The sequence below is a fragment of the Amycolatopsis albidoflavus genome, from assembly GCF_039525725.1.
In the GTDB taxonomy this organism is placed as follows: domain Bacteria; phylum Actinomycetota; class Actinomycetes; order Mycobacteriales; family Pseudonocardiaceae; genus Amycolatopsis; species Amycolatopsis albidoflava.
Window position 1 is genome coordinate 548668 of sequence record NZ_BAAAHV010000012.1, and the last position, 57671, is coordinate 606338.

A 57671-nucleotide genomic window follows, 5' to 3' on the forward strand; every position below is an offset into this window, starting at 1 on the left:
GCCAAACTCACCCAGCCGACCACCACCGACAAAATCATCCCCGTCCTCCACGACGACCAACTCGCCAGCCTGCTCGACACCTGCAAAGGCAAAACCTTCCGAGACCGCCGCGACACCGCACTCATCCGCCTGTTCGACGACACCGGAGCACGCCTGACCGAGGTCGCGAACCTCACCACCAACGACCTCGACCTCTCCCGCGACGGCATCCTCGTTCGAGGCAAAGGCGACCGGATGCGCTTCATCCCCTTCGGCGAACGCACCGGCCAAGCCCTCAGCCGCTACCTGCGCGCACGCGCCCGCCTCAAGGGCGCAACCGACAACCCGTACCTCTTCCTCACCGCACGCGGCGCGAAACAGCTCAAACCGAACGGAATCAAGATCATGCTCCGCCGCCGGGGAAACCTCGCCGGCATCCCGCACATGCACGCCCACCGGCTGCGCCACACCCTGTCCCACAACTGGCAACTCGCACAGGGCAACGAGTCCGACCTGATGGTCATCATGGGCTGGACCTCCCCCGAGATGCTTCGCCGCTACGGCAAAAGCGCCGCCGCCGAACGCGCGCAACACACCCACCGCGCCCTCAACCTCGGCAACCGCGTCTGACCGGATCGGCGGAACTGGTCGGCATACAGTCCGCGAGCCCCGTCGCATAGGGACGGGGCTCGCAGACATGCGACTTCCGCCAGCGCTGAGACCAGGCAACACCCCAAGGGAACTTCGGTTTCGGACAGTTCGCGCGCCTAACGGCCTCGTTCAGCGGAGTCTCCGGGCAATCAGCTCGTCGACCACCGCCCGGCCAGTCCCGCTGGATCGCGGCGGGCACAGCACGAGAACGCTTCATTGGCTGGGAGTCCAATCGGGCATGTCTGCAACATCGCTACCCTCCGCCGGCTGCCGGGCCACGTCCGCAGAAACGACCTCCCGTTGGTTGTCCCCCATGGCCTGGTCGTTGACCGTTTTCAGCCGGTCTGCGACCTCTTCCGCTCCATAGCCCCGGAGAACCTCGATGAACCTTTCCACGATGCCGTGGCTCTGTTTGGGCGTCAGCTTCCCGAGCAGAGCGATGAGTGCCTGAGTGATGAGGACAGGCATGGCTGGCTCATGCCATTGTGCGAGCTGGGTGACTAGATCCTCTCGACTCAGCACTTCGGCCAGCTCGCCAAGGCGCGACGTTTCGAGCAGGGCGTAGACGCGTGCGGTGGCGGGGTCCGCGAGGCACTCGTCCCGGACGAACCGGGCACGAGCGCGCGCTTGTTGCCGCGCGAGTTCGTCAAGCTCGAGTTCGTGGCGCATCCGCTGAGTCTCGCGTGCACGCACGGCTGTTTCCTCGTCGAGCTTGACCCGGCAATATACGTCGCTTATCCGTACGTCTTTGGTTGATTTCGACGTCAGCTCAGCCAATTCGCCGGCAACCCGGTGCTGAAGGTAACCACAGCGGAGCCCGCTGATGTCCACGGCGGCAGGCCGGATGATCCGGTCTGCCGCCGGGACGACCAGGTCCAGAGGATCGGGCGGCAGCTGGCCCCGACGTGCCCGGACACGCGCGCGGACGGTCAGGGTGATGGTGAACGTGACGCCGTCGTCCGCACTCGGGTATGAATCAGGGTGCGTGTAGTCCTGCAGATTGTTCCAGCGCCCCGCACCCCAGTTCATGCCGCGTGGTCCGTCCCGTCAGCTGAGTCGGCTCCGCCGCGAAGGCGACGTGAGAAGTCGCTGTCGAACAGCTTGGTCAAGTGCAGATAGATGCGTTCACGGTCAACGGTCTCGGCGCTGTCGCCAGCCTCGTGCCAGGTGAACACGTAATGACGGAGGCGCTCCCGCGGCGAGACTACGCCCGGTTGTTCGGGATGGTCTACTGCCTTGCGCAACAACCCGAGTATCTCGTCTCGCAGGTCTGGCCGGCCCATCGCGACATCAAGCCACTGGTTCACAGTCGCATGCACTACGGCTTCGGCTTCTTTGCTTGGCTGCGGCGAGAGCAAGACCGTCCAGCCAGCTATCAGGCCATCGGACGAGGGGGCGAAGCCGCCGTCGCCGCCTCCGCGGAGAAGCGTGGGAGTCCGGCCGTCCTCATCGGTTTTAGCAGCGAGCGCGCTGAAAGCCCGGTACGCAACCGCCGCAGTGTCAGCGTTCTCGCACCAAGCGATGACCGTCTCGAAGAGCGTCTTCCGCACCGAGTCGTCGTCCCATAACGTGATGACGCTCCGTTCGACTGCCCTTTCGATCTCTTCGTCGGCAACCGCGGCGACATGTTTGAGACGGCGGAGCGCCTTGCCGGTGTGCCGTCGACCGAACTCCAGCCCGCACACTTCCGCGACGGCACGTCCAAGTGCCAGGTCTTTCCGCTTGGCCCATTTCAGGAGCATGGCGTGGATGTAGCGATGGGTGCTGGATTGAGTCGCGGCTTCGTCGAGCGTTCTGACGAAGACCGGCCACAGGTTCGAACCGCGCCAACTGCCGGCGAGTTTGGCGAGTGGCTCCGGCCGCTCTTGCCGAGCCGCCCAGTGCACCGCGAACCGGGCGATGCGAGCGGCAAGCTCCTCCAGTTGTTCGCCGGAAACAGAGTCGAACGTTTTGTCCTGTTTGCCGGTGGGCGCGTCTGCCAGCCAGTCCAGGAAAGCCGGACGGGAGAACGGACGGTCTGTCCAGAAGTAGTGCAGTGCGGCGTCGTCCCAGCCGTCGCGCCGGAATACGACGGTGTCATTGTCGGAAAGATCGGCTTCGACCGCGTCCACGAGTTCGATGATGCCGGGTGCGTCGAGCGCGGCGAGGTCCGGTTGTTCCTTGCCGCTGAGGCTTCCCTCCAGCTTGCTGGCCAGTGCGTAAACGTATGAGCCGGGAGCACCTGGCAGTGCTGCTGAGGCAAGAAGGAAGCTTCGCTGCACACTCGTCCGACCTCGCTTGCGGTGCCACTCCAGCAACGGCTTGCGCCAATTCCGCCTCGCTTCCACGACGGTCTTCACCCGGCGAGCGAACAAGCGGTCGCCTCCGTCGGAGAGGTCCGCACAGTCCGGGTCTTTGTCTCCCTCCTGGAGCGCGGCCAACTGATCAGGTTTCGCACGGTGCGCGGACCGGATCAACTCGACGATCTCGAGAACCTCAGCGGGCGGCTGACCAGCGAGCATCCGCTCGATCGGCGTGGCGGCGAGCCAGCGAGCCACGTCCAGCTCCGGTTCCTGGACCTCCAGAGCCCTGCGCACGATGTCCGCCGGCGCCGCGGTGCCGATGTCGGCTTCCATGTGCCTGACGTCCTCGTCGACGCACGCAGCCCACTGCTCAGGGCTGATCAGGAAGATCAGCCAGGATTTCCGACGCTCGAGTTCCGGCGCTAGCTCGGTCATTGCCAGGCGGAAGTGCCGAGAATGAAGCTGGAAGCCCTCCTCGTCCGGCGGAACCTCGACCACATATGCCCAGTGACGGTGCTTCACGGGCAAGCGGTCGACCGGGAACGTTTCGCCGCCGCCGAAGTGCAGGGCTCCGACCTTGACCTGCTGTTGGCTCTCTTCTCGGAGCTTGGCCAGCATCGCGTGGGCGATGACAGTGCGGCCAGTACCTGGCGGCCGGGCGATCGTGAGCAGACGGGCACCGTCGCGCCATTTGGCATAAGTGGCGTCGAACCCTTCAGGAGGAGCGAACAGCCGCGAGGTCAGCCTGAGATAGGCGTCGTCAGCGTTGAGATGCTCAAGCGCCGCCTGCACCTCATTGACAACCTTGACGCCGTTGATTTCGCCCAAGACGAGATTGCCGGAGAAGTTCGAATATACGCCGGAGCGGCCCTGATCGCTTTCGGGCTGGGGACGCTCGTCAGATGCGGGCGCATTCGCGGCCGGTGGGCGCCAGGCCGAAAAAACATCGTCCGCACGAACTGGAAGTTCCGGCTTCTCCCCGCGCGGTGGGGATATCGGAAGCTCCCGCGGCTCCGACCGCTGGTCGCCGTCAGGAAGGTCGTAGTCGTTCGGCTGGGTCATCCGATCGGCCCATTGATCTCGACAGCGGTGAACTCCCCGGTCGCACGGACCACACCGTCGTTGAACTTCACGGCCACCCTGGCGGTATCAGCGATCGAGGTCGCCTTCACCGCGGTGGCGGGGCCTTCGATGTCAGCGCGCTCCATCTCGACCTCGACCCCGCTCTGCTTGAGTCCAGCGGCCAGGTCGAGAGGCTTCCCGGTCAACGACTCGACGTGCCGGGCGACGGCATCGAGAGCGTCGAGCAGTTCCCGGTCGGCGACGTCGGGTCGAGCGCCGTCGACGGTGTACTTCTGCAAGACTGCAACCCGCTGTTCCAGGTCGTCGAGCGTGCGCGTTTCCTCATCGCTGGTCTTCGTTTCGGCATCCGCCGCGGCAGACCGGCGCTTCTCCAACACGCTTCCTGCTTGATCGAACGCGAACTTCACCAACTGGGGAAGGACGGTGGCGCTAACTGTGGCCAACGTGAAGGGGTCAGACACGAGACACTCCCAGGACGCAGAAACACCGGCGCGCGGGCCAGCCGACGGTCACTTTCGGTACCGACACCATCGCACAGCGGCAAGGGCTGGAGCGAGCAACAATCAGTGTTTCCACACAGACGGACTGTTCTTCCTTAAATCTCTATCAATTGCGTATCCAAGTGCGAGATATCCGCACTCACGGCGTCACTCCCGTCGAAGACTTGCTATTCCGAGGTTGATCGGGCGAATGACTTACGCGCGAACCGTCAATCGCTGCGCTGTCAGGCTTTCCACGGGACACCCGGCCGCAGCACCGTGCCAGGCAAAACTGACCTCGCCCCATCCCATCCAGACCGGGATGCCTGGCGCGGAAGTTGCACGATGCGGTATGCATCGCCTTCGCCCGACCAGAGGCGAAGCGCTTAATTCGGAGAGGATCTGACCTTTCCCTCCCTTTTATGCACTCCAGCGCTTCAGAGAAGACGGAATAGCCACACCACACTGCCTGGATCGAACCAGACTTCAGGTCCGCCGTCGCAGTACCGCCCACTGACCGCAAGCCTGGAACCCCTGACGCGCGACCGAGGGCTCAGATCCAAACGCGACCGGGCCGTCAACGAACCTCCCCGCTGCAGCGCTGAGCGATGCGAAAACGACCTCGACTCCGCCAGCCCCGGCTGCCAACCGATGCACGATCGCTCGCTTCGGCGGGTCCGGCCTGGAGTGCGATGGCGGCCCGGCCGCTGCCGCGCAGTCTCGACCCGCTGCCCGACGGATCGCTCGTCGGGTTCCTGCTGCGCCTGTCGCACCGGCTGGAGATCCCACCGAACCGCCTGGCGCGGTTGGCAGGGCTGGGCATCGCCGTCCGCCGTCGGCACCAGCTGCAGCTCTCCGCCGACGACCAGTGGCCGCGGCCGGTCAGCCACTACGTGCCCGCGCACCTGCTCCGCCGCCGGAGACCCGCCCGGCGGCAGCAGCACGGCGACTACCGGCCCCGGACCCACGGATAAGGGGCGGGCGGGCCTGGCAGGCCGGTTGGCTGCAGGTCGCGTTCTCCCAGCCGGTCCTTCGCAACCTAGCTCCAACGCCCGGGTTCCCTGCAGAACCCGGCTGCGTCAGAGTTGCTGCACAGCATCACCGCTCGCAACGCCAGCACCCGGACGACCGCAGAGTCAGGGAACCCGAGCGCTCGCGGCTGTTCGCAGCGCATTCCGGACTCTATAACGCGCTTGCTACGAAATGGATCGTCATGAAACGTCACACCGTCGGCGGTCGACATCCCTGGAGCAAGAAAAATTCGATCATGAACTCAGCAACCGCCACCCTGCCCGGTCGCCAACGCTGGCGCAGTACGCACGCTCGCCTGTCCCGCGGTCGCCGGGGGCAAGCCAAGCGCGCCAGCCCAAGGATGCCCGTGGCCTGGGAAGAATCTGCCGGGCGCACCTCGTGGTCAAGGACGAACGGAGCACGATGACCGGCGAGCCCGCCGAGATCGAACGAGGCGAGTATCTCCTCGCCCAGGTCCGCGAATCGTTCGGACGCGTCGTCTACAGCCACAAGACCCACGAGAAGCAGGCGGATCTGTGCTTCCGCAAGAACAGGTGGCAGCAGGCGACCCTGGTCGCCTTCACCGCGATCAGCACGGGAACCTTCCTCGCGTCGTTGGTCGGGTACCTCGTAAGTCCCCAAGTGGCCGGACTAACGACCTCCTTCATCGCAGTCGTCGTCGCGGCGCTGAGCCTTGGCGCGAAAAACTTCAAGTTCAGCGAGGAGTCCGAGGCGCACCGCGACATCGCGTCGAGGCTCTGGGACATCCGCGAGTCCTATCTGTCCTTGATCTCCGACTTGATGTCGGGCGCCGTCTCGCACGCCGACGCCCGCACTCGCCGTGACGAACTGCAAGAGACCGCACGAGCCGCGTACTCCGCAGCTCCCCGAACCTCGTACAAGGCGTTCGAGAGAGCGAGAGACGGCCTCAAGAGCAGCGAGGAGATGACGTTCACCTCCCGCGAAATCGACCTCTTCCTGCCACGCGCCCTCCGACTCGACAAGAGCGAGAAGTGAGCATGGAAACCTCGGAGATCTTCGACGGCCTGCTCGGTAATCTGAAAGTCGGCGACACCGCCGTCACCATCGCGTCGCGCAGGGACGAGATCACGAAGGCGCTGAACAAGAACTTCCGGTCCAAGGACGGCTCCACCGAGCACCAGCTGATGGTGGGCTCCTACGGTCGCCACACGGCCGTCCGCGGAGTCTCCGACCTGGACATGCTCTACATCCTCCCGAAAGCCCTCCGCTCAAGCTACGACGGCGACACGGGACCGCGGAGGCTCCTGACGAGGGTCAAGGACGTCCTGAAGGCTCGGTACACGACCACCGACGTCCGGGTCGACCAGTGCGTCGTCCGCGTGCAGTTCACCAGCAATAAGTTCAAGTTCGAGGTGCAACCCGTCTTCGAGAACGACGACGGCAGCTTCGACTACCCCGACACGGTCGCGCAGCGCTGGAAGACCACCAAGCCACGCGACGAGATCCGCGCCACCAGGGAATGCAACGACCGCACGTCGACGAACATGCGCCATCTCGCCAGGATGACCCGGGCATGGAAGAACGCGAATGGCGCGAACATGGGCGGCCTGCTCATCGATACGCTCGTACACCGGTTCTTTGCCACCACGAATTCTTACGACGCGGCGGGAACCGGGTCGTTCGGCCTCATGGCCCAGGATTTCTTCGAGTTCCTCGCGGACGAGCCCGATAAGAGCTACTACCTCGCGCTAGGGAGCGGCCAGCAAGTAAGGGTGAAGAAGCGGTTCCAGCCAAAGGCGAAGAAGGCGCACAGCCGCTGCCTCGCGGCGATCGAAGCGGAAGGCAAGGCATCCGCCGGCAAGAAGTGGCGCGCCGTGTTCGGCACTGCCGTCCCGTTGAAGGCCGTTGAGGCCGCACGCGCATTCGATGACACCGAAGAGTTCATCGAGGACGCGTTCCCTGTCGATATCAGTCACTCGCTCGCGATCGACTGCAAGGTCACCCAGAAGGGATGGCGACCGACATTCTTGCGGGAGATGCTCCGCAAGAAGTCCTTGCTCCGGGCGGACAAGGACCTCGACTTCACCATCACTAAATGCAGCGCAGAACAGCCGTACGACGTGAAGTGGAAGGTCTTGAACCGCGGTGACGAGGCCGAGCGCCGGAACAAGATCCGCGGGCAGATCGTCGAGCCCAACCGTCCGAACGGGAGACACGAACGAACCGACTTCCGGGGCGAGCACGTCGTCGAGTGCTACATCGTGAAGGATGGGATCGTTGTCGCGCGGGACAGCATCGATGTACCGATCAGCACCACGAGCAGTCCGTGACGGGTGGTATCCTCGACCTCTTCCCTGCGTAGTTCCTTAAAGAAGCGACGCGAATCCGTGCACTTGCGCCGCTGTGGCGAATCCGGCCAATTAACTCAATCAGCTGGCTTAACCGACCGTAGCTGGCTGGCTGCAGCCACTGCGAGAGCACAACCTACACGGCCCAGTTTCGCCTCACCCGCACTCGCACGCTTCGCGTGCGAGACGTCGACGTGCGCCGGGACGAGCCACACCAGGCCTTCGCCGACCTCCGGAATCTCGGACGCCGGCCGGATCTAGAACGCCGAAGACGCGTCCGATGATAGGATCTGGCTCGTCCCCGGTCGTGGGACATCGTCGTCAGCCACGAAATCGACGCGTCCCAGTTCGCGGCTCGGTCGGCCGCGACCATTGGTCGTCGGGGGTGACAAGCTGGTGAGTAACCCAGCCGAGCAGTCCTCCGTCCTCGCGGCGGGCCCATTCAACGGAACCGGCAAGATCGCGCCCAGCAGACCGTCGCAGCCGTACTGACAGCTTGTCGAAGCGCTGCTGTTTCCAACCCGCACGGCGACATGGTCAAATGCTCCTCGGTGCCGTATCGCAGGGCAGGCATCACTCGCCTGTCACATCCCGCCAGGCCACGAGGTTGTCGCGGGCAGCCAAAGTACCGGGGTGGTCCGGTCCCAGCACACGCACCTGGTCCGACAACAGCTCCTCCAACGCGGACACAGCACCGGCCGGGTCCTCTCCTATGCCCCGGAAATGCGCAAGTTCGTGACGCGTGATCAACGTGTCAGGGTGGTCCGGTCCCAGCACCCGCAGCCGGTCCGATAACAGCTCCTCCAACGCGGACACAGCACCGGCCGGATCGCCCGCCAGGCCCCGAAAATGCGCGAGATTGTGACGCGTGGTCAACGTTTCCGGGTGGTCAGGGCCTTCCACCCGGAGGCGGTCCGTCAACAGCTCTTCCAATGCGGTCGCGGCACTCGCTGGGTCGCCTTGTACCGCTTCAAAACTCGATGCGGGCCGATGACCAGCGGTAATGTCGATTAGGTTCACGCGGCTCTTCGGTACTCGTTGATCATGCCGCCCAGCACACGACGACGGCGGATCTGGGCATCCAGGTCCTGCAATACGGTCCGGTTTTCGTCGTTGGGTGCCCGTTGCGCCCGTGACTGATGCGGGCGGTGTCCGTTGTAGTGGCCGACGTATTCGGTCAGGACGGTCTGCGCATGCCGAGCGTGGTAGATCAGGAGTTGGTCAGTGCACTCGGTGCGGGCGGTGCGCACGAACCGTTCGGCGCAGCAATTCGCCCTCGGCGCCTGCGGCGGTGTCCTGACGATGTTCACGCCCCCGCTGCGGAACACCTCGCCGAACGCCGGCGTGAACTTGGCATCCCGATCTCGGACGAGGAAACAGAACGCACTGATCCGCTCTCCGAGGCCCGCGGCCAGATTGCGGGCGGCCTGCGCGACCCAGCCACCGGTTGGATGGGCTGTGACACCGAGAAGATGCACTCGACGGGTGCGGATCTCCATCACGAACAGGACGTACAGCCGACGCAGGAAGATCGTGTCGATATAGAAGAAGTCGCAGGCCAATAGTCCGGCCGCCTGCGCGCGCAGGAAGGTTCGCCACGGGGTGTTGGCCTCACGCGGTGCCGGACCGATCCGGTGGGCTCGCAAGATCCGCCGGATCGGTGGCTTCACCGACGCGATAGCCCAGCCGCACGAGTTCGCCATGAACCCGCCGGTATCCCCAGCGGGGATTCTCCCGTCCGAGCTGAAGCACGATCTCGCGTACTTGTGCGCTGATCGGAGGCCGGCCAGATCGATTCGAATGCCGCCACTTCCACGCGACCAGATGGCGATGCCAGGCCAACAAGGTGCCCGGCGTGACGATCCGAGCCATCCTCACCTGCCGGGGAAGCAGCCGAGCCAGCGCGGCCAACAGCGCCCGATCGGACCACCTCAACCGCGGCCGGCTGACCTGCCTGCGCAACACCGCGACCTCGTGCCGAAGTACCAGCAGTTCAGCGGCCACTGCTGCGTCACCACGCGCGAGTACGCCCAGCCAGCCGAACAGCCGGACTGTGATCAAGCAGAGAAGCCGAAAACACACGACCGCCGATCATGCCCGTTCCGGTCGAACCGACCAAACTGCAGGTCAACGCATTCGACCAAGTTCTGACGCGGCACAGGCGGTCGCGGCGTTCCAACCTCCGTCACGTGCGCCGACCGGTGAGCGTTCCTGTCGAAGCGCGCCTTCTGCTTCAGGTCAGCAACGCCGCGCCGCAGCAGAGGCAGGTCGGCGCACCGTCACGCCAGCGCACCCAGATCCACCGGCACGCAAACCCCATTGATAGCTGATGCCGCGGGCGAAGCCAGAAACGATATGGTTGCCGCCACTTCTGTCGTCTCGACAAAGCGCTTGACGGGTTGCTCCTCAAGGAACGCCGCAAGAACCTCGTCCCGAGAGGCCTCTCGCAGCCGCATTTGATCGGCGAGTTGCTTCTCCACCAACGGGGTCATCATCCACCCCGGAGCCACGGCATTCGCAGTCAAACCAAGTTGACCACCCTCGACGGCGGCGGTCTTGATGAGCCCGAGCAAGCCGTGCTTGGCAGCGTTGTATGCCGCTTTGTTGGCCTCAGCACGGAAGCTCAGCGTGGAGGCCGTGGCGACAATGCGACCGCCCGGCGTACCGGTGAGCGCCGGCCACGCGGCCTTGATGGCGTAGAATGGGCCGTTGAGGCACACGTCAAGAACCCGCTGCCACTGGACGTCATCGAATGATTCAATAGGCGACGCGTGCTGCACCCCGGCGTTCAGGACCAAAATGTCGAGCTGTCCGTGCATCTCCAGGGTGCGGGCGACCATCGCCGCACACCCTTCCTTGCTCGCTATGTCGAATTGCTCGCAATCCCCGCCTACGACATCCACGCCCACGACGTCGACGCCGGATTCGCGCAACTCGGCCGTAGTGGCCCGACCCAGCGCCCCGGCGGCACCGGTGACGATAGCAACTCGTTTCTCCAGCTTCTTTACCATAGTCTTCCCTTTCGCCCGCCCGCGCCTGCTCCCGAGCAAGCACATGATCCCGCTGACCACAACGACGCACGGCCTCGACGACTCTCGTCCGCAGACCGGACGCGTAGTCCGAACTTGTTGCTTAATTCACTCTGGCAAATAATTCTCAGACCAGCTATCACCCGCTTCCCCCTTGGCAAGCATTGCATTGACGCGCTCCTCTGCGTAGCCGATACCGCGCAATACCTCACGGGTTTGCGCACCATATTTCGGCGCGTCTCCCGGGATGAAGACACGACCCCGTTCGGGCCGTACCGCATTCGGCGCGACAAGATCAATCCACCGGCCCATCGGATGGCGGTCGTGACGGACAACGCGGAAAGTGGCCTGGGCGAGGTCGATCTCACCTTCGCTCTCGGCCACCAGCGCGGCGGCGCGCGTGGCGCGCAGCGAGCCGATGCGGATAATCGCCGAAGATGTGCCCGCTAAGGACTTTTCCCAGTAGGCGACGTCGCGTGTCGCGAAGCGCGCCGCCAACGCGGCACCCAGGTTCTCCTCGGCTTCCTCCGCGAGGTCCGCCAAATCAGGTACTGCCCTGAGCGCGACTCGCCGCTCTTCCGGCGCGGCAAAAAACATCCAGTCGTCCTGGGCCTGATAGCAGTGATAAAAAGGCCCTTGCCCGCGCGTTTCACGCCCGGCTGGCTCAGAAAATGGAGCGCGGCCCGGATAGTCAAACATGAACGGCGCCTGGATCAGGTTTCCCGCGGCGGCCAGCGAAGTACGCGCGACGCCGCCCTGCCCGGTTCTCCTTCGGCGTTCCAACGCCGCCCCTAAAGCAACACAGGCGCTCAGGCCCGCGATCACGTCGATCGTGCCCATATGAGCATGCTCCTCCGGGGTCGCCAGGCCTCCGCCGAACCGAACCATGACTCCCGTCGCCGCTTGGGCCAAGTCGTCGTACCCGAGATGATCGGATTTGGGGCCACGCCGTGGACCGCCGAACGCATCGACTTGAACGAGGATGACCGTCGGGTTCAGCGCGCGGAGACGTTCGATCGAAAGACCGAGTTCCTCACGCTGCGAGTCTGTGCAGTTCATCGTGACCACGTCAGCCCCGGCAATCAGCTTTTCGAGCGCCTCGCGTCCCGCGAGAGTCTTCAGATTCAGCAGAGCGCTCCTCTTGCCGCGATGAGCATGCACGCCAAGCGTCACCGCACCCCATGGATCGAGCGACGGCTCCACCGGCTGTACTGACACGACGTCCGCGCCGAAACGCGCCACCGTCGATCCGATGGTCGGACCGGCGACGACATTCGTCAGATCGACCACCCGCAGCCCCTCGAGCCATCCCGAGGATTCCGCGCCGCCGCGCAGCGTGCGCGGCACCTCCGCGAGTATCGCGGGGAGCCTTGACGACGCATCGTCGAGGGCGAGCCCAGGGCGCTTTTTTTCCGCCGCGGAATCGTCGGCCAGCCAAGCGACGTTTCCCATTTGCCGCATATCGCCGCGGCGTGGATCGGAGACTCTCAAGACCAGGCCGGAGGCCAGCGCGTGGGGATCCGAAAGCCATTCCCTGGTAGATCGTTGCAGGGTTCCGGGCACCTTCGCCGCCCCGAAGATTTCCTCCCATTCGCGAGCTGGACGCCCGAGGAAGGCAGCCTTCATCACCCCGGCAAGACGTTCTCGGTCACGCTCCCCTACCGGAGAGTTTCGCATGCTCCACTCGGCCGGCCAATCTTTTTGGTCGAGATAGGCGTCGAAGTCGGGAAGGCTCCGTGCGAGCTCCTCGAGCCCCAGCGCCCGAAGCGCTCGCTGGGGATGCCCCGAGACACCGGCTGCGCCCACGAAGAACCCGCGTCCGTCCGCGCACTCGTATGTCCGGTAGAATGGATCCAAATATCTCTCTAATTCCGAAAATGGAAGATCGCAAGGGAGCCCTTCCGTTTCACGCCGGTCAAGCTCTATCTCGCGCGCGGAACTGTAGCGTTTTGGATAGTCTTCAATCTGCTCGCAGTTGTAGACAAGACCTTCGAGCAGCGCCGACGCCAGCGGAACCTCGATGTGATCCCCGCCGTTTCGATCCCGGGCGCCGAGCGCGAACAGCGTCGCCATTGCCCCGAAGGTCGCACCATACGCGGAAGCCAGCGGAAGCGGCGTGAAGCTGGGGTTGATTCCCATGAGGCGACGATTCAAGCCCATGTCACTGAACTGCCCGGTCCGTGCAGCGATCACCGCCTCCCATGCCGCGACAGGCGCCAGACCGGGATCGGTCGAAGCAAAACCAGGCAGCGACAGACTGATGATCGCGGGATTCGCCGCACGCAGTTCGTCCGGCCCCAATCCGAGCCGTTTCATGACACCAGGACGGAAATTCTCGATCGTGATATCAGCACGCCGCACCAGCTCAAGGGCCGTCGCCAAGCCATCCGAGGACTTGAGGTCGAGAGTCAAAGACGACTTGCCGCGCGACAGCATATCGGTAGCAGGTGAATGCAACCTGGGACCGCCAGGGGGATCGATGCGGATGACCTCCGCACCCAAGTCCGCCAGCATCATACCGACGAGAGGTCCGGCAAAATACTGCCCGAAATCGAGAACGCGAATGTGCGACAGGGGCCGAGGCAATGGCATTTCCCCTGAGCGGCCGGTGCTCAACGGTCGCGATCCGACGTGACCTTCAGTCATAGATTAAGCCCTTTCGAAGGTGAGCGGCAGCCAGCCGCTCGGATCCGGTTCAACCCCACCGCGCCGTACGGAAATACTTTTTCCGGACGAACCGTAGCGAACCATCGGACTCAGAATCAGAGACTGCGCCTGGCCTTTGGCGAGGAATTCCCGCGAGACGCCGGGCGTGCCCTGTCATGGCCCGAATGCTGGCGGTGACTAGTCTGCCGACGATTGGCGGGCAAGTCATCGCACCTTTTTCCCGGGGGCCGTTTCGGGCGAGAGCAGCAGTGCGATCAGGCAGGCCGCGGCCAACACCATGACGATGAATGCCGGAGAGGCCGCGATGCCCGTTCGACCGATGAGCCAACTGGAAAGAAGAGGAGTGGTGCCCGCGAAAATCGCTACTCCGAAGTTGAAGAGGCTCGCAAAACCGGTAAAACGGACGTTAACCGGGAATGATTCGACAAAGAAGGTGGCGAAGGTGGAGTCACTGAAGGCGAACATGCTGGTCATCAGGATCTGGACGGTCAGCGCGACGGCGAACCCGCCATGGTCGAGCACCAGGAACGAGGGGAAACTGAACACCAAGAACAGCAGAGTATTAGCGATCAGGACCGGCTTGCGCCCAATGCGATCGGACAGCCGGGCGAGAAAGTAGAGAGTGGGCAGGTAAACAAGCAAGGCGATGGTGACAATCAGATTAGACTGAAAGGCGCTCAGTTGAACTTCTTCCTGAAGGTAACTGGCCATGTAGGCCAGCACGAGATAGTAAGCTCCGGCATTGATTCCCATGACGAACAACAGTCGTAAAAAGGTTTTCCAGTGCGCCGAGAAGCCCGCGAGCAAAGGAGGCGCGCTTTGGGATGCACCGTTCCGCACTTCCACAAAGGCCGGCGTTTCGTCGATCTTTCGGCGAATGTACCAGCCAACGAGCGTCAGCGGTGCGCTGAGCAGGAACGGAACGCGCCAGCCCCACGACTGCATCGCTGCGGTATCCAGCACGGCCTGCAAGACGGTGACCGAAATCGACGCAAGCATGAAACCCGCGGAGTTTCCGATGGCGATGAAGCTGACGTACCGAGCGCGCCGCCCGGGCGGCGCGTGTTCGCCCACGAGAACCGCCGCGCCCGCGTATTCGCCTGAGGCACAGAAACCTTGGCAGAGCCTAGTCACGAGCAGCAAGATCGGCGCCCAGAAGCCGACCACCGAGTACACGGGAAGCAGGCCGATGACAGTAGTGGTCAGGCCAGTGCCGATGATCGTAATGCTCAGAGTGCGCGCACGGCCGATGCGGTCGCCCACATATCCCCAGAACAGCCCGCCCAGGGGACGAATGAGAAATGAGAGGGCGAAAAGGCCCCAACTCTGGATCACCGCCAAGGCGGGATCGCCGCCGGCGAAGAACACCACCGCGATCGTCCCGGCGACGTAGGCGTACGAGCCGTAGTCGAACCATTCGATGATCGTGCCGGCGCACGCACCCGCGATTGTGCGCCGCATCTGAGGCGTGGCCCCTCGCCGAGTTCGGCCATCGACTGCCGTATCGCTCATCAGAACTGCCTTCCTGGGCGTGTCGGGACTCGCGGAGGTCGCTCGTGCGCGATGGGGCTCCGGCCGGCGGGCACCGCGCACGGCGGGCCTTCTCACACGCTGGCCGCGCTCCGTGCGACTCTCCCGCGTTCCGGCGCGGCATGCCTTGATCAGCAACGACCTGCTGCGCTCACGAGACACTAGATCGTGGAACAATATTAGTCAACAAGGCAGATGATGGCAGTCGAAAGTCCTGGTAGAACCCATGTTTTGCCCTGACTGCCGCTCAGTGCCGTTGCATTGTGGAACGATCTAAGCTAACTTTGGCTCGTGACAGAGGACAGTGAGATCTTCGATCAGGCTGCTTCGGCACCCGCCGACGAGCGGATCGCCAGGGCACTGCGCGACCGGATACTCGAGGGACACCTGCCGCCCGGCACTCAGTTGCGCGACAGCCGGTTGTCCGCGGAGTTCGCGGTTGCCCGCCACACCTTGCGGGGCGCACTGCGACGACTGGAGCACGAGGGCCTGATTGTGTACCCGATGCACAAGAGCGCGGCGGTCAAAACGCTGACCGCCGACGACGTGCATGAGATCTACCGTGTCCGGCGAGCATTGGAACTTGGTGCCATCGAGAACAGTTCGGCAGCGCCCGCAGAGGCCTTCGAAGCTCTCGAAGCGACTGTTTACGCCGCCGAGAGCGCGGTGTCGCAGGAAGCCTGGAACCACGTGGGCACGGCGAGCCTGCGTTTTCATCAGGCGATAGTGGGCATGTTCGGCAGCGTAAGCATCGACCAGTTCTTCAGCGGTGTCCTCGCTCAACTGCGGTTGGCGTTCGCCGTCATGAAGGACGAGGCACAGTGGCAGACGCCATGGGTTCCGCGCGATCGAGAAATCTGCGGCCTGATCCGGAGCGGCAACCGCGCCGGGGCGGCCGCGCTGACTCGGCAGTATCTCGACGATTCCGAGCGCGGAGTGGTCGACGTGGTCCGGGCAAACGAAATGAACCAGCGGCGACCAGTACGACGACGCCGGGCCAACGCACCCGAGGGAGGACAGTAAATGGGCACCGTGGAAGCGGCGTACCGACCGACCGCCGGAAGTGCGCTCGAGGTGGATCGCGCCTTTTACCAACAGTTGGCGGCGACGCACAATCAGCACAAGCTGGTCGACTCGTTCGAGATACCGATCCGGTCGGGCCGGGCCTGGAAAGTGCCGCAGGGACACATCTGCCGCCTGGTGACCATTGACGGACCACAGGTCGCCGACCTGAACGTGTGGAACGCGCATGACCCGCGTGAGCGCATGTGGGCAGCGCGTACCCGGCAACTGCAGCGTGCGCATGTGAGCACCTTCGATCGGCTGTGGTCGACCTTGCCGTTCCTCCGCCCGCTCGTAACCGTCACGCACGACACCCTTTCCGGCTACGGAGTCGACGGCGACGGCGGACGGGTGCACGACCTGCTCGGCACGCGGTGCGACCCCTATGTCAACCGAATGCTCACCGGTGAGAATTTCGACTTCCACTGCCATTCGAACCTGGTCCGAGCGGTGCTGCCCTACGGTCTCACCGAGTTCGATGTCCACGACGTCCTGAACGTCTTTCAATGCACCGGCCTCACCGATGAAGACCGATACTTCATGAAAGCGTGCCCTGCGCGGCCCGGGGACTTCTTCGAATTCTTCGCGGAACTCGATCTGCTCTGTGCGCTGTCCACCTGCCCAGGCGGCGACCTGTCGGTGCCGATGTGGGGACCGGACGCGCGCGATCCCTTGGATGTCTGCCACCCGATCGGCGTCGAGGTCTACCAACCCAGTCACGACCTGCTCCGCGGATGGCAGCCGCCCGCACGGGCTGCCTACGACACAATGCACGGCCTGCGGGCGCCTCAATGGCAGCACACCCGATGACCGGCGCGCTCGGCCAGATCACGGCCCACGAAAAGGACCAGGTCACTCGATGCCTCCATGCACGTCCGGGCTGCTGCCCGCCAGGTGCCGATCCGCGAACAGCCGTGCGCCGACGTACATACGGAGACGGCCGGACGATCGAACCGAACACGGCGCCCGGCGCGCACTTCGGCAGGTGGCCGAAGCCGGACTGCTCGACGTCGTCACCCGCGCCGTCGTCGACTTCGGATTTCAGGTCGACGCCCCGAACATCGTGCGGCGCGTCTGCGCTCCCGCTTCGTTGGCGCTTGGCGACGACTGCGACAACGACCACGTCATTCGCGTCGCTGGACGGAGGCGGGCCAGCGGCGCGACAGACCACAGCGGTGCACTCGATCAATCGGCGAAGGCGCCAAGGCGCACTACCCTCGGAGTCGTGATCTGATGCCGGAACCCTTCGTCCGCAATATTCCGACACGATGGACCGACTTCGATGCCAACCGCCACGCCAACAATGCCGTCTACCTGACCTACCTCGAGCACCTTCGCGATAGTTTCTTCATCCAGGCTGGCATTCGCAGGGACTCGACAGTGCTCGCATCGGCCAACCTCACATTCATCACCGCCATACCGCTAGGCGTAACGGAGGTAAGAGGATCCCTGGCCTGCATTCGCGTAGGGAGATCCAGCATAACGACCACTGAAACTCTCGCCGCCGACGGCGCACCGGCGATGGAAGCGACATCGGTATCTGTCTATGTCGACGAACAGGGCCGACCGTCTCCTGTGCCCGACCATGTCCGCCGTCAACTCGACGCCTACCGCATACCCGTCTCGACCGGAGAGGAGCACCTGTGAGAACAGCGCGTGCCCCATAGGATGATCTGCGATGTTCGGGCCGCGCTCCGGCAATCAGGCCACAACGGCGGTGCGGACAATCCGTCGATGGCCGACGTAAATGGCGCGGCGCCAGCGTGCCTTCCTGCACAGGTCTCGTGAAGAAGAAACCCATGTGATCGCCGACGAAGACTTCGGCCTCGAGCAGAACCTGGTTGCGGACCTCGATGGCGGAGTAACCGCTTCGCCGCGCGCCCGGGAAAAGACGACAGCCGCGGATCGCTTCGGCCCCTTCCGCGCCTCATTACACTGGCCGAATTCGTCGTAACTCTCCCACTGGCGATTCCGAGCGCAATGGGATCGACGAAAGAAGAAGCTGGAACACTCTCACGACCGAACCGCGCTTATCCGCGAACTCCTCGGTTGGACTACCCGACAAGACTCACGACGGAAAGGTTGACGATGAGTCGAGAAGTCATGATCACCTGCGCTTTGACCGGCAGCGGCGACGGGCACAAGAAGAACCCCAGCGTTCCCGTCACTCCGAAGCAGATCGCCGAGGACGCGCTGCGCGCCGCCAAAGCCGGGGCCGCGGCAGTCCATGCGCACGTCCGCGAACCGGACACCGGCGAGCCGTCCCGGCGTCGCGAACTCTACCGTGAAGTCCTCGAACGGATTCGAGAGGTCGATGACTCACTGATCGTCAACCTGACTGGCGGCATGGGAGGGGAGATGCTGTTCGGACCGCCGGACAGTCCCTTGGAGTTTCCCGCCGAGATGGACTTCGTCAGTCCGACGGAACGCATCGAGCATATCCTCGAGCTTCGCCCGGACATCGGAAGCTTCGACTGCGGATCGGTCAACTTCGGCGACGCGGTCTACGCGACGACTCCGTCATGGCTCGAACAAATGGCCCGGCAACTGCGAGAAGCCGGCGTGGCGCCGGAGGTCGAAGTATTCGACCTGGGTCACATCGAACTCGCCAAGAGCCTGATCGCCAAGGGGTTGCTGCCGTCGCCAACGATCTTCCAACTGTGCCTCGGGGTCCGTTACGGTGCCCCCGCGACGCCTGAAGGCCTGCTGGCGATGCGAAGCATTCTTCCAGCAGACTCCGTCTGGTTCGCGTTCGGCGTGGGTGCACGGCAGCTGCACATCGCCGGCCTCGCCGTGCTCCTTGGCGGACACGTGCGAGTCGGACTCGAAGACAACCTCTATCTCGCCCGTGGAGTGCTCGCGACCAACGAACAACTCGTAGAACGAGCCGTCAAGATCATCGAATCCCTCGGCGACAGGGTCATGGACGTGACAACGGCGCGCCGCATGCTCGGCCTCACTACCGTCAAGCGCGGGACATAAGCTCGCACCCGTGCTGGACGGCGCCGCACAAGCCGGGCGGGCCGCAGCCGCCGCGTCCCCCGCGCCCCGCCCGGCTTCCACAACAAGCTGGTCTGACCGGCAAAGAGAATAACGGAAGCTGGATCTCAAGTGGCAGAAGGTCTTCCTGAACAGAGCAAGGTACCGTCGCCTCGCTCGCCGGCAGAGCGGGCACCTGAGTACGCGCGGGGCATGGGTTACTTCAAGGTCGAGGCGACCGGCCCGACGCAGCGTAAACCACAGGACACGAAAGGTCTTCGCCGCGCGAGCGGGGGTGGTCCGGGCAAAGTCCAGTCTGACGAAATCTTCCAATCGCCCTCTCGCGCGGGCGGCTCATCACCATTGGCGACGTGGCTGCGATGTTCCCGTCGACCTGATCGAGCGGCTGCCCGGGGTCCTGGCTCGGGCTAGCCGTTGCCATGGTCGATCACGGGGCAGGATTATCACCGCACGCGGCAGTCCGCGGGCGACATCCCTTGACTAGCTACGGGATCGGTGGCGTGTAGGTTCCGACTCTGGAATTGTTCCAGCCATTGAGGGCTTGCGTGAGCTGGTCGTAGATGTGCTGATTGAACCTGACGCGGTCGTTCGGCGTGTGGGCGTAATGGCCGTAGGCGGCAAGTCCGTCGTCGGTGGTGCGGCTGACGCAGTGCACGAACTTGTCGTAGAGCGGCGGGTCGTTGAACAGGAACCAAAAATATCCGTACCTGGTCGGCACGTCGACCGTGAGACGCCGCAGATCCTCGGTTCCTGGTTCGGCGATGAATTTCTGTGGGGCGTTCTCATGCAGATGAGCGATCTCGTCCAGGAGGCCCGCAACGAGATGGCAGACGTACAGTGCTGCGAGCAGGTGCGCCGTCGGCGTGTAGGGGGTGGCCATGCCGATGGCGGGTTTGCCGTGGTGGTAGTTGCTGGATTCGTGCAGGCTGCGGGCAGCATCGTTGGTGGGGTGCAGGAACTGGCCCAGGAACGTGTAGTGCGCTTCGATACGGGCGATGCTGGCGTGGTCTGCCAGTTGGTTGAGTTCCAGGCAGGTCAGCAGCGCGTCGTATGACAGGTAGTGCTTGTAGACGACGGTGGCGTCCCGTTGGTGGTCCCGCAGTGCCTGTTGGGTGTCGGTCTCGTCAGCGACGTACTCGAAATAGTCGCCCTGCCACAGCCGCATCACCTCGGGACGGAAGTTGCTGAAGTGGAAGTAGTGCACCGGGATCACGAACTCGGCGTCGTCTTCGTCTTTGAGCCCCTCGAAGATGTGCATGAGGTGCCGCTTCGCGCGTGGATACTTGTCGACGGCGAGACGCGCGGCGGTGCCGGCCTGGTGCCCGGAGGCCAGTTGTTCCTTCTGCTCCGCGACGTAGGCCTTGAACTGGCTTTCGGTGAGATCAGCGCGGTCCTGTAGCCGGAAGTACTTGCGGCCCCGGCACATGAGCATGAACAGCAGGTAGTTCTCCAGCAGCGGCCCGCACAGCCCCAGCGCGTCGGCGACCTCGCCCCGGTCGACCAGCTGCAGGCAGGTGTCGGCGGTCTCCATCCGGAAGTTGATGAAATCGATCAGTTCGTTGTACATCCACTGCTGCACTTGGCCAACCCGGATCTTGTGGCCCCACTCGAGGTATGCAGCGAGCATCGCCCGCGTGTGCTTGTTGACCCGCTGAACTTCGGCCATGATGCGGTCACTCATCGACACCGGGTTTCCCACCGTCATTCCGTGTGTTTCAGTCGTGGACAGCGACGGTGACGAGCGCAAGAGTGATTTCGCGGTCGGGGTCGCCGTCTTTGTGCAGCACGAACACCGGCGTGCCATCGAGCGCCGCGGCGTCACGCAGGTAGCGGGGATGGGCTCGGACAATGTTTTCGGCGTCGGCGATGACGGCGGTGGCGTTCTTGTTGCGGATGAACACCACCATCGCGGCGCGCGTGTCACGCCAGGTGACGTAGCGGTCCAACAACTGCGGCAGGTCGTGTCCAGCAAAGTTCTTCGGCCCCGACCACCACTTGCACTCGGCGAGGAACACCGCCCCGCCGTCCCAGGGCAGGTAGATGTCGGTCTTGCCGCGTTTGCTGAACGTCTCCCCGGTCGCGGCGCCGTAGATGCTGTGCAACGTCGTCAGGATCTGGTCCCGGAGACGCTCTTCTCGCTGGTCGGCGTAGGTGAGCGCGAGCCGCTCGAACATGCGCGTGGTGGTGACGATGTCGCCGATGATGTGCGCGAAGTCGTCTGCGGTGATGGCGGGCTCTGGAGCGAACGGCTGATGCGGGCGAGACTGCCGCGTCGGCTTTACCTTCCGCCGGGAGACGGGCTGGACCCGGTAGGTCTTCACCGCCTCCTGGTCGCGGTGCAGCGGAACCCCGAGGATGGCTTCGGTGTCGCGGTCGGCCAGCACCTTCATGCGCCGGGCTTGCGCGGCCCTGGCCACCCTGGCGCGCAGCTGCTCTTTCGCTGCGGCGATGTCGCTGCGGCTGTAATCGAGGTGCGTGTCGATTTTCGTGATCTCGGCTTTCAGCGCGGCAACGATGCTGTCGCGCTCGCGCTCCAGGACGTCGGCCGGGACGTCACGAGACACGCTGACGTACCCGTCGGTGACACTGGCGTGCGGCGGGGCCAACGAGTACGTGCTGGCCTGCATATAAAGCACGTCCGTCAAGCCGGTGTAGGGCACCCGGAACACGATCCTGCTGCCGGGAACGTGGAACGACCGGGACCGGTTGGACACCACCCGCGTCGGGTCGCCGGAGATGTCGACCTGCTGGTCGCCGACCTCACCAGTCATCGCATCCCGATCCAGGCGGGGTTCCGGCACCAAGTAGCGGTCGATGATCTCCTCGGCGACCTGCTCGTGCGGCCGCGCCAAGATCTCATCAGCACTGACCTGCTGCACCTCTGCCAGCGCCTCGCGCTGCCGCTTCTCCAGCCACGTCCGCAGGTAATGACGCGAGAACAACTCCTGATCTGTCACCCATTCACACACCTCAGGCCGGTTGTCGTAAACACGCAACGACGTGCACGTTCACGGCCAGCCGGTATCACGGTAACGCTCGCCACCGACAGTCTGCGGTGGCGACACCCGGGCTACGCATTGCGAGACGCGGCCAAACTCCCGACGGCGGGCAGGGCGCGTAGGCGGGGAAACCTCCGGGTGATCGACCGGGATGAGATCGACGCCACCAGCAAGCTGCGGGGTGTGCACGCCGCCGACGTGCAGCGCGACGACCCTGGGAGCGCCAGGCAGGTGCCGCAGCAGCAGCGCGTGCCGGAGGTGGGTCTGGCTCCAGATCAGCGTGCAATCCAGCAGTTCCGCGCGCAGCGTCTTCACCCAGCGTTCCGTGATCGCGCTCATGCGAGGCATCCCGACACCAGTCAACACCGCGGTGATTCTCGCGTCGTCGAGGATCCTGTCGAGCGCTGGTCAACGGAACGCTTGCGACCTACCGCACCACGCCCGTACCGGGTGTGCCGGTGACTGCGGGCTCTTCGGCTCGCCGCGGTGCTCGGGGCGAACGATGGTTCTCGGTGTGGCTGAACGATTATCACGTCGTGGTCGACCACGGTCACCTGGCAGCCTCGTACCGCGGCGAACACCCGCTGCGAATCCGCCCGATCACGCGGCCGCCGCGATGACTGCCTGCCGCGCACTTCCCCTCCCTATCCAACACCTTGACGCATCCCAAACTGCCGCACGCACCGGCAGGCTTGCTGGACAGGAGTATCCGTGATGAGCCCGCACGCCGACGAACCGATCGCTCCGGATCTCCCCCAGGTTGAACAGCTTCGCGTACGGACTGCCGCGGCAGAGCGGCTCGCCGCACCGCGTAACGCCAGCCTTGAAGAGATTGCGGATTATGCCGAGAATTTGCGCATCTACATCGCCGACTTCGCCAATGACTCGTACACCCAGTTCACGTACCCGCCGAAGGGGCTCCGCTACGTCACCGAGCGCGTGAACCACCTCGCTGAGGCTCTGGCACGGGCCGCCGCCGGATACGCCCACGCGCGCAGCGAAGACATGGACTGCCCACGAATCGCCGACGATCTCGCCGCGCAGGGCTGGATCTCGCGCCCTGACCGCACACTCGACGGCACGCTGCCTCCGATTCCGCTTGACGAACTCCGCGATGTGCGAGGCTACCGTCGCGGATTCGCCCGCGGAGCCGAAACTCTCACGTTGTGGTTCACCAGCCCGGATTCCTTGGCGTACGCCAAATCCAGTACCCGCGGCACTCTCCGAACCGCCGCCGACGTGCGAGCTGTGATCAGCGGCTGAACCGACCACCCGCTATCCGCCGTTTTCTCCGGAGGAACCGAACATGCCATCACGATCCGAACTGCACGCCCGCCTCTTCCTGCTCGGCGCCGCAGAACCACCGGCACCCAACGTCCACTGCTACGTCACCGCCGTGGGGCCAGTCGAAGCCACGGAACAGATCTGGCAAGGCACCGCCCCTGCCGCAGTCCTCAACGAGATCGTCCGGCCCAATGCAGTGATCAACGACGAGTTGCGTGCCCTCGACTCCGGCACCGCGCGCCTGGTCACGCCCGAAGACGACGACTGGCCGATCGTCCGGCTGACAGGCCTCGCCAGCCACGGCGCTCCCCTTGCCCTTTGGGTGCGCGGAAACGGCAGCCCACCGGCCTCACCCGGTCTGCTTCGTCCGGAGGAACCCATGAAAGATCACGACGCTCACGAACAAGGACTGACACCGGCGCAGAGGATCCTCCGCGCCCGCATCGCGGCGAACGCATCGTGGGCTCGGACCCCAGATCGAACTCGGCGAACCGCACCCGCGCGAAAAGCAGCGCTTGACCGCTTCGAAAAGCTCGTCGACCCAGCCGGCGAACTCAACCACGACGATCGGACGAAACGAGCAGAACACGCTAGGAAGGAACACTTCCAACGCCTCGCGCTGCTCAGCTCGCGTGCCCGCCGCCGCGGAATCCCCAGCAACCCGCGTTCACAATGACTTCCTCCCTGGCGCGCTGGCATGAGTGGGCGTCATGCGCGAACCATCCAGATCTTGACTGGCACTCCGCGGAACCCGGCGACGTCGCAGCTTGTCGACGAATCTGCCAGTCGTGCCCGGTCCAAACGGCATGTCTCGAGGAAGCACTGGCCGAGTGCGACCCTTGGGGACTTCGCGGGGGGCTTACTCCTGACGAGCGCGAACTCATCGCTGGTCCGGAACGTGTTCGCATCCTGCCCGCCCATGGGACCAACGCTCGCTACGCGAAGCACCGTTGCCGCTGCGGCGTTTGTCGGCAGGCGCACGCTCGCTATGCGCGCCACTGTCGCAACCGGCGCAGGCTCAGCGGTTCACAACGTGCACCTCAGATCCAGAAGCGCCGCGCTTCAGGTGACCACGAGTCTTCTGTCCGAATCAAATGAGCTACCGGCTGCCCCACGGTGGACAACTGCGCCCGCACTCGAGGGGCGACCGGGCACGACACGTTCCTTCAACGGGCAGCTACCGCCAAGGTAATAGGTCGTGACATCTGGTCCAGGTCAGGAAACCGCCTGACGCTGCGAGCCAACCGAAGAGCGGGAACGAACTCATACGCCTCATCTCCTCCCATGCCTTCTTCGCCAGCTTGGTGAGCCTTCTGACGGCCTTCTCAAGAGCGACCAGCAAGAACACAATGAACGAGATACCGAGCATTCCGGTTAGACTGCAACCACGTCCCGAATCGAACGGCGCGCCGGACCCAGACCACACGCCACGGCCGCTATTCAGTTCTCCGGTTAGTCTACAGAAGACCGGTCCGGTGGCGAGCCCGACTTCGAACGGAACGGCCGCACAGCGCCTTGACAGAGAAGCCTGTGGTCAGCGAGTTTGCGCCCCCGCAGACGTCAACTCTTTGGGCTTCGTGAGACCTGCCCTACGGGGTAGCGCCCCTTCTTCGGCGCAGGCCGGGAGCCGTCCGGTTCGGGTTCATCAGGCGGTTGCGGGATCTTGGTGACCTCGAGCCCCGCGATACGGCCTCGGGTCGCCATCCCAGTGTCGTAGGTCAGCAATGTCACGACCCGGCTGGCCAGTGCCTGCACCGCAACGGCTCGATCGACGATCTCGTCGTCGGTAATCGGAAGGCGAACATGTCGAGGCGGATCCAGGAGCAGTTCAATCGTGACCGCACCACGGGGGACGCCTCCCTGTTCAGACTCTGCAGGAGAGTAGTCCGCCAAGCGGGCGAGAGCCGGCTTGCTGGGCTCAGACAGGAGCCTGTCGAACTCCGCGAGCGTATGACGAGAACGCCACCGGATGAGCCGGTCCTTGGATTGCTTCAGGTTGTCCAGTTCATCGACGACCGCAAGCGGAATCACAAGATGCAGCGGACCTTGTCGTTCGTCGATCAGCTTCGCGAAGTCGATATCCTCGAACTTCGCACCGTGCAGGTAGACCCCAGTGTCGGCTACCACGAGGCGTCCGGTCGCCGACCAGCGCTTGATTTCGGTGGCTAGAGCGTCCGCAGCGACCTGAAGATCGTCAATACGTGCCGTCAGCTCGGCGAAGAACAGGCCGGTAGCGATCCCCATGGTTCCGACGTCGGTCATCGTGAGCAACCGATCGTACGGCCGCGTGAGAATGAGACGGTCGACGTCGGCCTGCGAGACCTGGCCCCGCAAGCGTTGCGCAGCCTCGTGAGCCCATTGCGCGTAGCGGACTATCCGCTCCGTCGGATCGGCTACATACCCGGCCGCGTCCCCTCGCAGGTTGTACGCCTCAATGCTGAGTTCGCGCAGAGTACGTTCAACATTGTCCCGGTCAACACCAGGCAGCAGAGACACGAGCATCAGTCAGCCTTCGTTCGCGATTGGATCAAACCATCACGTTGGCGCGCCGCTTCCGATCATCGGACGACCCTCGCGGTGCCCACGTCATAATCGTCATGTCGCGGACTGGGCAAATTTCGCTACACGCGCACAGCCGTAGACCTGATGCCTGCCAGCTGGCCTACGGCTATGTCGAAGCCCTGAGATCCAGTTGTTCTCGGCGTCGCCCACAGGGCAGGCTGGAGCGTCCCGACGAAGCTACTCACTCGGCGACCGTACGCGCGCTTTCGCGACGACCTCGAGAGCTCTCTGACCCGTAGCTCCACGTTGAGTTGGAGATACGCAGAACGCCTGGTCACGATAGGCAGCAGTCGCGCCAGAGTCTGCATCCCTGGCATCGGCGGGCTACGGTTCGCGGCCAGACTGCGTGCCCGTTCCGGGCAAGTCACCGATGCCCTGGATCGGACGCTACGACGCTGTGTCGAACCCGCCGAGGCGGTGCAGCTCGTCTACGCACAAATGCCCGAACTCGGTAACCGTCCACTCGCTGCCCCAGCTCAAACCGCCTTCACCCTCGTCAGCGATCATCCCGAGATTCTCCAGCCGCGCGAAGATCGCGTCGAGAAGATTGGCTACTTCCGGCATTTCCTCAGAGATGACTTTGTTCTGACCTGAAGCCACCCGCTTCTGCCAGGCGCGCTCGGTGACCATGAGCAGCAGGACCTTGAGCTCGACGGGGTCGAGCGCAGCGACACCCGAAAAGATCCGGTCTTTTTCGTCCACGACAGCGGCGTCCGAAGCCAGCACGCCTTCGGCTGCGATACGCCCGTAAAACCGAACACGTTCCTCGTCGACCGTTCGCTGAGCGACTTCGAAAGCGCGACCCAACAACTCGAGCTTCCTGTCGTCATCCATGGCGGTAACCAGCAGGAACTCAGGGTCTTGGCCGGCGGCCCGAAGCGCCGCCTCCACTCGTGCGCGTCTCCGAGCCATCAAACGCACGAACACAGCCTCAGCAGTCTTGCTCACTCCGGCTGCGGCACCACCGATGGCCGCAGCGGACATCGGATCCATCCCTGCATACATCGCCATCGTCTTCGCCGCTTCATTGGCGACGTTGCTAACGACTTCGCCTGCAGCGGTACTAATCACGCTGGAGTCTTCCTCTGCCACACGACCAAAGTACGCTGCTGCGGCTAGCCAACGGGGAGCGGATGGAAGCGAGCCACAGATCCCGCCCGGCAAAGTTTGGGACAGATCCGTTTAAGTGTGTCAGCCACTGACCAGGCAGGCTCGCTGCTTGGCTTGGCTGGCTCCGTTACAGCAGCCCGCTGGCCGTCCGCCGTCATCCTGACCACCATTGACGTGATCGATGCGACGAGGTCCGTCTCGTTTCTCTTCGGACAGCGATGGATCCACAGGCTCACCCAGCATGAGCATCACCGATCTTCCAGTAATCGTGAAGCCGTTGGCTTCACCGTGACGGGACAGTTCCCGCCACAGCCAGGAGGAAGACACTGCGGCGATCGGATCACAACCTAGAGGCGGCTTGAGCATCTCTGTGAACCACCTCCTCGTCGGACGGTCGACTGCGCAGCGATCGAGATTGCTTCGTTGGGAACGCCATTCGCACGACCTATCGCAGACCAGTGCATCTTTGCTGCACTTTGATGCATCGCAGCACCTGGCCTGCAGCAATCCGCTCAATTTAAGCGCGGAAGCAGTCGCGCGACAACGGCGATGCCGAACCGGCCGACGATCACACGCGGGAGGGGCTGCAGCGCACAGCCATTGCGTTCGCTCCTTCAGGCATCGGTGGAGTCGCGACGGAGACGAGCTTCGGCGGCAGCAGGACCACTACCAGAGAGAGTCCCGCCCCAGGCAACAACGTTACGTCGCCACGCAGTGACGGGAGCGACACTCTGAACACCATAGCGCCGCACGCGGCGATCATCAGCACTGCCTCTACGGACGCCAAGGGAGCCCCCGCGGAAGCCAGCTAATGTTCGTCCAGTCCGCTCTGCCCCGCAGCGCGGCTAGCCGTCCCCAACTCGGCTCAGATAGCGACGCCCGCGACTGAGTGGCCACCACACCAGACGACCACGCACTTTCCACACGTCAGCCAAGCTGCTGACACTCGACGAACGCGCGCCGAACAGTTCTCCGGCTCCGCCTGGCGACTACACAGCAAGTCGTCTTGCCCAGAACTGTCATATTCCCGTCACCAGACCGCAGACGGCACGCGCCATTGGCGCGAGATCGAGATGCGACCGGCAGTAGAATGCTCTGGGTGTGGATTCGTAAGGTCGACTTCCCAAGTGAACTCATCACCTCTCACAGGGAAGGCAAGTTGGTGATTTTCGTCGGCGCTGGTGCATCTATTGATGAGCCTTCAGGCCTTCCGGGTTTTTCCGCCCTGACGGAGACGATCGCCGCTGAGGCAGAAGTGAGGATGTCGAAAGATGATTGGCGGCAGTTGGATGTCTTCTTGGGACGTCTCTCGGACGAGCAGTTCGATGTTCACCAGCGGGTTTTCACGCACATCAACAAGCCGGGATCGGCACCGAACCGTCTGCACGCGGCGCTCGCCGCTCTAGCGATCGCGTCCCGGCAGGTTCGTGTGGTCACGACCAACTACGACCTGCACATCTCTTCAGCGCTCCGCGAGGCAAAAGCTGATTTTGAACAGTTCTGCGGTCCAGCCCTCCCGGTCGGCGATGATTTCACCGGCCTCGTCTACCTGCACGGAAATCTGGAACAGGAACCTCGCCGGCTCATCGTCACGGACGGCGACTTCGGAAAGGCGTACCTGCGGGACGCGTGGGCAGCGCGATTCCTCGAGCGGATGTTCGCCCAGTACACCGTGCTGTTCGTTGGCTACGGCCACAGCGACGTCGTCATGCGGTACCTTGCACGAGCACTGGGACCCGGCGCTGCCCGTTACGTCCTGACCCACGAGCCGGAGACTCCGCGCTGGCGTTCGCTGGGAATCCACCCAGTCGGTTACCCCGTGGTCGACAACTCTCATGGAGCCCTGGCAGACGCTATAGACGGATGGGCGACGCAAGCGTCGATGGGGTTGCTGGATCACCGGCGGCGGATCGCGGAACTGGTCTCAGTGGCACCGTCAAAGATCCCCGAGGAAGAGTCCTACCTCGAGTCCGTCGTCGCAGACCCGGACCGGATTGACCTCTTCACCACACTCGCACGCGGCCGGGAGTGGCTCGAATGGACCGCTCGCCAACCGGAGTTCCAGAAACTCTTCGACGAAACAGCCCTGCCCACCAGCGTCACCAGGTCACTGGCCTATTGGTTCGCCGAGAACTTCGTCGTCCAGGAAGATCTCACGTCCGCCGCATTCGGTGTGCTGCGCGAGGCGGGCGGAAGGCTTGGGCCGACCCTGTGCCAGGTCATCGGCCATGTCCTGCACATGGCCCCGGCACCGCGCCCCGGGTGGCTCACTCCCTGGGTAGTCCAACTGGTCGAGGACACCCCGGCCGACAGCTCGGAGTGGCTCGAACACGCGCTGACGAAGTCGCAGTGGCCCCAGGACGAGACCGTCATGCTGCTGCTGTTCGATCGCTTGACCGAACCCCTGGCGCGACCGCACACGTTAATCGGGTCGCCTGATGCAACGCGTTTCACAATTCAGCTGCGCGGCTCGGTGCACTGGTTGGACGAGGCGTGGGAAGGGATTTTCCAGCACAACCTGCCCCACCTCGCCGCATCCGTTCTGGCGATCACCGGCCGGCATCTTCGCCGCGCTTGGCACCTGTTGGCCGCTACGACCTCGGCCAGCGACGTCTTCGACCTTGTCTCCTTCGGGCGATCAGCCATCGAACCTCATGCCCAGGACGCGCATCGTGACGCCATCGACAGCTTGGTCGACGCCGCACGCGACAGCCTCGAGTCGCTGATCGAGTCCGGCCACCCACTCGGTGCCGCGGCACTGACCGAGTGGGCAGCGGCCGACGCACCCATGCTCAACCGGCTGGCTCTGCACGGATACGTCCAGAGAACCGACATCGACGACACCGAGAAGATCAAGTGGCTTCGCGAGAAAAACTGGGTGTATGCCCATCAGCTCCGACACGAAGTGTTTCGCCTCATCGCGCTTTCCCTGCGCCACGCTGAGCAGTCGCAAGCAGACGGCCTCGTCCGCGACATCTTGGCCGGCCCCGAACACGACAGCAGCGAAGATGGCCGCCGCCACAGCGCGTACGCCCAGTTCAACGTACTGACCTGGATCGTCCGGCACGCTCCGGATCTGAGTTCAGCAGCTGACGCCCTCGCATCCATTCGCGAGCAGCACCCGGACTTCGGCGAACGCAAGAACCCCGACCTGATTTCAAGCATGACGTTCGGCTTCGCCCGCCCGAAGCCACCGATGACCGTGGACGAACTCCACTCCAGGATCGCCGAAGACGCTGCCAGCGCCATCGCCGAATTGCGCCTACTCGACGACGGCCGCATCCGCTTCGACGAGCCGGACTGGGAGGCAGCGCTAGAGGTGATCAGGGAGACCGTTCGCGATCACCCAGAGGACGGCTTCACGATCTTTCGCGACATCGCCGACCCGGACACCGCGGTCCTCGACGCTGTGATCACGGGCTGGTCGGCAGCTTCCGCTTCCGACGAACAGGCGAACGAAATCCTGCAGCTGCTGGCGACACTGGATCTGGCGACCGTCGCGGACAGCGTCTCGCGCATGCTCTCCGACAGCGGCCAGGCCGAAACGAGTTCAACCGAATGGCACCGCCACCCCGCTGCGAAGACTGTCGCCGAGAAGCTGTGGCCAGGCATCGAAACCCGTCCACCAGACGGTGACATCGCCGACTGGTTGAGCCGGGCGATCAACACCCCAGCAGGACGAATCAGCCTCTTCTGGGTCAAGACGATCTCGACCGAGTGGAGGAAAGCAGGCGACGACTGGACGGGCCTGCACGAAGACACGCGACACCAGTTGGAGATGATGCTCTCCAGTGACGACGATCGTTCAGCCATGGCTGAAACAGTGTTGGCCAGCCAGCTGTTCTTCTTTTTCAACGCAGACCGGGCATGGTGCGAGCAGCACCTGCTGCCCCTCTTCTCATGGTCCACACCAGCGCAGGCACAGCGCGCCTGGGACGGTTTCCTCGTTTGGGGCCGCTGGAACGACCAACTCCTCGACGCTGGCCTCCGCGAGGAGTATCTCAGCACTGCGAAGCACGCATCCGGTCTTCGGGACGAACTCCGCCAACAGTTTTGCGCACACGTCGCGGCGATCTCACTGCTCAGCGAATCAGATGCACTCGAGTTCTCGCGGACGTTCACGGCAAACGCCGACGCTGAACTTCGCGCGGAGTGGATGGACCAGATCACCTGGCTGCTTGACGAGCTTCCGGCAGACGCCGCGGAAAACCAATGGCAGCGCTGGATGAAGGGCTACTGGAGCGGACGCATCTCCAGCGTCCCGAAGCAGCTAACCCCACAGGAGGCGTCCGCCCTGGCCGCCTGGACCATATACCTCCACAAGTTCGTCGCCGAAGGAATCAATCTCGCGCTCTCGACCCCGGCAGGCCTGCGGGAACACTCGGGAACCCTTCGCAAGCTCGACGATCAGCTTCTCGATTCAGCTCCTGAGGAATTCGGTGCCTTCGTCGCCCACCTGGCGAAGCACACCAAACAGCCCTTCTGGGATTGTGACGAACTTGAACGGATCGTGAAGCACCTGCGGGGAAAAGCAACGACCCAGGACCCCGATACGATCGTCGCGGCCGCCCTAAGCCTCGGATGCAGCGGCGCTGCCAATTGGTGACGACTGGGCGATGTTCATCGGGGACCTGCCTGCGCGTTTGAACTCTCCAGAGTGGCTGTCGGCTGGCCAGTCTTCGCCTTGCAAAGGCGGGCCCATCCCATTATTCAGGCATGTCAGCGGCTGGTTCAAACCGACTCGTTGCTTGGCTTGCCTGGATCCGTTGCAGCATGCTGACCAGCATTGACTAACTCGTTCTCGACGCTGGGAGGTCCGCCTCGTCGATGTGGGGCCTTCGAGGTGGCTGTCCCCCGGCGAGCGCGAACTGCTCGCAGGCAGAGACCTCGTCCGAATTCTGCTGGCTCACGGGAGCAACGCTCGCTACTCCAAGCACAGCTGTCGATGCGCAACGAACGCGAACGCCGCAATAGTCGAAGACGAGAGGCCGGACAGCCGCTCGAGCCTGATCCTGACGCTGGCCAGGCAGCGAGAACCTTGCGCCGTCCTGCGTTCCTTCTCTTGACTAATCGGAGTCTAGCGCGTTCGGGTGACAATTCAGGCTAGACTTCAAAACCGGACGTGCTATGCTCGTTACTGAGCTGGAAAGACGCAGGCGAGCACAGCGCTTAGCTCCCATTTACTGGGAGTCAAGGGGTCGCAGGTTCAAATCCTGTCAGCCCGACCGGACGGATGAGCCGCTTGGCTTGGGTGGAAGCCCAGGTCGGGCGGCTTTTTTTGCTTCTGGGGTTTGATCTTGCGCCCGAGTGCCGGTGTGCAGGTTTGGGACCCTTTGGGGACCACGTCGAACATCCAGCCTGACCATCCGTCAGCGACTGGCGATCAAGATGCAAGTACGACCGCGACCACAACTAGCTGACGGCAACGATTCCGCGAAAACAGTGTGCGCTCCGGTCGCCACCGCAGTCAGAATCATCCCGTGGAGAACGTCATCGACCTGGATGCGGCCGCGCAGCAGATCTCGCAGCGGCGTGGCGAGTGGCATGACCTCGGCATTACCGCGGGCGAGACCACTTGGCGGGAGCAGGGCGAAGGATGGCCGCCCGCATTGAAAACCGATCGCGCGACGATCATCGACGCCGACTCGATTGGCGTTGAACTCGCCAAAGGCGCGCAGGAGGGAAGCGTCGTGCTGTTCACCGGCGGCTGGGCCGATTTCTGCTACTGGGCAGGTAACGCCGACGACCCCATCCTGGAGGCGCCCGGGTACCACGACCCGCTTGACGTCGGCACATTCGGCCAACTCCTTGATCGGCTCACCCAGCTGTTCGCATAGCCGCCCACCGGAATCGTCGGACCTGCGATGAAACGAATCCCCGGCGTACAGCGACTGTAGGCCGACACAGTGAGGCTTGAGCTCCGGGCAGCAAGTCTCAACCTCTCAAAGCGGTGGTGTGCAATGAGATTCGTATCTTGGGACCTCGGCCAGCAACCTGCGGGTGCCCGCGTCCGTGTCGATCTCAAAGGGACAGAGGCCAACGTTCGACTTCTCGATCCGACGAACTTCGCGGCGTACAAGGCCGGGCGTGGCCATAACTACGTCGGAGGACACTACAAGCGGTCTCCGGTCGTGCTGGCGATTCCGACCACTGGCCATTGGCATCTCACCATCGATTATGGCGGCTACGCCGGGAGCGGCCAGGCAAGCGTCACTGTCCTCCAAGGAAACTAAGCGCCGACGTCGTGCCGCATTCGGTCGACACTGCACCCGTTGCCGGACGAACAAGCTGCTCGGCTAGGGCGAAACTCTGGGTCGAGCGGTTTTCCCTCCGCGGCGCTCAGGGACTGCACGCAACAGCAGCTTGCACTCGGCGATCTGGGCTGTCGCGTTTGAAGAGCCTGGCGGACGATGGGGCCGGCCGAGGACGACGGGTGGCCGTAACGAAGCCGGCCCAGGCGCCGACTCAGGGCGCGTGAATGACTCCAGGACGATGGCCGAGCGCAAGTACCAGGACGTCGTCCGGCCGAATCGGGCTCGGCAGCTGGACGACATCAAGGCTGATATCGAACATCGCGCCGCGCACGGGCTGCGGCGACGGCTCGACACGTTGTTCACCGCGTGGGCCGAGAGGACGGAGGCCGCCGCCTACGAGCATCCGGTGGACGCGGTTCTCGGGGAGAACTCCGGCTTGGTCAAGGCCGCGATGGAGGAGCTCGGCGTTCCGGCCGAACGGCTGGCGGCCGTGCACGTCGGATCGGCTTTGGACGAGGACGTCTCCGCCCAGATGCAGCCGTTCGACGACGGCTCCGGTCTGGTTCTCGTCTCCGACGCGATACTGGCGCTGACCAACGTCTACGGCCTTCACGCCGGAGCCGCGCTGGGAGAGCTCGCCGGCTTCGGGTCCGCGAGGCAGATGTGGCAGTCCTTCCGGATGGCGACCGGCGGCGGGCTCGGCGAGGACCCGTTCTTCCTGACCGGGCTGCTCCGGTACTACAACGTGCACCAGCGGGTCTACGGCATCGCGGCGAAACTCGGCCGTACCGAGGAGCGGGCCGGGAACGACATCGTCGATCTGATCAACACTTCCGCCACGCAGTTCGTCCTCGGCCACGAGATCGCTCACCACGCGCTCGGGCACACCTCCGCTCCCAGCGCGTTCTCCCCCGGCGAGCACCTGCCTGCCTGTTCGGCCGACGCTCAGCGCGAACTCGACGCGGACCTGTTCGCCCACCGCGCCGTCGTCCGGGTGTTCGAGACGCAGCTCAGCGGCCGCCGGAAGTTCGGCCGCGGTCGGGGACGCGAGTCTCCCGAGATCAACGCGACCCTCGGCGCGCTGGTGGCGATCCTGACCGTGCACTCGACCGAGACCGCGCTCTTCATCCGGCGAGGCAATACCCACCCGCCCGCCGCCGAACGCGCCGCGCGGCTGCTCGACGGGCTGGGGCGCAGGGTTCAGCAGTTCTCCCCGTTGTTCCTTGGAAAGATGCTCTCCTCGACCGCGGCCTCGTCGGACTTCGGCGCCTCGGTCGAGCCGTTCGGCTGGGCGGCGTTCTACGCGGACCCGCGGGTGGACACCCCGCACCCCCGGAGCTACCTCGACCAGATCGCGCTGTTCGACCGCCTGCAGACCGCGCCCCGGGCACAGCTGCTCGAGGGACTCGCCCGCAAGAGCACGGACTCCTCCGGGATTCTCGCCAGGGGCGCCGCGGCCGCCCTAGAAGGAGACGTGCCCGGAGCCCTCGCGATCTGGGGTGTCGCGGACGAGTGGCAAGAACTCCTCCGCGACCGGCTGCAGCCGCTTTCCTTCCACACCGCCCTGACAGCGGTCAAGGAGGCGTTCGACGAGCAGGAACTGGACGAAGGGCTGGCCTTGCCGGGCTCCGTCGTGTGCACGGCCCTGCTCGCGGAGCAGCTCGCGTGACCCCGGACGGCCGGTTACCGACGGTCTTCCTCGATGAAGTCGACGACCTTGTGCCACAGCGACTCCGCGAACTCATCGGCAGCGAACAGCGCCGAGGCTACGGGGCCGTCGCCGTACCTGAGCGCGCCCTTTCGACGACCGGCGTCCCAGTGCACGGTCACTATTCCGTCGACGGCGGGCGGCCAAGGGCCGAGCCGAACCTCCAGGGAGTCCGGCACGGTCCGGCTCCACACGAGGGCGAGGTTCCAGACCTCGCGTCCGTTCTCCGCGAGGACCAGTTGCACCGACGTTTCCGAAGCCTGCACTCCGCAGGCGAAACCGTAATCCGGCAGCAGCCGCGAATGCCGCTCGAGAACCTGCCCGACCCGGGTCATCGCGTCCGCCAGCACACCGCGGGGGTCGAAGTGCACCGGCGCGACGCGCGGCAGCCTCGGCCCCGGAGCTTCCGCCACGACGTCCGCGACTTCTCTCGGCTCATGCCCTTCAGCCCGGGAAAGCGCGACTTTCCTTGCGACGAGCCGAGCCAGTTCCTCCGGAGAGTGGTCGGCGGCGCGCAGGTAGATGATCGCGGGATTGAGCAGTTCCGGAGGAATCTCGACGTCGTCCATCACCACGGGCAGGATGTAGTCGCCGCCGCGCCGCACGCTGACCGTCATGGCGGCGTAGAACTCGTCCATCGGGTACGCGCCGGCGATGTAGTCCTCGGACAGGAAGGGAATCACGTGGCGGACGGCCACCCCGCCGTAGACCCGGCGCAACTCGGTGATGACGTTCTTCCCCCAGAGCCGCACGGTTTCGTCGCGGTCGTAGAAGACCACGACCCCCAGCCCTTCGCAGGCACGGACGACCTGCTCGACGTAGTCGCGCTGGTTGCCGGAGAACGAGACCGCGACGTCGTACGTGCCGGAGCTGTCCGTCATCCGGCCATCCTAGAGCCATCCGCGACCGGTGGCTCCTGATGATCGCCTGGGCGGATCTTGTTCCGCAGTACGAGAATTCGTCCGACGACGCGTTGCACACAGCACTCGGGGCCGCACTGCTCGGCGAGGGGCTGGGCGTCTCGCCGACGGACCGGGCCCGGCTGGGCAGGTTCGCGAAGAGCTGGCTCGCCAACAAGGGCGACGAGATGATTCAGCGGATCAAGGCCACCGACACCTACCGGATCTGGGCGGAGACCGCTGGTCCCGGTCAGCTCGCCGAGAACGGGGTACTGGCCGGGGCGCTGCACGAGCAGGGCAGCGACGACCGGGTCGCGGCGGTGCTCGGCGAGGCGCTGGCACGCGATACGGCGGCTAAGCACACGCGCAGCTACGATGTCGCGGTCTCGTTCACCGACGAGGTGGGCGAATACGTCCGTTCCGTGGTGGAGGCCGCCCGGACGCTGGGCTTGGTCGTCTTCTTCGAGCCCGACATGACTTTCGAGTGGTGGGGGCGGAACTTCCTCGTCGAGGGGCGCAAGGTCTACGGGCAGCGCGCGTGGCACTTCGTCCCGTTCTTGTCGCCCGCATACCTGGCCGCCGCGCACGCGCGCGACGCTTTCGCCACCGCGATCGAGGCCGCCACGCGGCGAAACGACGACTACGTGCTGCCCGTCCTCGTGGACCAGTCGGAGGTGCCGGCCGAACTGCTCAACCCCGCCACCGGTTTCCTCCGCACCAAAGACCACACGCCTGCCGAGCTGGCGGCGCACTTGCTGGCCAAGGTCCGCCGAACCAAGGCCGATGACACCGCCGCGCGTGATTTCGGCACCGCCGTGCGGAACTCCGGCACTGGCACCTGAATGAGCCAGGGTGCCAGCGTCCGACCCGGACTTGTCTGAGCAAGATCCCCGGCTGGGCGAAGCACCCTCAACAACGGACGTCGCGGAGCTCGAATTCACAGTCCGCAACAGCCTCTGCCTCCCGGCCCTTCGCCGTTGTCGGCGGATCGGAGTTCCCGCTGAACCGGGCGGAGCCCCGCGAAAGGCTCCGCCCGGTTCGCGCCATCAGCTGTGCAGGAAGTGCGCGTCCCAGCCCTGCAGGGGGGCGAAGTTGTTGCACTGCCCGACAAACGTGTACACGCCCTTCTTGTTCACCTGGTCCAAACCGAACTGGATGCAGGTGCCCAGGAGGCGGTTGCGGATGGTCCCGTCGTCGTAGAAGACCCACTGCTGTTCGGCTCTGCCGTTGCAGCCCCAGCCCTCCAGGCGCGGGGTCGGGTCGCCCAGGCCGGTCGCGGACGGGGACAGGCAGCGGCCGTCGTTGGTGCTGTGGATGGAGCCGTCCGGGGCGATCGCCCATTGCTGGTTGTAGCTGCCGTTGCAGTTGTAGGTCCAGACTTTGCGGCCGTCGCCTCTGCTGTCGTCCGAGTCTTCGTCGATGCACTTCGTGCCGTTGAAGTAGTACGAGCCGAAGGCGTAATAGCCCACCGGCTGGACCGGCTTGGGGGCGGCGGCGGGGGCCGCGGACGCGGGGGCCGCGGTGAACATCGAGCCGGCCAGGGCCAGTGCGCCGATCGCGCCGGCCAGGAGCTTTCGCTTCATGGTGCTTCTCCTTGATTTCGGGGTGTTAGCTGACATGAGTGCGATCTGATCTTTCATTCATCTCAGCTGATATCCGATCCTGGATGACGGGGCGGCCGATGTCAACTAAGATGAATCCGGAAGCCGTACATGTTCACGCCAGCAGAGGAAGGCTGCCGATGGCCTCGCTCGCCGAGAAGATCGAGAAGCTGTTCGACGTCGTGCGCAAGCCGGGCCGCGATCAGTACTCCAGCGAAGAGGTCGCGAGCGCGTGCCGGGAGGCGACGGGCGAGACCTTCTCGGCTACCTATCTGTGGCAGCTGCGCACGGGCCGCCGGGACAATCCCACCAAGCGGCACCTCGAGGCGCTGGCCGGGTTTTTCCAGGTCCCGCCCGCGTATTTCTTCGACGACGAGCAGAGCGCCCGGATCGCCGAGGAGCTGGAGCTGCTCGGCGCGCTGCGCGACGCGGGGGTGCGGGACGTGGCGCTGCGCGCGGTGACCCTCTCCAGGGCCGGGCTGGGCACCATCAGCGACATGATCGACGCGATCGCGCGAAGAGAAGCGGGCGAGTAAGGCGGAACTGGGGGGTCGGTTCGTGGATCGCAAGCTGTGGCGAAGATGCCGGAAACTGGCCGGCGACCTGGACCTGCCGGAGCCCTTCGACCCGGCCGAGTTCGTCCGGGGCGTCGCCGCCGGGCGGGGCAGGCCGATCGAGCTGCTGCCGGCCAGAGTGATCGGGGGGCCGTGCGGGCTGGTGATGTCCACCGACCGCGCCGACTACATCCTGTTGCCCGCCAACACTTCCGCGCTGCACCGGCAGCACATCCTGTTGCACGAAATCGGGCACCTCGTGTGCGGGCACGCCGGCAGCGTCGACGTCGGTGCGCTCCTGCCCACCCTCTCCCCCGAACTCGTCCAGCGGGTGCTCGGCCGTTCGGTGTACACCGAGGTGCAGGAGCAGGAGGCGGAACTGCTCGCCACCCTGGTCGCGCACCGTGCGGCCCGCGGGCACGAGCCCGAGCCTGCCGGGGACGCGCTCGTTTCGCGCGGGCTGGCTTTGGTGGAGCGGTGGTTCGGGTGATCGAGGCGATCGGTTACTCCGGCTGTCTGTGCGCGCTGCTCGCGGTGGCCGCGAAGGTGGAGTCGCGCCGGCCGGTGCCGCCGCCGGGGATCAGGTACCTGGGCATGTTCATCGGCTGCTTGACCGCCGGGATGACCCTGCTCGCCGTCGGGGGCGGCAATACCGCGAGCTTGCTCGGCGACGAGCTGAAACTCGCCTCGCTCGCGTTCCTCGTCCTGTTCGCGCGATCGCTGTCGCCGGGAGAGCCGACGCGGCGGCAGGTCCGCTGTTCCCTGCTCGTGACCGGCGAACTGCTGGCGGTCAACGCCGTTCTGTTCGCCGCCGCCGACGCCAGGGAGATCGCCGGGAACACTGTGGTGAGCAGGGTCGGCGTCCTGCCGTTGCTGATCTACTACGTGATCTACACCTTGGCCGCCGCGTCGGCGTTGTCGCTGTTCATCCTCCTCATCTGGCGGTACGCCAAGCGGATGACGCCCGGCTCGCTGCGGCGCGGGCTCCAGTTGATCATCGCCGGAGCCTCGGCCGGTCTGTTGTGGACAGCGTGGGCGGTGGAGGACATCTACAGCTTGCTGGCGGCCGGTCGGGTCAGCGCCGCTGAGGACACTCCGTCGGTGCTGCTCGGGGCGGTGGCCGTGACGCTCGCCGCCGCGGGCGCGACACTTTCCGCGTGGGGACCGCGGCTGGGCGCGCCCGTGCGGTGGCTGCGGGCCTATCTGGGGTACCGCCGGCTCGGTCCGCTGTGGACGGTGATGCGGGAGGCGGTGCCGGGCATCGTCCTGAACACCGGCGGCGGGGTCCATCTCGCCCTCTACCGCCGGATCATCGAGATCCGGGACGGGCACCTGGCGCTGCGGGAGCATTTCGATCCCGCGGTGGCCGAGCGCGCGGCGTACCTCGCCCGGCGCGCTGGCATCGCCCCGCAGCGGATACCCGCCGCTGTCGAGGCCGCTTTGATCGTGGCCGCGCTGGCCGCCCACCGCGAAGGGCGCCGTTTCCGCGCTGCGGCGGACTACCGGCCGTCCGGCCTCGCTCCGACCATCGCCGCCGAGACCGCTTGGCTCACGGCGGTTTCCCGGGAACTCCGCTGGCCGGGCACGTACCGGCTTCAGTAAAGCTCCGCGGTATCCGGGACGAACCGCACCGGCAGGGTGCTGTACCCGGTCAGGAAGTTGGAGTGAATCCGCCTTGGTTCGCCGACGACCTCGAACCCGGTCGCGTACTTCCGGAGCGCCGAAAGCAGCTCAGCGATCTCGATCCGCGCCAGCTGGGCGCCGACGCAGTAGTGCGGGCCGTAGCCGAAGGCGAGGTGTTTGTTCGGGGTGCGGCGGAGGTCGAAACGGTCCGGGTCCGCGAAGACGGTGTCGTCGCGGTTCGCCGAACTGAGCCACAGCGTGACGATCTCCCCCGCCGCGACGGGATGACCGGCGATTTCGGTGTCAGCGATCGCAGTGCGGCCGAAGTGCATTGCGGGAGTCGACCAGCGCAGGACCTCGTCGGTGGCGGTGGGCAGAGCGACGTCTCCGTTGCGCAGCAGATCCCATTGCGAAGGGTGAGCAGCGAGGGCGCGGACGGCCTCGATCATGGACAGGCGGCTCGTCTCGTCGCCGCCGATGAGCAGGCTGTAGCAGTTCAGGACGATCTCTTCGGCCGACAACGCAGTGGCAGCCAGTGCGCTGAGGACATCGTCGGCGGGGGCGGCACGGCGCTCGGCCAGCCGGCCGGTGAAGTAGGCCAGGATTTCGTTGCGGGCCAGAGTCGATTCCAGCTCGTCGGAGTCGCGGTCCTCCGAGCTGAGGGCGCGTTTTGTTTGCGTCAGAAGGAAATCGTGATCGCTCTCGGGTACGCCCAGGAGGTGTCCGACCGTCGTGATGGGGATGCGGCTGGCGACGTCGGCGGCGAAGTCGCAATCGCCGCGCGAGACGGCGTCGGTGATCAGGGTGCGCGTGTTCCGGCGGACTTGGCGAGTGAGTCGGGCGAGCGCCGCGGGGGTGAAGGCGCGTTGCAGGATCTGGCGGAGTTCGCGGTGGCGCGGGCCGTCGGTGACCGCGAGCATGCGGCCGGACGCGGAGTCTCCCCGGCCAGCAGGGTGACCAGGACGTTGCCGCGTTCGGACGTGTAGTGGGCGGCGTCGCGGTAGACGGCCAGGACGTCCGCGTGCCGCGACACGACCCAGAAGCCGTGCGGTTCGTGGCGGTAGACCGGGCTGTCCGCGCGGGTGGAGCGCCAGAACTCGGTGAGGTCGGACTCGAAGGTACGAGGGTCGGCCAGGTTCATCGGAGTGCGTTGAGCTCGCCGGCGAGGGCGCGGATCGTCGAGTGGTCGAACAGGGTCGCGGCGGGCAGGTCGACGTCCAGGTGTTCGCGGAGCCGGGCGAGCAACTGGGTGGCTTGCAGCGAGTTGCCGCCGAGTTCGAAGAAGTCGCTGTCCAGGTCGAGGTCGGGGACGCCAAGGGTTTCTTCCCACAGTCGCAGCAGGCTTCGTTGCAGGTCGGTCGCGTCGGCCAGGTCCTCGCGCACTACCGGGGCGAGGTGGTGCGCGGGCGTCGGGGCGGCAGGGGGTTCCATCCGCTGGGCGGCTTCGCGGCCGACTTCGGCGAGGCCGCGCGGGGCGGCGATCACTTGCGGGCCGAGGCGGGCGGCGAGGATGCGCCAGAGCAGGTCGAGGCCTTCGCTGGTGCGGAGGTAGTTGCTGTGCGGATCGTCGGACGCGAGCATGCCGGTCTCGCTCCAGGCGTCCCAGTTGACCGACACGGTGTGCCGCGGGCCAGGCGGGCTGGCGTGGGCGAAGGCGTCGAGATAAGCGTTGGCGGCGAGGTAGTCGGCTTGGCCGTAGTAGGTCGGGACGAGCGCGGTGACTGAGGAGAACAGGACGAGGAAGTCCGGGTCCTGGCCGAAAACCCGGTCCAGGACCTGGGTTCCGGTGACCTTCGGGGCGAGCACGGCTTCGACGTCCTCGCGGCGGCGGACCGCCATCATGCCGCCGCCGGGGCTGCCCGCGGCGTGGAAGATGCCGTCGACGCGGCCGCAGGTGTCGCGGATCCGGCGCATGTCGGGTTCGTCGGCGACGTCCGAGACCTGGACCAGGACGGAGCCGCCCAGAGCCTCGATCTCCTTGAAGCGCCTGATGGTCTGCTTGCGGATCGGGCACGGGCCTTCGGCGAGGTAGGTGTCCCAATCGGGCCGGTCGGGGAAGCTGGAGCGGCCGACCAGGACGAGCCGGGCGCGGACCAGACGGGCGAGGTCTTCGGCGAGCGCCAGGCCGATACCGCCTAGTCCGCCGGTGATCAGGTAGGTGCCGCGTTCGCGCAGCAGCGACGGCAGGGATTGCGGCGGGTTGCTCGGCAGGGGGCGGATTTCGCGGACCCAGCGGCGGCGTCCGCGCAGGGCGACCTGGTCGTCCGCGGCGGCGAGTTCGGCGAGGACCTGCTGTGCGTCCGCGGGCATCGCGAGGTCGACGACGCGGCTCGACAGGTTCGGGATCTCCTGATTGACCATGTGGTGCGGGCCGAGGACGGTCGCTTTGGCGGGGGTGACCGGGTCGGTGCCGGTGACCTCGTGCAGGCCCGTGGCGAGGACGGTCAGGGTGATCGGGACCGAGATCTGCCGACGCGCCAGAATCCGGCCGAGCGCGAGCAGGCTGTACAGGCCGTGGTCGAGGCTTTCCTCGTCGAGCAGCCAGGCGTGCACGATGCGGCGGGGTGCCAGTCCGGCGGCGGCGAGATCGGTCAACAGGGCGTCGTAGTCGTCGGGGTTGGCTGGGCGGAGCGTGTACCGGCCGGGGGCGCGGCGGGCGAACTCGGCGCCGGGTTCGGCTCGGACGACGGTGGCTCCGGCGCGGCGGAGGTCGTCGAGGACCTGGTCTACGACCGGCGAGCCTGCGGTGAAGACGAGCCAGGGTTCGCCGGGGGTGACGCCGACGCTGGTCTGGTCGAGGGGTTGTTCGGCCCAAGTGGGCAGTTCGAGCGGCGTGGTTTCGGCTGCCGGCTGGGCGGTCAGCGGCACGCCGTACATGCCTGCCAGCGGCGGACGTCCGGGATCCGGGTCGACCCAGGCGTGGACGCGTTGGTACGGGTAGCCGGGCAGCGGCACGCGGCGGCGGTTCTCCCCCGCCCAGAACGTGTCCCAGTCCGGTTCGATTCCGGCGGACCAGAGGGTGCCGAGCGCGCGCAGCAGCAGGTCGGAGTCGGTGCGTTTGTCGGCGCGGTGGCGCATGGAAGAGACGATGGCCGGGGCGGGGGCGGTTCGAGTTTCGCGCCAGTGCAGGCGTGCGATGGTGGACAGTGCGCCGCCGGGGCCGACTTCGAGCAAGGCGTGCTCTCCGTTGTCCCACAACGTGTTCAGTGCGTCGGCGAAACGGACCGGCTGACGCAGTTGCCGGACCCAGTATTCCGGGTCGCGGGCCTGGCCGGCGGTCAGCCAGTCGCCGGTGACGCTCGAGACGACCGGGATTTCCGGGGCGCGGAACTCGATGTCCGCGAGGGCGGCGCGGAACTTCGGGAGGATCGGGTCCATCAGCGCGGAATGGAAGGCGTGGTCTACGGGAAGCGGGACGCAGCGGATTCCCTTGTCTGTCAACTGGTTTCGGAGCAGATCCATGAGGTGCACGGGCCCGGAGGCGACGGTGTTGCGGGCGCTGTTGACCGCGGCGATCTGCAAGCCCTCCGGCAGTTCGGCGCGCAGGTCGTCCTCGGACAGCGGGACGGCGAGCATCGCGCCGGGAGCGGTGCTCGCCATGAGTTCGCCGCGCAGGACGACCAGGTTGGCGGCGTCTTCGAGGCTGAAGCATCCCGCGACGCAGGCCGCGGCGTACTCGCCGATGCTGTGTCCGGCGAGGGCTCGGGGCCGAATGCCCCAGTGCGTCCACAGCTGGGCGAGGGCGTATTCGACGGCGAACAGCGCGGGTTGGGCGAGGTCCGTGGTACGCAGGGTTTCCTGGTCCAGGTCGATGCCGAGGAGTTCGGCGCAACGGTCGAGTTCGCGGCGGAACACCGGTTCGCGTGCGGCGAGTTCGCGGCCCATTCCCGCGTATTGCTCGCCCTGCCCCGGGAACAGGAACGCGACTGCCGGCGGACGTCGTGGGGCCGGCGGACGGCCGTCGACGGCCAGTTCTTCCAGGCGTTGAGCCAGATTCTCGTCAGGCGCGGCCACCAGGGTACGGCGGTGTGCGTGTGCGGCCCGGCCGCGGTGGAGGGTGTGGGCCAGGTCGGCGACGTCGAGGCCCGGGTTCGCGCGCACGGTCTCGGCCAGCGCGCGGACGGCGGCGTTGGCCGCGGCTTCGCTCCGGCCGGAGACGGTGATCAGCTGCCGGGGCCGCGTGCTGGCTTCGGTGGCGACAACCGGGGCTTGGGTGAGCACGACGTGGGCGTTGGTGCCGCCGATGCCGAAGGAGCTGACACCCGCCGCGCGGCGAACCTGCGGCCAGTCGCGGAGTTCCGTGTTGACGAAGCAGGGGCTGGACTCGAAGCCGACGTCCGGGTTGGGTTCGGCGAAACCGGCGCTCGCCGGGATTTGTCCATTGTGGATCGAGAGCGCGGTTTTGACGAGGCCCGCGATCCCCGCCGCGGAGCCCAGGTGGCCGATGTTGCCCTTGACCGAGCCGATGGGGACGTCGCCGCAGCCCGCCAGCACGGTGGTCAGCGCCTCGACCTCGATCGGGTCGCCGACGGTGGTGCCGGTGCCGTGGCATTCGACGTAGCCGAGGTCGGCGGCGGCGAGTCCGGCGCGGGCGAGCGCGGTCCGGACGAGTTCTACCTGGCCGATGATGCCGGGCGAGGTGAAGGTGAACCGGCGGGATCCGTCGTTGTTGACCGCGGAGCCGCCGATCACCGCGTAGATGTGGTCGCGGTCGGCGACGGCGTCGGCGAGGCGTTTGAGCGCGACGACGCCCGCGCCGGAGCCGAAGACGGTTCCGTCGGCGGCGGCGTCGAAGGGGCGGCACCGGCCGGTGCGGGACACGATGGCGCCCTCGTGCCAAAGGTAGCCGTGGCCGTAGGGCAACTGGACGTCGGCGGCTCCGGCGAGGGCGAGGTCGCAGTCGCCCTGCCGCAGGGATTGCGCGGCCAGGTGCACCGCGACGAGGGCCGAGGAGCACGCGGTGGAGACCGCCAGGCTGGGGCCGTCCAGGCCGAGGCGGTGCGAGACGTTCGTGGCCAGGTAGTCGTTTTCGTTGCCCACGCTCCACTCCAGCGACGCGAGCGCGGCGCGGGCGGCTGGGTCGCGGCTGACGTGCAGGGCGCCGTAGAGGTTCGGGGCGGCGGAACCGAACACTCCGGCTCGCCCGGGGACGCGGCCGGTGTCGTAGCCGGCGTTCTGGAGCGCGGCGTGCGCGCATTCGAGGAACAACCGGTGCTGCGGGTCGGTGGCCCTGGCCAGCTCCGGGCGGTAGCCGAACAGGTCCGCGTCGAATCCGGCCAGGTCGTCTACGAGCGCGGCGGCGCGGACGTAATCGGGGTCGGCGATGCGGGTGAGCGGGACTCCGGCCTCGCGGAGTTGCTCCTCGGTGCGGTCGGCGATCGAGGCGACGCCGCCGCGGAGGTTCTCCCACAACTGGCCGACCTCGTTCGCGCCGGGGAAACGGCAGGCCAGGCCTACGATCGCGATCTGGTCGCTCATCGTGCTCCTCGGTCGGTCAGGGTGGCCGAGACGGAGCGCACGGTCGCGGATTCGAACAGCGCGCCCGAGCTCAGCGCGATGCCGTAGCGCTGTTCGATCTGGTCCACGATGTGCACGGCGGCGAGCGAACTGCCGCCCACGTCGAAGAAGTCGTCGTCGAGGCCGATGTCGGGGTTGCCGAGCAGGTCTGTCCACAGTTGACGGACGACCTCGACGACTGGCTGCCCGGCTGGGGCGGGCGGCGGGGTCGGCTCGGCGGCGGGTTCCGGTGCGGACGGAGCGCCCAGGTGGTCGACGATCACCGTAGCGGGCAGGTCGCGGCTGAGAGCATCGAGGAAGATCCGCGCGCCTTCCGCTGGGGCGAGTTGCGGATCGCGCGACGTTGCCGCCGGGGCGGCGGGGCGGCTGAAGTCGGTGCGGGGCACGGCGCGGAAGGTCAGCGAGCGGATCGCGACGAGGTGTTTGCCGGTCTCGGTGTCGTGGAGGTCCACGTCGACTACGCGGGTGGTGCTGGTTTGCTCGCGTAGCTGGGAGCGGGCGGTGACCCGGCTGGTCAGGCGGTCGAAGACGGCGATCGAGCGGTAGCGGAACGGGACGAACACCGCGTCGGCGGTGGTGTCGATCAGGGTGGCGGTCGCGACGTCGAGCAGAGCCGGGTGCAGGAGGTGCTCGCGGAGGTCGGCGTGGAACTTTTCGGGCAGTTCGAGTTCGGCGACCGCTTCGTGTTCGTCGCGCCATCGGCGGACTTCGCTTTCCCAGCGCGGGCCGAATCCGAAGCCGGGACCTGCCGCTGCCGTGGGCACCTGCGGGACAGCGCTGGGGCGCGACGAGCTGGCGAGTTCGGGTTCGGCACCGGAGGCTTCGATTGATCCCTCGGCGTGGTCCGTCCACTCCCCTTGCCCCTGCACGGGTTTCGAGCGCAGGCGGAAGCGATGGCCGCCAGGTGCGGCGGAGACGGCTACCTCGACGTAGTGGGGCTCGGTGACGGGCAGGGAACGCAAGATCAGCACGTCGCGCAGGCCGACCGGTGACGTGTCCGGCAGGAGGGCTCGCGCGGCGGTGACGGCGAACTCCAGCATCGCGGTGGCGGGCAGGACCGCGACGCCGCCGAACTGGTGTTCGTCGAGCTGCCAGGTCTGTCCGGGGGTGATCACGACGCGGTGGCCGGGGGTGTCGGTCATGCCGGTTCGGTCCCAGGCGGGCCAGGCGATCGAGAGCGTCCGGGGGTGGCGGAGGCGGTGGTGGGCGGCGTGGGCGTTGAGGAACGCGTTGGCGGCGGCGTAGTCGGCGCTGCCGCGGAGGCCGGACACTCCGGCGTGGCTGGAGAAGTAGACGAGGAAGTCGAGGTCTCTTCCGGACAGGGCGTGTTCGAGTGCGAGAGTGCCGTGCACCTTCGGTCGCAGGACACTGTCCACATCGGACCGGGAGCGGCGTTCGATCAGGCCGCCGCCGGCGATTCCGGCGGCGTGGACGACTCCGTGCGGGCCTCGGCCGAACGTCCGCTCGACCTCGGCGAAGGCACTGCTCAGGGATTCGGAGTCGGTCACGTCGGCGTTGAGCACCGCGACGGTCGCGCCCGCTGCTTCGAGTCGCGCGATCCCCGGGGTGCGGGCGGCGGAGCGGCCGAGCAGGGCCAATCGCGGGCGGAGGCCGGTGTCCGCCAGTGCCTGCGCGATGACCAGGCCCACTCCCCCGAGGCCGCCGGTGATCAGGTAGATCCCGTTCTCCCGCAAAGGTCGTGGCTCGGCCGGAGCGTCGTCGACGGGCACGATGCCGGGCAGCCACCGGGTGCGGCCGCGCAGGGCGACGTGGGGTGCGGTCAGGGTGGCGAGTTCGGCGGCCAGGACAGAGGTCACCGCGACCGGGCCGACGTCGATCAGTACGCAGCGGAGGCTGGGGATCTCTCGTTCGACGGTGCGGGCGAAGGCATTCAGCATCGCGCGGGCGGGGTTGAGCGGTTCGGCGCCGGTCAGGTCGACTGCGTTCCGGACCAGGATCGCCAGGGTGGCCGGGGTGGACCGGAGTTGCTTCGCCAGGGTTTGGACGCAAGCCAGGACGCTGTAGAGGCCGGTTTCCAGGTCGGGGCTGTCGTCGTCGGTGACGCCGAGGGCGTGAACGATCAGCTCGGGTACCGCAGTTTCGCGCAGGGCCTCGACGGTGGGCAGGTCGGTGGCGTGGTACCCGGCTGTGGATACGGCATCCGTTACCCACTGGGCGTTCTCCGATCGGAGGACCAGTGCTCGTCCGCCGCGAACGGTGGTCGTTGGTGCCTCGCTGCCGGGTTGCCAGCGCTCGTGCAGCAGCGTCCATCCGGCGGGTTTCGGCACGTCGCTGGTGGCTGGGCCGTGGTACTCGACCCAGTGCCGCCGTCGTTGGTAGGGATAGCCGGGCACTGGGATCCGGCGGGCGGGGCGCGGGACGCGGCTGCGCCAGTCGATGTCCTGACCGTGGACCCACAGGGTGGCCAGAGCGTCGTCGAGGCCGGTGCCGGACAGGACGGGCAGGGTCCGCGACGACGCGGTGCCGGGGCCGATCAGCACCGTCAGGTCCGCTCGCGGCTCGATCCTTTGTGGACTCTCCGCGCCGCTCAGCACGCGTTCCGCAAGCTGGCGCGAGATCTCGCCCTCGCGGAAGGCTTGTGCGGCCAGTGTGCCGACGCCGTCTCCGGACACGCTCTCCGGCCGCACTCCCCAGCGGGTCAGGCAGGTGGCCATCGCGTACTGGAGGACGAAAAGAATCGGACGGGCGTGGTCGGGCGCGCCACCCGCGAGCCACGGGGCACGCAGCTGTCCGGCTAGGGGTTCGAAGACCTCGAAGGCGGCGTCGCAGACGTCGCGGAAGTCGGGCTCGGCGGCGTAAAGACCGGTCGCCAACCCGGGTTGCCACGCCGATTCGTCCGGGAAGTGCAGGCCCACACTGCGGGGACGGTCGTCCGAGCTGAGGACGCTGGACGCCAGCTGCGCGAGGAAATCGTCACGGTCGCGGGCCACCACCGCCGAACGCACCGCCCGGGCAGTCCGGCCGACCTGGAGCGTGTGAGCTGCGGCGGCGAACAGCGCCGGGTCGAGGTCGGCGAAGTAGCCGCGGAGGCGGTCGCGAAGCTCGGTCTCGGCGGTCCGGTCGTCCGCCGACCAGATGACGATCTGCGCCCCAGACGGAGGCGGGCCGGGCTCGATCGGCGGGGCCTCTTCCAGGATGACGTGGGCGTTCGTGCCGCCGATGCCGAAGGAATTCACACAAGCGCGGCGGACCGAACCCGGCTGACGGGGCCACGGGCGAGACTCGGTGAGCACCTCGAACGGCGAGTCGGCGAGGCCCAGTTCCGGGTTCACCGCGTCCACGTGGATGCTCGCGGGCAGCCGCTCGTGGTGCAGCGCGAGGACGGTCTTGATCACGCCCGCCACTCCGGCCGCGGTGCCGAGGTGGCCGACGTTGGACTTCACTGAGCCGAGCAGGCAGGAACCCGGCGGCAGGGGTTGCCCGGCGAGCGCGCGGAACGCCTGGGTCATCGCGGCGACCTCGGTGCGGTCGCCGATGCCCGTACCGGTGCCGTGGGCTTCGAAGTACGAGATCGTGCTCGGGTCGATCTCCGCCGCGGTGAACGCGCCGGTGATGCAGTCGGCCTGTCCGTCGACGCTCGGCGCGGTGAAGCCGGTGCCGCGTCCGCCGTCGTTGTTCACCATCGAACCGCGCACGACCGCGTGGACGGTGTCGCCGTCGGACAGCGCGTCGGAGAGCCGTTTGAGCACGATCGCGCCGACGCCGTCGCCGAAGTTCGTGCCGGTGGCCGTGCTGGAGAAGGGGCGGCACGAGCCGTCCGCGGAGTTGACTCCGCCGGGCACGTGCACGAATCCGCGTTCGCTCTGCGGGTCGATCATCGAACCGCCGACGAGCGCGAGTTCGCAATCGCCCGCGAGCAGCGCTTGACGCGCGAGGTGCAGGGCGACCAGCGAGGTGGAGCAGGCGGTGCGGACGGTCAGGCTCGGCCCGGTCAGCCCGAGGCGTTGCGCGACGCTGGCGGCGAAATAGTCCGGGTCGTTGTTGAAATCCACGGCGAGCTGGCCGACCGAGCGAAGCAGGCGGGCGTCCGGCTCCACGTGTTCGCTGGCGTACCGGTTGCTGCCCGCGCCGGCGAAAACGCCGATCCGGCCGGGGAAATCGGCGGGCACCTGCCCGGCGTGCTCCAGCGCAGCGTGGCCGACCTCGAGGAACACCCGGAACTGAGGGTCGCGGATCTCGGCTTCTCGCGGGGTGAGGCCGAAGAACGCGGCGTCGAAGTCGTAGGGCGCGTCGATGCGGGGACGGCCGCGCACATAGCCAGGCATGGCGAGGCGTTTCGGGTCTTCTCCGGCGCGCAGGATCTGGTCGTCGGAAAGCGCGGAGAGGCAATCCCGGCCGTCGAGGAGATTCCGCCAGAATGCGCCGAGGTCATTCGAACCCGGAAACCGGACCGCCATCCCGACTACGGCGATCGGCTCCATATCCACCCCTCACCATTTCACTCTCGGCGGAGAGCTGATACGCGCATTGCAGCACACACGCCGGCGCGGCAGCCAGCATTTCGGACAGAGCCGAAGGGAGCGTCGCACCAGGAGGAGCACCTGGTCAGAACTTGACCGGGCCGGGCGGGGAACGAAACAATGCGGGCACATCTCGGCCCCGCTCGGGCTCGCTGGCTTCGGGAGTTGCTCATGGCCGAACGGATCTGCCCCGCTTCTTCCGAACAGGAACGGATCTGGTTCGCCAGCCAATTCGCACCGAATTCTCCCGCTTACCACATTTCGGCGGCCATGACGTTGCCGCCGGCCGCTTTGCCGCCGGAGAAAATCGGGGAACTGCTCGCGGCGGTGACCGCGCGGCACGAAGCCCTGCGGACGTCGCTGGCCGCCGACGAGCACGGCGTGCTGCACCAGACGATCCATGACGAGGTCGTCCTCGACGTCGAGCACGTCGATCTGCGCGGGCACGCCGAGGCCGAGGCGGAAGCCCGCGGCCTGCTGCGCGAATTGAGCCTTCGGCCGCTCCCCCTCGATCGCGCGCCGCTGTGGCGTGCGGCGTGCGTGCGCTTGTCCGACAAGCACTACTGGCTGCTGTTCGTGGTGCACCATGCGGTTTTCGATGCGGCGTCGAGCGTGCTGTTGCAGTCTGAGCTGGACGAGCTGTGCGCGGCGTCGGCGGCCGGGCGGCCTCCGGAACTGCCCGAACTGGCCACGCAGTACGCCGATTACGCGGTGCGGCAGCGCTCCGCGAGCGGCGATCAGGAGCGGCGGCTGGCGTACTGGCGCGGACAACTCGCCGAGTTGCCGGACTTGGTGCCCACGGATCTTCCCCGGCCCGCCGTGCCGGGGCAAGAGGCCGCGGCGGTGCCGTTTCGCTTGCCGGACGGATTCATCGATCGCGTGACGGCGGTCGGGCGCGGTCTTCGCGCGACGGCGTTCATGGTGCTGCTGGCCGCGCATCACGTGCTGCTCGCGCGGCTTTCGGGCACCGCTGACGTCGCCGTCGCGGTGCCGACGTCCAGCCGGGACCGGCAGACGCGGTCGGTGATCGGGATGTTCATCGACACCGTGATCGTGCGCGTCGCGCTGCCCGCCGAACTGACCTTCGCGGAAGCGGTCGGGCGGGTGCGGGACGCGCTCTTCGACGGCTTGCGGCACAAGGGAATCTCGTTCCAGGAGATCGCCGAGGAGTTCAGCGCCGACGGGGCCGACCGGTTCGGGCGGCTGTCCCGGGTCGCGTTCAACTACGTGCCGTCGTCGGGACACGAGTCGATCCACAACGGGTGGGCCCGCGCCGATCTCGCCCTTGAGTTGTCCACTGTGGACGGCTGGCTGCTGTACCGGACGGATCTGTTCCAGCGGCGCGGTGCCGAGGCGCTGACCAGGCGGTATCTCGGTTTGCTGACCGCGGCCCTGGACGCGCCGGACACGCGGCTGCGCGACCTGCCCTTGCACGCCGACGGCGAACTGGCGGAGGTGCTGGCCTGGAGCACCGGCGAGCCCGCACCACGTCCGGCACCGCTGTCCGAACTGGTCGCCCGGCATGCCGAGAACGCTCCGCAGCGCACGGCGGTGGAAGCTGTCGACGGCACGCTGACTTACGCCGAGCTGCACAAACGGGTCGAGCACCTGGCCGGAGTGCTGGCCGCGCGCGGGATCGGTCCGGAGCAGGTCGTAGCGATCGTCGTGCCGCGCTCGGCCGCTTATCTGACCGCCGCGCTGGCGGTACTCCGGGCCGGAGCCGCGTTCGCCCCGATTGATGCCGCAACCCCGCCAGCGCGGATCGCGAAGCTGCTGGCCAACACCACGGCAACCTTGGCCACGTCGTCCACAGTGGACCTGCTGCCGCCGGGCAGCAACCCCGTTGTGCTGGACGCGCTGGATGATCTGCCCACCGCAGCTGTGCCGCATCAGGCGCTTCCGGACAATGTCGCGTACCTGCTGCACACCTCGGGGTCGACCGGCGAGCCGAAGGGCGTGGTGGTCACCCGCGATTCGTGGGCGCGGCTGGCGGCGACCTGGGCTGAACGGCTGGGGCTGACGGGCGCGTCACGGGTCGCGCAACTCGCCTCGGCGGCTTTCGACGCGTCCGTGGCCGAGATCGGCGCTGCCCTGGTCGCCGGGGCGACGCTGGTGATCCCTGAGGCTCCGACCGCCGGGGAGGACCTGGCGAGGTGGCTGGACGATCAGGCAGTCACCGAGCTGCTGCTCACTCCGACCGTTCTCGCCAGTCTCCCGGAAGGATCGCTCCGCGGCGTCCGGACCATGTTCGTCGGCAGCGAGGCGTGTCCGACGGACCTGGCGGCGCGGTGGCACGCGGACGGACGCCGGGTAGTCAACGCCTATGGCCCGACCGAGGCGACCGTCAGCGCCACGCTGTGGGACTTCGAGCCCGGTGTCGAGACGCCGACCGTGCCGATCGGCCGCCCGCATCGGGGCGCGTGGGTGTATGTGCTGGACGCGGCGCTGAAACCGGTGCCGCCGGGGGTGACCGGGGAGCTCTATCTCGCGGGATCCGGCGTCGCCAGGGGTTATCTGGGTCAGCCGGGCCGGTCGGCGGAGCGGTTCGTGGCGTGCCCGTTCGGGCCGCCGGGTGCGCGGATGTACCGCAGCGGCGACCTCGCGAGGTGGGGCTACGACGGGCTGCTGGAGTTCCGGGGCCGCGCCGACGACCAGGTCAAGGTGAACGGGATCCGGGTCGAGCCCGGCGAGATCGAGGCCGCTCTGCTGGCGCGGCCGGACGTCGAGCACGCGGTCGTTGTGCTCCGCGAAGGACGGCTCGTCGGATACGTGACGGGGTCCACCGTGGACACTGAAGCGGCGCTGGCGGACCTCGCCGGTCGCTTGCCCAGCGGGTTGGTGCCTGGTGCGTTGGTCGCGATGGAGTCGATTCCGTTCACTCGCAACGGCAAGCTGGACCGGAGCGCCTTGCCCGCGCCTGCTGCGCCTACCGCTCCGCGCGGAGAGGTGTCCGGCACGGTCGGGTTGATCTGCCGGTTGTTCGGCGAGGTGCTCGGGGTGGCCGACGCCGGGCCGGAGGACAGTTTTTTCGCGCTTGGCGGAGACAGCATGTCCTCGATCCGGCTGGTGAACCGCGCCCGGAAGGCGGGTCTGACGTTCTCGCCGCGAGACGTGTTCCGGCGGCGGACCCCGGCCCGGATCGCCGCGGCCATGTCCGAGAAGCCGCAGGAAGTGCTGGCCCACAAAGATTCTCGCGCGACCGAACGGACGCTGGCGGACGTCTTCGCCGAGACTGCGCGACGGCATCCGGAGGCCTCGGCGCTCGACGACGGAACCACGGTGCTGAGCTACTCCGAGCTGTCCGAACAGGCCGGTGCGCTGGCTGAGCGCCTGCGCGGGCACGGAATCGGCGCGGGCGACCGGGTCGGCGTGCGGGTTCCGTCCGGCACGGCTGAGCTGTACATCGCGATCCTCGGCGTGCTCATCGCCGGAGCCGCCTATGTCCCGGTGGATGCCGACGATCCGGACGAGCGCGTCGAGCGGGTCTTCGCCGAGGCTGAGGTTCGAGTGGTGGTGCGGCAGGGCGGCCGGGTCGAGCCGCGCTCCGCGAGTGCGAGCCGGGCTGGCGGCGAGGCGTGGGTGATCTTCACGTCCGGCTCCACCGGGCGGCCGAAGGGCGTGGCGGTCCCGCATTCCGCTGCCGTGTCCTTTGTGGACAGCGAGGCGCGGCTGTTCCGCGCCGGTCATCCGCTCGGGCCGGGCGACCGGGTCCTCGCCGGGCTCTCGGTCGCCTTCGACGGGTCCTGCGAGGAGATCTGGCTGGCGTGGCGCAGCGGCGCGTGCCTCGTCCCGGCGGCCCGGGAGACGGTCGAGGGGCCTTGGCTGAGGGAACGCGGCATCAGCGTGGTCTCGACGGTGCCCGCCCTCGCTGCGGCATGGACGGCACCGGACCTGGAGTCGGTCCGGCTGCTGATCTTCGGCGGCGAGTCGTGCCCGGCGGACCTGCTCGACCGCCTCGCCGGGCCGGACCGGGAGATCTGGAATACCTACGGGCCGACGGAAGCCACGGTGGTCGCGACGCTGTGGCGGCACCGGCCTGGCCGCGCGACGACGGCCGCCGCCCCGATCGGCCGTCCGCTGCCGGGTGTCGCCGCGCACGTGCTCGACGCGCGGTTGCGCCCGGTGGAGCCAGGCGAATCCGGCGAGTTGTACCTGACCGGGGCGGGGCTCGCCCGCGGCTACGTCGGCCGTCCGGGGTTGGCGGCCGAGCGGTTCGTGGCCTGCCCGTTCGGCCCGCCGGGCGCGCGGATGTACCGGACCGGGGACTTGGTCCGCGAGGACTCGGACGGCATCCTGCACTTCTGCGGGCGCGCCGACGCGCAGGTCAAGATCCACGGCGTGCGGATCGAGCCCGTCGAGGTCGAAGCGGCCTTGCGCGCCCATCCGGCGATCCGTCGCGCGGCGGTGGTCGTGCGGGAAGACGAGCCGGGCAGGCGACGCCTCGTCGGTTACGTCGTGCCCGCCGCGGAGTCCACAGTGGACGTCGAGGGCGTGCTGACCGGGCTCGCCGCCGCCCTTCCCGGCGCGTTCGTTCCGGCTGACCTTGTTGTCCTGGACGAGATCCCGACCACCCGCAACGGCAAGACCGACCTCGCCGCGCTGCCAGCCCCGGTCCGGTCCGCGACTCCGACAAAGCGCGCGACAACCTCCACTGAGCAGCTGCTGTGCCAGGTGTTCGCCGAGGTGCTCGGGCTCGCCGAGGCCGGAGTCGACGACAGCTTCTTCGCGCTCGGCGGGGACAGCCTGCTGGCGATCACGCTGGTCGGCCGGGCGCAGGCGAAAGGCATCCGCTTCACGCCGCACGACCTGTTCCTTCGCCGCACCCCGGCCCGGCTCGCACGGCTGGCCGGCGACCGTCGCACCCCCGCCGATTTCCCGTTGGCGTCAGTGAACCAGGCCGAGGTCGACGACCTGCTCCGCGACTATCCGGGCCTGGTCGACGTCGTGGCGCTCACGCCGCTGCAACAGGGTCTGGTGTTCCACGGCAGCTACGACAGCTCCGAGAACTACCGCGTGCAACTGGCGCTCGAGCTGGACGGCGACCTCGATCCGGACCGGCTTCGCGACGCAGTCGACACGCTGGTCCGCCGATACCCGAATCTCGGCGCGGCGTTTCCGGCCACCCGAGACGGCCGCCTCGTGCAGGTGATCCCGGCGCACCGTCCGCCGCACTGGCGCGAAGCTGACGTGTCCTCGGCAGAGCACGAAGCCGAACGGATCTCCGCCGAGGAGCTGCAGGCACCGCTGGACCTTACCCGTCCCCCGCTGCTGCGAGCTGCGCTGTTGAAGCTGGGCGAGGGACGGTCGAGGCTGCTGCTGACCGTGCACCACGTGCTGCTGGACGGCTGGTCGACGCCCATCGTCATCCGCGAACTGCTCGCGCTGGCCACCGGCGAGGACTTGCCTCCCGCCGCCGACCACCGCGACTACCTGCGCTGGCTGGCGGAACAGGACCACGCGGTGGCGGCCAAGGCTTGGGCGCAGACATTGCGGGATCTCGACGGGCCGACTCTGGTGGCCCCGCCGCGCTCGCGCGCTGTCCGGCCGAAGCAGGTCAGCGTCCGACTGGGGGCAGACATCTTCGCCGCGCTCCGGGATCGGTTGCGGGGATTGGACCTGACGCTCAACGCCGCGGTGCAGTCGGCGTGGGCGGTCCTGCTCGGCAGGCTCACCGGCAAGGCCGACGTCGTGTTCGGCACCACGGTTTCCGGACGGCCGGCGGAGCTGGAGCACGCGGACCGGATGGTCGGGCTGCTGATCAACACGATCCCGGTCCGGGTCCGGTGTTCGCCGCACGAGCCGCTGGGGGCGTTGCCGCGCCAGGTTCAGGACCAGCAGGCGGATCTGCTGGAGCACCAGTATCTCGGCCTCGCCGACATCCAGCGCGCGGCCGGGCACGGGGTGCTGTTCGACACCGCGACCGTCGTCGAGACGTATCCGGACATCGGCGGGCTCGGCCGCGCCGGCGAGCTGGCGGTCACCGGGTTCGGCAGGCAAGAGTCGACGCACTACGCGCTCTACCTTTACGTGATTCCCGGGCACGAGCTGACGGTCGAACTCGCCTACCGGCCGGACGTGCTCAGCGCGGACACCGCAGCGGAGGTCGCCGAGAGCTTCCTCAGCCTGCTGACCGCGATCGCTGATCAGCCTTCGCGACCGGCCGGGGCGCTCCGGCTTTTGACCGACGACCGTGCGCAGGAATTGCTCGCCGCGGGCCTCGGTGCCGCTGCGGGAGCGCGGCCGTTCGACCCGATCTCGGCGGGCACGGACCGGGTCGCCGTACGCGACGCGGACGGACAGCTCACCTATCGCGAACTCGACGCGGCCGCGAACCGGTTGGCGCACTTGCTGATCGAGCACGGCGTCGGTCCGGAAAGGACAGTGGCAGTGGCGATCCCGCCGTCCGCTTCGTATCTGACCGCGCTGCTCGCGATCACTCGCGCAGGCGCGGCCGCACTGCCGCTCGACCTCAACCATCCGCTCCACCGCCGACAGTTCATGGTCGAAGACGCCCGCCCGCTGCTGACGCTCGGAACCACGAAGACCCTGGACGGCCTGCCCGGCCCGCACCTCGTCCTGCCGAATACCATCGACCAGCCCGACACGCGACCGGTTGAGCGCGCGACGCCGCAGCATCCGGCCTTTCTCTTCTACACCTCAGGTTCGACCGGCACCCCGAAGGCCGTCGTCACCACACGCGCCGCGGTCGCGAACGCCATCGCCGCCTTCGTGACCGGCTACCGTCTCGACGAGAACGCCCGGGTAGCGCACACCACGTCGGCGGCGTTCGACATCTCGGTGGCGGAACTGTTCGCTCCGCTGTCCGCAGGGGCGACCGTGGTGATCCCGGATCCCAGCGTGCCGCGCGCCGGGGCCGGACTCGGCGATTGGCTTCGCGAGGCCGAAATCAGCCACGCTCAGCTGGTGCCGACGGTCCTGGGCACGATCCCGCCCGAATCGGCGGACGGCCTGACCACCGTGATCGTCGGCGGCGAGGCGTGCCCCGGCGAACTGGCGCAGCGATGGAGCGACGGCCGCACGGTGGTCAACGCCTACGGTCCGACCGAGGCGACCATCTGGGCGACCCTGTGGGACTGCGAGCCCGGTTCAGGAACGGCCGTCGCCGCGATCGGCCGGCCGATGCCGGGTGTGCGCGTGCTGGTGCTCGATTCCGCGCTGCGCCCGCTCCCGCCGGGGATCACCGGCGAGCTGTACCTGGCCGGAGACTGCCTGGCCCGCGGCTACGGCGGTCGCCCTGCCCTGACTGCTGAACGCTTCACCGCTTGCCCGTACGGTCCGCCGGGCGCGCGCATGTACCGGACCGGCGACCTCGCGCACTGGGACTCCGACGGCACGCTGCATTACGACGGGCGTACCGACGGACAGCTGAAGATCAACGGCGTGCGCGTGGAACCGGGCGAGATCGAAGCCGCCCTTCTGACGCATCCGGACGTCGAGCAGGCTGTGATGTCCACTGTGGACAAGCGGCTGCTCGCTTACGTGGTGCCTGCCGAGGTGGTGGGCGTTCGGGAGCATCTCGCTCAGCTGCTGCCGCAGTCCGTGGTGCCCGGTGCGGTCATCGGGCTCGACGAGCTGCCCCGGCTGCCGAACGGCAAGATCGACCGTGCCGCGCTCCCCCGCCCGGCCCGCCGCGAGTCTCGCCGCCCGGCCGATGCGCGGGAAAAGACGCTGTGCCGGATCTTCGGCTCGGTGCTCGGCGTGACCGACGTCGGCGCGGACGACGGGTTCCTGGACTTGGGCGGGGACAGCATTTCCGCGATCCAGCTGATGACGCGGGCGCAGGCCGCCGGTCTCGGGTTCACCCTGCGGGAGGTGTTCCGGCACGGAAGCCCGGCCGGGCTTGCCGCGGTGGCACGGGTCCGATCCGACGTCGAGCCTGGCGGCGAGGAGGTGCCGCTGACGCCGGTGATGCACTGGCTGGCCGAGACCGGCGGCGACATCGACCGGTTCAGTCA

Annotated in this window: 41 protein-coding genes (2 of these 41 only partly in view); 22 read left to right on the forward strand and 19 right to left on the reverse strand. The window is 66.7% G+C overall.

Going from position 1 to position 57671, the window contains the following annotated elements; genetic code table 11:
* Positions 1-609 carry the 3' portion of a tyrosine-type recombinase/integrase gene (locus tag ABD156_RS21050; RefSeq protein ID WP_344276050.1) on the forward strand. The gene continues 372 nt to the left of window position 1, outside the view, so 609 of the gene's 981 nt are visible here — the last part of the coding sequence; its start codon lies off the left edge, out of view; the stop codon is at positions 607-609.
* 234 nt (positions 610-843) lie between these two features.
* On the opposite strand, the gene ABD156_RS21055 is transcribed toward ABD156_RS21050, so the two are convergent.
* The 3 genes from ABD156_RS21055 to ABD156_RS21065 are packed head-to-tail and all read right to left on the reverse strand — an operon-like array spanning position 844 to position 4456.
* The gene (locus ABD156_RS21055) at positions 844-1659 is read right to left on the reverse strand and encodes a hypothetical protein (protein WP_344276053.1); all 816 of its coding nucleotides are present in this window, start codon (positions 1657-1659) and stop codon (positions 844-846) included.
* A complete protein-coding gene (locus ABD156_RS21060; RefSeq protein ID WP_344276056.1) occupies positions 1656-3974 on the reverse strand; it encodes a hypothetical protein in 2319 nt (772 codons plus the stop codon). Before ABD156_RS21060 ends, ABD156_RS21055 begins: the two co-directional genes overlap by 4 nt.
* A complete protein-coding gene (locus ABD156_RS21065) occupies positions 3971-4456 on the reverse strand; it encodes a hypothetical protein (RefSeq protein WP_344276059.1) in 486 nt (161 codons plus the stop codon). Before ABD156_RS21065 ends, ABD156_RS21060 begins: the two co-directional genes overlap by 4 nt.
* A 710-nt stretch (positions 4457-5166) precedes the next feature.
* Between ABD156_RS21065 and ABD156_RS21070 the strand changes: the two genes are divergently transcribed.
* The 3 genes from ABD156_RS21070 (at position 5167) to ABD156_RS21080 (ending at position 7797) form a co-directional block, all read left to right on the forward strand.
* Positions 5167-5448, forward strand: a complete 282-nt coding sequence (locus ABD156_RS21070) for a hypothetical protein (RefSeq protein ID WP_344276062.1) — start codon at positions 5167-5169, stop codon at positions 5446-5448.
* 460 nt (positions 5449-5908) lie between these two features.
* On the forward strand, positions 5909-6502 hold the full coding sequence (locus ABD156_RS21075) for an SLATT domain-containing protein (RefSeq protein ID WP_344276064.1): 594 nt from the start codon (positions 5909-5911) through the stop codon (positions 6500-6502).
* A gap of 2 nt (positions 6503-6504) precedes the next feature.
* Positions 6505-7797 (forward strand): nucleotide-binding domain-containing protein, encoded by a 1293-nt coding sequence (locus ABD156_RS21080; protein ID WP_344276067.1) that lies wholly within the window; start codon positions 6505-6507, stop codon positions 7795-7797.
* Between the two features lie 591 nt (positions 7798-8388).
* Here ABD156_RS21080 and ABD156_RS21085 read toward each other — a convergent pair.
* From ABD156_RS21085 to ABD156_RS21110, 6 genes are all read right to left on the reverse strand, one after another.
* On the reverse strand, positions 8389-8835 hold the full coding sequence (locus ABD156_RS21085; RefSeq protein WP_344276069.1) for a tetratricopeptide repeat protein: 447 nt from the start codon (positions 8833-8835) through the stop codon (positions 8389-8391).
* Complete coding sequence (locus tag ABD156_RS21090) at positions 8832-9377, reverse strand: integrase core domain-containing protein (protein WP_344276072.1); 546 nt, start codon at positions 9375-9377, stop codon at positions 8832-8834. Before ABD156_RS21090 ends, ABD156_RS21085 begins: the two co-directional genes overlap by 4 nt.
* A 49-nt stretch (positions 9378-9426) precedes the next feature.
* On the reverse strand, positions 9427-9876 hold the full coding sequence (locus tag ABD156_RS21095; protein WP_344276075.1) for a helix-turn-helix domain-containing protein: 450 nt from the start codon (positions 9874-9876) through the stop codon (positions 9427-9429).
* A gap of 218 nt (positions 9877-10094) precedes the next feature.
* On the reverse strand, positions 10095-10826 hold the full coding sequence (locus tag ABD156_RS21100; protein ID WP_344276078.1) for an SDR family NAD(P)-dependent oxidoreductase: 732 nt from the start codon (positions 10824-10826) through the stop codon (positions 10095-10097).
* A gap of 126 nt (positions 10827-10952) precedes the next feature.
* On the reverse strand, positions 10953-13460 hold the full coding sequence (locus ABD156_RS21105) for a CoA transferase (RefSeq protein ID WP_344276081.1): 2508 nt from the start codon (positions 13458-13460) through the stop codon (positions 10953-10955).
* A 255-nt stretch (positions 13461-13715) separates the two neighbouring features.
* Positions 13716-14972 (reverse strand): MFS transporter, encoded by a 1257-nt coding sequence (locus ABD156_RS21110; RefSeq protein WP_344276084.1) that lies wholly within the window; start codon positions 14970-14972, stop codon positions 13716-13718.
* Positions 14973-15332: 360 nt separating this feature from the next.
* Here ABD156_RS21110 and ABD156_RS21115 point away from each other — a divergent pair, with 360 nt between their 5' ends.
* The 6 genes from ABD156_RS21115 to ABD156_RS21140 all read left to right on the forward strand — a co-directional run bounded on the left by ABD156_RS21115 (position 15333) and on the right by ABD156_RS21140 (position 19085).
* Positions 15333-16064, forward strand: coding sequence for a GntR family transcriptional regulator (locus ABD156_RS21115; RefSeq protein WP_344276087.1), 732 nt, complete (start codon positions 15333-15335; stop codon positions 16062-16064).
* Entirely contained in the window at positions 16065-16913 is an 849-nt protein-coding gene (locus ABD156_RS21120; protein ID WP_344276090.1) for an urea carboxylase-associated family protein, read from the forward strand. It begins immediately after the preceding gene.
* A gap of 175 nt (positions 16914-17088) precedes the next feature.
* Positions 17089-17337, forward strand: coding sequence for a hypothetical protein (locus ABD156_RS21125; RefSeq protein WP_344276093.1), 249 nt, complete (start codon positions 17089-17091; stop codon positions 17335-17337).
* Positions 17337-17750, forward strand: coding sequence for an acyl-CoA thioesterase (locus ABD156_RS21130; protein ID WP_344276096.1), 414 nt, complete (start codon positions 17337-17339; stop codon positions 17748-17750). The genes ABD156_RS21125 and ABD156_RS21130 overlap by 1 nt, the downstream gene beginning before the upstream one ends.
* A gap of 100 nt (positions 17751-17850) precedes the next feature.
* The gene (locus ABD156_RS21135) at positions 17851-18057 is read left to right on the forward strand and encodes a hypothetical protein (protein WP_344276099.1); all 207 of its coding nucleotides are present in this window, start codon (positions 17851-17853) and stop codon (positions 18055-18057) included.
* A 134-nt stretch (positions 18058-18191) separates the two neighbouring features.
* Positions 18192-19085 carry a beta-keto acid cleavage family enzyme gene (locus ABD156_RS21140; RefSeq protein ID WP_344276101.1) on the forward strand — a complete coding sequence of 298 codons (894 nt, stop codon included), beginning with the start codon at positions 18192-18194 and terminating at the stop codon, positions 19083-19085.
* 502 nt (positions 19086-19587) lie between these two features.
* Here the strand turns inward: ABD156_RS21140 and ABD156_RS21145 are convergent.
* The 3 genes from ABD156_RS21145 to ABD156_RS21155 are packed head-to-tail and all read right to left on the reverse strand — an operon-like array spanning position 19588 to position 22441.
* Positions 19588-20802 (reverse strand): hypothetical protein, encoded by a 1215-nt coding sequence (locus ABD156_RS21145; protein WP_344276104.1) that lies wholly within the window; start codon positions 20800-20802, stop codon positions 19588-19590.
* A gap of 16 nt (positions 20803-20818) precedes the next feature.
* Complete coding sequence (locus ABD156_RS21150) at positions 20819-22060, reverse strand: hypothetical protein (RefSeq protein WP_344276107.1); 1242 nt, start codon at positions 22058-22060, stop codon at positions 20819-20821.
* Between the two features lie 51 nt (positions 22061-22111).
* Complete coding sequence (locus ABD156_RS21155; protein WP_344276110.1) at positions 22112-22441, reverse strand: hypothetical protein; 330 nt, start codon at positions 22439-22441, stop codon at positions 22112-22114.
* A 375-nt stretch (positions 22442-22816) separates the two neighbouring features.
* Between ABD156_RS21155 and ABD156_RS21160 the strand changes: the two genes are divergently transcribed.
* From ABD156_RS21160 to ABD156_RS47830, 3 genes are all read left to right on the forward strand, one after another.
* Positions 22817-23365, forward strand: a complete 549-nt coding sequence (locus ABD156_RS21160) for a hypothetical protein (RefSeq protein ID WP_344276113.1) — start codon at positions 22817-22819, stop codon at positions 23363-23365.
* Positions 23366-23498: 133 nt separating this feature from the next.
* Positions 23499-24062, forward strand: coding sequence for a hypothetical protein (locus ABD156_RS21165; protein ID WP_344276116.1), 564 nt, complete (start codon positions 23499-23501; stop codon positions 24060-24062).
* Positions 24059-24484, forward strand: coding sequence for a WhiB family transcriptional regulator (locus ABD156_RS47830; protein ID WP_350539872.1), 426 nt, complete (start codon positions 24059-24061; stop codon positions 24482-24484). The genes ABD156_RS21165 and ABD156_RS47830 overlap by 4 nt, the downstream gene beginning before the upstream one ends.
* A gap of 462 nt (positions 24485-24946) precedes the next feature.
* Here ABD156_RS47830 and ABD156_RS21170 read toward each other — a convergent pair whose 3' ends face one another.
* Both ABD156_RS21170 and ABD156_RS21175 read right to left on the reverse strand, forming a co-directional pair.
* Positions 24947-25888: a PIN domain-containing protein gene (locus ABD156_RS21170; RefSeq protein WP_344276119.1), complete on the reverse strand. Its 942-nt coding sequence runs from the start codon at positions 25886-25888 to the stop codon at positions 24947-24949.
* A 447-nt stretch (positions 25889-26335) separates the two neighbouring features.
* Positions 26336-27040 carry a hypothetical protein gene (locus ABD156_RS21175; protein ID WP_344276121.1) on the reverse strand — a complete coding sequence of 235 codons (705 nt, stop codon included), beginning with the start codon at positions 27038-27040 and terminating at the stop codon, positions 26336-26338.
* 1117 nt (positions 27041-28157) lie between these two features.
* Between ABD156_RS21175 and ABD156_RS21180 the strand changes: the two genes are divergently transcribed.
* From ABD156_RS21180 to ABD156_RS21190, 4 genes are all read left to right on the forward strand, one after another.
* Positions 28158-31664, forward strand: a complete 3507-nt coding sequence (locus ABD156_RS21180) for an SIR2 family protein (protein WP_344276124.1) — start codon at positions 28158-28160, stop codon at positions 31662-31664.
* Between the two features lie 874 nt (positions 31665-32538).
* The gene (locus ABD156_RS21185) at positions 32539-32895 is read left to right on the forward strand and encodes a hypothetical protein (RefSeq protein WP_344276127.1); all 357 of its coding nucleotides are present in this window, start codon (positions 32539-32541) and stop codon (positions 32893-32895) included.
* Positions 32896-33018: 123 nt separating this feature from the next.
* Positions 33019-33291, forward strand: coding sequence for a DUF1883 domain-containing protein (locus ABD156_RS47835; protein WP_350539873.1), 273 nt, complete (start codon positions 33019-33021; stop codon positions 33289-33291).
* 241 nt (positions 33292-33532) lie between these two features.
* Positions 33533-34981, forward strand: a complete 1449-nt coding sequence (locus ABD156_RS21190) for a hypothetical protein (RefSeq protein ID WP_344276130.1) — start codon at positions 33533-33535, stop codon at positions 34979-34981.
* Between the two features lie 14 nt (positions 34982-34995).
* On the opposite strand, the gene ABD156_RS21195 is transcribed toward ABD156_RS21190, so the two are convergent.
* Positions 34996-35901, reverse strand: coding sequence for a TIR domain-containing protein (locus ABD156_RS21195; RefSeq protein WP_344276133.1), 906 nt, complete (start codon positions 35899-35901; stop codon positions 34996-34998).
* Positions 35902-35939: 38 nt separating this feature from the next.
* Here ABD156_RS21195 and ABD156_RS21200 point away from each other — a divergent pair, with 38 nt between their 5' ends.
* Positions 35940-36761 carry a hypothetical protein gene (locus ABD156_RS21200; protein ID WP_344276136.1) on the forward strand — a complete coding sequence of 274 codons (822 nt, stop codon included), beginning with the start codon at positions 35940-35942 and terminating at the stop codon, positions 36759-36761.
* Positions 36762-36965: 204 nt separating this feature from the next.
* On the opposite strand, the gene ABD156_RS21205 is transcribed toward ABD156_RS21200, so the two are convergent.
* Complete coding sequence (locus ABD156_RS21205; protein ID WP_344276139.1) at positions 36966-37502, reverse strand: ricin-type beta-trefoil lectin domain protein; 537 nt, start codon at positions 37500-37502, stop codon at positions 36966-36968.
* 158 nt (positions 37503-37660) lie between these two features.
* Between ABD156_RS21205 and ABD156_RS21210 the strand changes: the two genes are divergently transcribed.
* From ABD156_RS21210 to ABD156_RS21220, 3 genes are read left to right on the forward strand one after another with little or no spacing between them, the layout of a single operon-like run.
* Positions 37661-38056: an XRE family transcriptional regulator gene (locus ABD156_RS21210; RefSeq protein WP_344276142.1), complete on the forward strand. Its 396-nt coding sequence runs from the start codon at positions 37661-37663 to the stop codon at positions 38054-38056.
* A gap of 22 nt (positions 38057-38078) precedes the next feature.
* The gene (locus tag ABD156_RS21215; protein WP_344276145.1) at positions 38079-38564 is read left to right on the forward strand and encodes a hypothetical protein; all 486 of its coding nucleotides are present in this window, start codon (positions 38079-38081) and stop codon (positions 38562-38564) included.
* A complete protein-coding gene (locus tag ABD156_RS21220; RefSeq protein ID WP_344276148.1) occupies positions 38561-39676 on the forward strand; it encodes an MAB_1171c family putative transporter in 1116 nt (371 codons plus the stop codon). Before ABD156_RS21215 ends, ABD156_RS21220 begins: the two co-directional genes overlap by 4 nt.
* Here the strand turns inward: ABD156_RS21220 and ABD156_RS21225 are convergent.
* The 3 genes from ABD156_RS21225 to ABD156_RS21235 all read right to left on the reverse strand — a co-directional run bounded on the left by ABD156_RS21225 (position 39670) and on the right by ABD156_RS21235 (position 49656).
* Entirely contained in the window at positions 39670-40617 is a 948-nt protein-coding gene (locus ABD156_RS21225) for a cytochrome P450 (protein ID WP_344276151.1), read from the reverse strand. The genes ABD156_RS21220 and ABD156_RS21225 overlap by 7 nt on opposite strands.
* Positions 40618-40834: 217 nt before the next feature.
* Positions 40835-45175 (reverse strand): beta-ketoacyl synthase N-terminal-like domain-containing protein, encoded by a 4341-nt coding sequence (locus tag ABD156_RS21230; protein ID WP_344276155.1) that lies wholly within the window; start codon positions 45173-45175, stop codon positions 40835-40837.
* Positions 45172-49656 carry an SDR family NAD(P)-dependent oxidoreductase gene (locus ABD156_RS21235; RefSeq protein WP_344276158.1) on the reverse strand — a complete coding sequence of 1495 codons (4485 nt, stop codon included), beginning with the start codon at positions 49654-49656 and terminating at the stop codon, positions 45172-45174. The genes ABD156_RS21230 and ABD156_RS21235 overlap by 4 nt, the downstream gene beginning before the upstream one ends.
* Positions 49657-49866: 210 nt before the next feature.
* On the opposite strand from ABD156_RS21235, the gene ABD156_RS21240 reads away from it, so the two are divergent.
* A protein-coding gene (locus ABD156_RS21240) for an amino acid adenylation domain-containing protein (RefSeq protein ID WP_344276161.1) crosses the window boundary here: on the forward strand, positions 49867-57671 show its 5' portion. Its footprint extends 5764 nt past the window's final position; only the first 7805 of its 13569 coding nucleotides appear in the window; it begins with the start codon at positions 49867-49869; its stop codon lies beyond the right edge, outside the window.

Excerpts from the sequence above, each read along its gene's own strand:
- ABD156_RS21060 (WP_344276056.1), bottom strand. The coding sequence starts at position 3,974 with ATGACCCAGCCGAACGACTACGACCTTCCTGACGGCGACCAGCGGTCG.
- ABD156_RS21140 (WP_344276101.1), top strand. The coding sequence starts at position 18,192 with ATGAGTCGAGAAGTCATGATCACCTGCGCTTTGACCGGCAGCGGCGAC.
- ABD156_RS21210 (WP_344276142.1), top strand. The coding sequence starts at position 37,661 with ATGGCCTCGCTCGCCGAGAAGATCGAGAAGCTGTTCGACGTCGTGCGC.
- ABD156_RS21170 (WP_344276119.1), bottom strand. The coding sequence starts at position 25,888 with ATGCTCGTGTCTCTGCTGCCTGGTGTTGACCGGGACAATGTTGAACGT.
- ABD156_RS21070 (WP_344276062.1), top strand. The coding sequence starts at position 5,167 with ATGGCGGCCCGGCCGCTGCCGCGCAGTCTCGACCCGCTGCCCGACGGA.
- ABD156_RS21205 (WP_344276139.1), bottom strand. The coding sequence starts at position 37,502 with ATGAAGCGAAAGCTCCTGGCCGGCGCGATCGGCGCACTGGCCCTGGCC.
- ABD156_RS21160 (WP_344276113.1), top strand. The coding sequence starts at position 22,817 with ATGAGCCCGCACGCCGACGAACCGATCGCTCCGGATCTCCCCCAGGTT.
- ABD156_RS21120 (WP_344276090.1), top strand. The coding sequence starts at position 16,065 with ATGGGCACCGTGGAAGCGGCGTACCGACCGACCGCCGGAAGTGCGCTC.
- ABD156_RS47835 (WP_350539873.1), top strand. The coding sequence starts at position 33,019 with ATGAGATTCGTATCTTGGGACCTCGGCCAGCAACCTGCGGGTGCCCGC.
- ABD156_RS21225 (WP_344276151.1), bottom strand. The coding sequence starts at position 40,617 with ATGCTCGCGGTCACCGACGGCCCGCGCCACCGCGAACTCCGCCAGATC.
- ABD156_RS21055 (WP_344276053.1), bottom strand. The coding sequence starts at position 1,659 with ATGAACTGGGGTGCGGGGCGCTGGAACAATCTGCAGGACTACACGCAC.
- ABD156_RS21075 (WP_344276064.1), top strand. The coding sequence starts at position 5,909 with ATGACCGGCGAGCCCGCCGAGATCGAACGAGGCGAGTATCTCCTCGCC.
- ABD156_RS21080 (WP_344276067.1), top strand. The coding sequence starts at position 6,505 with ATGGAAACCTCGGAGATCTTCGACGGCCTGCTCGGTAATCTGAAAGTC.
- ABD156_RS21130 (WP_344276096.1), top strand. The coding sequence starts at position 17,337 with ATGCCGGAACCCTTCGTCCGCAATATTCCGACACGATGGACCGACTTC.
- ABD156_RS21155 (WP_344276110.1), bottom strand. The coding sequence starts at position 22,441 with ATGAGCGCGATCACGGAACGCTGGGTGAAGACGCTGCGCGCGGAACTG.
- ABD156_RS21200 (WP_344276136.1), top strand. The coding sequence starts at position 35,940 with ATGATCGCCTGGGCGGATCTTGTTCCGCAGTACGAGAATTCGTCCGAC.
- ABD156_RS21235 (WP_344276158.1), bottom strand. The coding sequence starts at position 49,656 with ATGGAGCCGATCGCCGTAGTCGGGATGGCGGTCCGGTTTCCGGGTTCG.
- ABD156_RS21100 (WP_344276078.1), bottom strand. The coding sequence starts at position 10,826 with ATGGTAAAGAAGCTGGAGAAACGAGTTGCTATCGTCACCGGTGCCGCC.
- ABD156_RS21135 (WP_344276099.1), top strand. The coding sequence starts at position 17,851 with ATGGCGCGGCGCCAGCGTGCCTTCCTGCACAGGTCTCGTGAAGAAGAA.
- ABD156_RS21195 (WP_344276133.1), bottom strand. The coding sequence starts at position 35,901 with ATGACGGACAGCTCCGGCACGTACGACGTCGCGGTCTCGTTCTCCGGC.
- ABD156_RS47830 (WP_350539872.1), top strand. The coding sequence starts at position 24,059 with ATGACTTCCTCCCTGGCGCGCTGGCATGAGTGGGCGTCATGCGCGAAC.
- ABD156_RS21230 (WP_344276155.1), bottom strand. The coding sequence starts at position 45,175 with ATGAGCGACCAGATCGCGATCGTAGGCCTGGCCTGCCGTTTCCCCGGC.
- ABD156_RS21110 (WP_344276084.1), bottom strand. The coding sequence starts at position 14,972 with ATGCGGCGCACAATCGCGGGTGCGTGCGCCGGCACGATCATCGAATGG.